We start from the raw sequence: 50,853 nt of genomic DNA on the forward strand, positions 1-50,853 counted from the left end.
ATCAAGTAAATACGGTCACGAAAATGGAGAAAATTACGGTAACCATAAGCGACTCGTTTGATGACCTTGATTTTATTGTTTGTCCCTTCCAATGCCCCATTACTATAGGGTGTTTGGAAGGCATTTTTGATTCCTTTTCTGTATTTATTTAAGAAAGTGAGTTTCTTACGAAACCACTCAGGAAGCTGGGTATCTAAGGTATTCACCACTTCGAAAAAGTCGTTCGTCTCTTTTTGTTTATAGTGATAGAGAAGGAGTTGACAAGTGTCATAAGCTAACTTCAATGTAGAATCATAGCTGAGTAATTCATCGACGATCGCTTTTTCAGTCATCGGACGCTTAAAGGAATAATCATAGCGATAGCGTGAGCTATCTAATAGATAAGAATCCTTTAGGAATAACTTCCAGTAACGTTTAAATCGTTTATACTTCAGACGATCGTTCTTGCGATAAATGTTCATGATTTGAATCCGTAAATGGTTCAACGCCCGGTGAATATGTTGGATAATATGAAAACGATCCGTGACAATTTGTGCCTGGGGAAAAATACTTTTCGCTAATTCAAAATAAGGAGCGTTCATATCCATGACGATATATTGGACATTCTCTCTAGCTTGACGGGTATAGCGAGAGAAATAGGTACGTAGATAAGCTAGTTTACGACTTTCAAGAAGACCAAGGATTTGATTCGTTTGACCATCCATGAAGATAAAACTCATTTTACCCACACAGGATTTCATTGCTTTAAATTCATCAAAGCAATGAACGGAGGGCAAGTAGTCAAAACGCACTTTAACGTTCTTCACAGCCGCTTTCATGATTCGTAAAATCGTTACATCCGATACGAAATATCGAAAGGCAATGTCTTTTCTACTGGAGTTGGTCGCTAATTCTGCCATGATTTTTCGTTTCAAGTCGACAGAAATCGAACAATTTCTATCGACTAAAGAAGTTTCAGCCGAGAAAGTTGCGCCACACTCTTTACATAGGAATCGAGTTTTTTTAAGTTTTAAGATTGTTTTACGTGAATGGATCGGTAGTAATTGAATGGTGGTTTGGTGGGTCCCATATTTAATCACTTGTCCTTCATTTTTAACCCCACATTTTGTACAACAAGTGGGAGTATAATCTAAGCGTCCATGAATCACGTAGGAGGTAATGCCTCCTTCTTTCTTTTCAGAAAGCCAATTTGTAGGGAAAATGATATTTTCATCTGTTAAACCGAGTAATTTTTTAGTATGATAGTCCATGGAGATATCCTTTCTTGATGAGTTTGGTTTAGTCGACTTAATTCTATCAATTTGGATATCTCTTTTTCTATCTTTTTTTACAAAAAAATAGTGTTAGTAGAAAACAAAATTGTTTTCCACCAACACTAGATATTATAGAACCTTTTTATAAAAAGTAGCTTCTAAAAAAACCGAAGGATCTCGAAAATAGAAATAGCTATTTTCAGATTCTTCGGCTTTTTTCAAAAGTTAGGCATATAGCCTTAACCTTGTTATTTTTCTTAATTCAAATTATTTGTTTTCTTTGAATGTGTCTTTTAATTCATCTTTGGCATCCTTGGCATCTGCTTTTGCCATATCAGCCATTATTTTTGCATCTGCTGTTACTGGTTTTGCCTCTTCGATTCCTTCGTTGATCGTATTTCCTGCACGATCTGCAGAATGTTTCATATCAACTAACAGATCTTCTTTTGTGTCTTTTGCTGTTTCTCCTAGATCTGCCGCTGATTTTTTGAAGCGGTCTGATAAATCTGCTGATTGTTCTTTTAGATTCAAAAGAATATCTTCCGACTCATCTTCAGCTGTCATTGCAGAATCGCTGACTGTTTGTTTCACGTTACCTGCTAAGTCTCCTGCTTGTTGAGATAGATCATGTGCTTTTTCTTTGGCAATCTCTGATAAAGCTGTTGATTTTTCTTTCGCCATATCCGTATAATCTGATGCCATATCTAAAAAGTCATCTGCTTGTGAAGCTAATTCATCTCTTAATTCTTTACCTGATTTTGGAGCAAGTAACAATGCTGCAACTGCTGCTGCTGTTCCGCCGATGACTGCACCTAGTAAAAATCCACCTTTTTTTGCCATAATTAATTTCCTCCTGTCATTTCTGGTTGTTTTTTATGCTTGAAAAACTTCATCGCAGTACCACCAACTTTACCTACTACTGTTGCTTTAGCGGTTGTTTTGCCGATACCACCGACTTTCGTCACGATGTTTTTACTTGAATGATTTAATTCTGAAACACTTTCACTTAAATCAGCGACTGCTGTAAATAAAGGATCGATGGTTGCCACTTTACCGTTGATATCTAAAAGCAGTTCATTGCTCTTGACTAAGAGCCCCTCCACTTGCCTTGATAAAAGATCAACATCTTTTGTGACCACTTCAATCGTCGTATTTGCTTCAGCTACTGTTTGATCGACTTTTTCTAATGTCTTAGACACTTGCAACAATACACGTACAATAAAAACAACGAGTATGGCAAATGCCACTGCGGCAATCAAACCAGCTATTTCTCCACCTGTCATAGTCAAGCCCCCTTTTTACTCTACTCTCTATTAGAATAGCATTTTCACATTTTTTAAACAAATATAAAACAGTAAAGCTTCAACTACTTGTAGTTTGACGAGCAGCTGAAGCTTTTTTTAATCATTACTTTTTGTTTTTAGGTTCTGTTGGTTCCTTTACTTCATTGACCGGAGACGGCGTATCTGCTGCTAAAGACTTGCCCAGTTCCATGATATATTCTTTTAATGGTGCACCAACTTCAGGATGTGTCAGACCATATTCAATACTTGTCTTCATAAAGCCAAACTTATCTCCTACATCATAACGATGACCGGTAAATTTACGTGCAAATACGCGTTGTGTTTTATTCAACGTATCAATCGCATCTGTTAATTGGATTTCGTTTCCGGCACCTGGTTTTTGCTCAGCTAATACATCAAAAATCTCTGGTGTGAGTAGATAGCGTCCAATAATTGCTAAATCACTTGGTGCTTTACTTGGTTCAGGTTTTTCAACAAAGTCTTTTACATTGAAAAGTCCTTCTTCCAATTCTTCTCCTGGATTGATGATCCCATATTTAGAAGTATCTTTATGAGGCACTTGCATAACTGCAATCGTTGAAGCATGTGTGCGCTCATAATCATTGATCAATTGTTGGGTCAATGGAATCTCATCTTCCATGATATCATCGCCCAACATGACAACAAAAGGTTCATTTCCAATAAATGCTCTTGCTTGTAAAACTGCATGTCCTAATCCTTTAGGGTGAGATTGACGAATAAAGTGAAGATTGACATCAGTTGTTTCTTCTACTAATTTCAATAACTCAGTTTTTCCTTTTTCTCCTAGGTTTGTTTCTAATTCAATATTTGAGTCGAAGTGATCTTCAATTGGTCGTTTTGCTTTTCCTGTTACGATCAGGATATCTTCAATCCCTGAATTCAATGCTTCTTCTACAATAAATTGAATAGTTGGCTTATCTACGATTGGTAGCATTTCTTTTGCCATTGCTTTTGTTGCTGGTAAAAATCTTGTACCTAGTCCTGCTGCTGGAATAACTGCTTTCTTTACTTTCATTTCTTCTCTCTCCTTAAAAAAATGTTAATTTAAATTCATTTTCTGGCTTACCCTCTCGCAACATGATTTCTGTTGCTGCTTTATTGATATCTTTTCCTTCATAAAGCACTTCATAGATTGTTTGAGTAATCGGCATCTCAATATCCATCATTTGGGCCAACTCTCGGGCAGCTTTTGTTGTTTGGACACCTTCCACTACCATGCCCATGTTTTCCAAAATCTCATGTAATTCCTGTCCTTGTCCTAGTAAGTTCCCGGCACGCCAATTTCTAGAGTGGACACTGGTACAGGTCACGATTAGATCTCCAACACCACTCAAGCCAATAAACGTCAATGGATTAGCCCCCATTGCTACACCTAGACGGCTGATTTCCGCTAGACCTCTAGTGATGATTGCAGCTTTTGCATCATCGCCAAAACCCAGTCCATGGATTGCACCAGCTCCAATAGCAATGATGTTTTTCAACGCTGCCCCCATCTCTACTCCGATCACATCAGGATTGGTATAAATACGAAAATAATGATTCATAAATAGCATTTGTACAAAGTTAGCGGCATCTGCTTCAGTACTTGCTGCTGTGATCGTTGTGATATCGTGACGTGCGACTTCCTCCGCATGACTTGGACCAGATAAAACAGCGATGCCTTTTCTTTTTTCTGGTGGAATCTCTTCTGCTAAAATCTCAGAAATTCGCTTATGCGTACCCTGCTCTAATCCTTTACTGGCATGGATGATCACAGGTTTAGTTTGTAACACCTCGACCAGCTCTTGTGCTACCGAACGAATAGCCTTCGTTGGTACGACGACAAGAATTGCATCTGTTTCTGCTACCGCTTTTACCATGTCAGTGAAAGCTATGATCGATTCTGGTAATGGATGGTCTGGTAAGTAGCGTTTATTCGTATGTCGCTCATTGATTTCGGTCATTTGATCCGCACGGTGTCCCCAAATGCGAACATCATGCCCATTCTCAGCCAGCACTTGTGCTAAAGCTGTTCCCCAAGAACCGGCCCCTAAAACCGCTACTCTATATTTCATTCTACCACTCCTGCCATATTTTTCATTTTTTTAGCTTTTGAAACTCAAAGAAAAAGTTGATTTTGTCCTAGACTCCGGTCATAATCCGGTAAATCACCTTTTTTTCTTCGCCAAATAAATAATACAATTGAACCAATAAATAAAACAACCGATAATAACTGAGAAACGCGGATTGTATTGAAAAGATACAAGCTGTCCGTTCTTAATCCTTCAATGAAGAAACGTCCAAAGCTATACCATATCAAGTAACTAAGGGTGATTTCCCCTTTTTTCAAAAAATGTGGTTTCTTTCGTAAAAACAAAATTAATATAACACCTACTAAGCTCCAAAGAGACTCATAAAGAAACGTTGGTTGCCGATAGATCCCATCAATATACATATTATCAATAATAAATTGAGGTAAATGTAGATTTTCCAAAAAAGTTCTAGTGGTATCCGGACCATAAGCTTCATGATTCATAAAATTTCCCCATCGGCCGATCGCTTGCGCTAATAAAACGCTTGGTGCGGCAATGTCTAGAAATGTCCATAAATCAATGAAGTGATACTTTGTATAAAAATAAAGCGTGATTGCTCCAGCAATCAATCCGCCATAAATAGCTAAACCACCAGAACGGATATTAAATATTTGGATAGGATCTTCTAAATATTGAGGTAGGTCAAATAAGATATAATATAAGCGTGCACCGATAATTGAAATTGGTAGCCCCCACAACATAAAATCAGTGACATCGTCTGCTCTTAAGCCTACTCTCACAGCTTCTCGACTACTTAGCCACATAGCAATGACAATCCCAGAAACGATGATCAATGCATACCAATAGATAGGTATCCCTAAAAGGTCAAATGCGACCCGATTGACTTGTGCAACCATACTTCCACTCCTTGTTATTGACCTGCTGAATTTTCTTCAATCAGTCGGCTTAATCGTTCTTCAAATGTTTTCGTCGCATCAAAGCCCATCGTTTTGGCACGGAAATTCATCGCCGCTACTTCGATGATGATCGCAACGTTTCGACCAGTTTTAACTGGGATCTTGATTTGCGGAATGCCCACTTCTGCAATCTCTACAGAAGTATCTTCAGAACCTAAACGATCGTACTTTTTATCTTTGGCCCATGCTTCTAAATAGACCGCCAATTGGACTTGCATCGATCCTCTGACCGCACTAGCTCCGAATAGATTCATTACGTCAATAATTCCAATACCTCGGATCTCAATCAAATGTTCCAAGATTTTTGGTGGCTCACCAATAACTGTCAATTCGTCTTGTTGATAGACATCGACACGATCATCCGCAATCAATCGATGACCTCTTTTAATCAGCTCTAAGGCAGTTTCACTTTTACCAATACCGCTATCTCCCTGGATCAGTACGCCCAATCCATAAACATCAACTAATACTCCATGGACACTTGTCCTTGGAGCTAAGCGACCATCAAGATAACTGGATAATTCTCCCAATAACCGTGAAGTCGAAATTGGTGAGCGTAAAACAGCCATACCATATTCATTTGCTGCTTGGATCATCTCTTCGGGTGCTGCTAATCCTCTAGAAATAATAAATGCAGGCATATCTTCACTACATAACCGACGCATGATCATTAATCGTTCTTCGGGAATCATCCGTTCTGCAAAGCTTATTTCTTTACTCCCAAATAACTGAAGACGATCATGGGAATAGTAATTAAAATAACCAGTCAATTCTAGACCTGGTCTTGAGATATCACCTGTTACGATGACACGATTCAAACTTTCTTCATCGCCCGTGACGATTTCTAATGATAATTTTTCTACTAATTGGCTCACTTTTACCACTTCTGCCATTTGTGCTACCTCATTTCTATTAGACTGTTCTCTTTCATTTTAGCATTCTCAGGCTAAAAGTACTACCAATAAAAAAAACAGGCTTCATTCATCATTTTATTTATATTTTTTAGTGTCCCCCTCAAAGAAAACGCTGTTTTAAACGCACAAAATAAAAAAAGTATGGAACAAAAGTGTTATTTACTTTTGTTTCACACTCTAAATACACATCAACAGCGAAAGCAGAAGTAACTCCTTCGAAAATAGACTGAAATTCACAATAACTTGAAAAGCAATTTCGTGAATTTCTTCTTATTTCTCGGAGTTAAATACTTCTGCCCCAGCCTCTTTTGTTTGTTTATGGATTGCATTTATCCATTTTCTCATCGTTTCTTACTGCTGTTATGTCCACTTACAATGACATTTACTAAGGACATCACGATTGCCGCAATCAATGCTGCACCAAAAGAAGAGAAACTGAAATTGGTTGCACCGACAAAAAATGAAGTCATTTTCAACATCAGTGCATTGATCACAAACGTAAATAAACCAAAAGTAAGTAGCGTGAACGGAATAGAAAAGAACATAATGACTGGCTTGATCAGTACATTTAAGATAGAAAGGACAAAACTAGCAACTACGGCTGTCCAAATGCTATCAATATAAATCATATTAGGAAAGATGACCGCCAGGGAGATGAATGTCAACGTTGTTACAATAATTCGCTGAAAGTATGACATTAGAAGTCACTCCATTCATCATCGTTGACTTTCTCCGCCTCTTTTCGTTTACTTGATGGTTCACGATAATTATTTTTTTGGTAATAATCATTGTCATGTCCATACCGTCTTTGTGTATTCTTTGCTGATGGAATAATCAAAGCTAATAAGATATACAAAATGATTGGGCTACCAAATGCTACTAAACTTAAGAAGACATAAATGACACGTACCACTGTTGGATCAATTCCGATATACTCGGCAATACCCGCCAAAGTACCTGTCAAAACAATATTCTTGTTAGATTTCGTCAATTTTTTTCTCATTATTTTCACCTCTGTTCTATCATTTTAATGGAAGAAAGTTCTGATGACAATTCTACTTTTTCATTTCTAAGCTTTAAGTGAACGATCTTTACCCGTACCTGAGTATGAAGTAAAGATCTTCACTTCAAAGCGAAAAGGTATTACTTGTCTGTGTCTTTTAAATAGATACTTCCGGTTGTCGTTGAAAGTTGTATTTTTGCCATTTCTTTTTCGGAAACTCGACGGAACTGCAACATTTGATTGGTCCGTTCTTTTTTTTCCCGAATGATCTCGTAATCTGTCATGCGACTGTTAATACTACCTAGACTAGTCTTTGCATGACCTTCTACACCAAGAGTTGTTGGTAAAGCCACTTTGACATTTCCATTCACAGAACTTGCTTCAATTTTTTTCAATCGATCTTCTCTTACTGTTAGTCGTACATCGCCATTGACTAGTGAGATAGAAAGATTTTCTGGTGTAGCACCGAATGTAACTGTTCCATTGACTGTTTCAATGATCGAATCTAAAATATCTCCATTTTGCACTTCGATATTCCCATTGACTCCTTCGATTTCAAGCATGGTAGCAGTTAGATGATCCACAGTAATATTGCCATTCGTGGATTTAGCATAGATATCTTTTCCATCTAATTCTTCAATCACGATATTCCCATTTAATAACTTGATTGCTGTATGATCGTATGTTCTTTGAGGTAAATAGAAAACTAAATCCGCACGTATGCGTTTATTAGGGATTTGGAATGAAATATGTTCATCATTCACTTCGATTTGGCTACGTTCTGAAAAAGCTTCAAATGGTTCTGATCCCATTTTGCCGTATAGTTTGATTTTGGCTTCTACTTTCACATCTTCGCTATCCCATGTCTTCAACGTGACATTTCCATTAGCTGCTTTGATATCAAGGATGCTTCCTGCAGGTGCTTTATAATAAAATTCATGTTCGAATTTTGTGGTCGCAATACCTGGAACACGTAAATTGACATCTTTCCATTCCATATTGTCATTCACCGTTTCGGATACACTTTGGAATGTTTGCTTCAAGAATTTACCTAATTGTGAACCTGCTTCTGACATTTTTTCTCCAACTTGATTCAAAGTATCATTGGCTTGTTCTTTCCAATCTTCTGGTAATTCAAATTTTTCAGCAAGTGTACCTTTCTTTTCAGCCCATTGATTTTTACGAATATCTTTTAGTTCTACTTCAAGTCTTAGCTTTTCTTCTCTCAAAGCATCACCTGTTACTTCTAATTCTTTGACTTCGTTTTCTAATGTTTGACGTTGTGTTAATTCTTCGTCTGTTAGTTGATCAAGTTCTTCTTTCGTATTAAGCTGCATCAATATTTCCTGTTTGTTATTGTATGCTGCTTCATTTTCAGCTAATTTTTCATTGACCTCATCTAAATGGGCAGATGCCTTATTCGCATTCGTTGCTAATTCATCTAAAATTTTCTCTAAGTTTTCTTGATCTTCTTTTTCTTTTTGTTTTGGATCTTCTTTTACAGAAGTTGATTCCTTTGTGCCATTTTCAAATCCATCAACCAAGCGACTTGCTTCATCTTGTTCTCTGCGACTGGCATTTACTCGATCCGCGTCTTTTGCAATTTGTTTTTCATCTTTTTCAGTAGCCATACTTTCCAATAAGTCTAAACCTTCTTCAGTTGAAAGGATTCCTTTTTTTACTAATTCTAAAATACGTTCTCTTTCTTTCATGGAAATTGCCTCCTTAAGCAAAATTATTTGCATGCTTTTCCTTACATCCATATTATGCACCGATTTACAAAAAAAGTCATAGGACTTAAGTAGTAACTTTTTCTCATTCTCGCGTTGATCTTTCGAATCAAGCATAAGAAAATACAGAAAGTTTCAACAAGTAAATCATAGATGGAAACATTCTATTTACTTACACCAGTTCTTTTACTTAACTTGTAAAAACAAAGTGTTCCTCTCATCGCTATCTTTAAATAACGGATGAAAGCATCAAAAAAACTTCTAGAATTGAGTCAACTGTTTTCCCCTTTTACTCAGTTTTCTCCTATTGATACCCTTACATTCTTCTAAAAAAAACTGAGACATCAGTCGATTTGACAAACGTCCCAGTTTTTTTCTCCTACATATTAGCAATTGTGCTCTATTTCTATTTTAAAACATTTCATCATGATGAGAATTCAATTCTGTAATTTTACCAGTTGCTAAGTAGACGATCCATTCACAAATATTTGTGACATAATCACCAATTCGTTCTAGATAGCTGGCCACATTCACATAGTCAGTCCCACTAATGACCGTTTCTGGATTTGATTGCATATTTTTGATCGTTGTTTCATAGATGCGGTGGAAATAGTCATTGACTCGTTGATCCATATTTGCAATCGTCCGCGCATCTTTTTCATCTGTTTTCACGTAAGCAACCAATACATTATCCACCATTTTCTTCACATAATCAGACATGTCCGAGATCTCTTTTTCTATTTCTGGAATTCTCGTTTCTCCTTTGAGACGGATCGTTGATTTTGCAATAGAAACTGCATGATCAGCCATACGCTCCAAATCGGAACTTGCTTTCATGACCGTAATGATTGTTCGTAGATCTGTAGTAACAGGTTGTTGTAAAGCAATCATTTCAAAACTTTTTTTCTCTAAACGTGTCTCCATGTCATTGATTTTAATATCATTTTCAATCACTTCTGTCGCAAGTGTTTTGTCATGCTTGGTATATGAGCGAACAGATTTATGCACGGCATTACTTACCATCATCCCCATCTCATAAAATTGATTATGAAGGTTAAGTAACTCTTCTTCAAATTGCGTTCGTAACATTACATTTCCTCCTTATCCAAATCGTCCTGATATATAATCTTCGGTTTCTTTTTTCTCTGGATTCATGAAAATCTTTTTTGTTTTATCAAATTCGATCAAATTACCATCTAAGAAGAAAGCCGTCTTATCTGAAATACGTGATGCTTGAGACATGTTGTGGGTCACGATGATCATTGTATATCGCTCACGCAATTCTAACAGCATACTCTCGATTTTCCCAGTAGAAACTGGATCTAATGCACTCGTTGGTTCATCTAATAAGATGATCTCTGGATTTACTGCTAATACCCGAGCAATACAAACCCGTTGTTGTTGTCCACCAGATAAAGACAGTGCACTCTTATGCAATTTATCTTTCACATCGTCCCAAACAGAAGCAGCCTTTAGACTTTCTTCCACAACTTGGTCCAGCACACGTTTATCTTTTTCACCTTTAAGTCTTAATCCATAAATGACATTTTCATAAATCGAGAATGGAAATGGATTTGGTTGTTGGAAGACCATGCCGATTTCTTTACGTAAATCGACAATATCTGTTTTTGGTCCGTAAATATCTTTTCCTTTATAAACAACACTACCTGTAATCGTCACTCCAGGGATCAAATCATTCATTCGATTCAATGAGCGTAAATAAGTTGATTTCCCACAACCCGATGGACCAATCATTGCCGTGATTTCCCCTTTATTAAAGCTCAAATCAATCCCTTTCAGTGCTTCTTTTTCCCCATAATAGAGATGAAGATCTTTTGATGAGATAATTTCTTTTGTCATAGCGTGGCCTCCGTCTTAACCAAAATGACCGGATACGTAGTCTTCCGTCGCCTGGATTTTTGGTCTAGTAAATATCTTATTCGTTTTATCATACTCGATCACATTTCCTAAGTAGAAGAAGGCGGTGTAATCACTGATACGGGCAGCTTGCTGCATGTTATGTGTCACAATGATGATCGTATAATCTTCTTTTAGATTAACCAGTGTTTCTTCCACTGTCCCTGTAGATATTGGATCTAATGCACTTGCTGGTTCATCAAGTAGTAAGATATCTGGTTTCATGGCAATCGCTCGTGCAATACACAACCGTTGTTGCTGTCCGCCAGACAACGCTAAGGCGCTCTTATTCAAGCTATCTTTCACTTGATCCCAAAGAGCTGCTTGTTTCAAGCTTGTTTCTACGATTTCATCTAATTTATGTTTATCTTTTTCACCATGTTGCTTCAAGGCAAATGTAATATTGTCATAGATTGATTTACTAAATGGATTTGGGCGTTGAAAAACCATGCCGATCCTTTTACGCATTTCGTATACATCGATTTGCGGAGCATTGACATCTACGTCTTTATACATGATTTTTCCAGTGATTTTGGTATTGGCAATCCCGTCATTCATCCGATTCAACGAACGTAGATAAGTGGACTTCCCACAACCAGAAGGTCCAATCAAAGCCGTAATTTTATTTTTTTCAAATTCCAGATCGACACCTTTGATAGCTTCGTTGTCTCCATACCAAACATGTAGATCATCTGTATATAACGCAACATCTTTTTCTTGACCCATGGTGATGATGTTGGTTTCATTCAAATTATATTCTTTCATTTCACATCTTCTCCTTAGGCTGAAGTCATTTTACGGTGCAGGCGTTTTCCAAGAGCACGCGCGCCAAAATTGAATAGCAACACTGCAATGATCAACACAGCAGAAGCTCCTGCTGAAACGGATACACCATCTGGCATCGTTCCTTCTGTATTGATTTTCCAAATATGGACAGCCAGTGTTTCAGCTTGTCGGAAAATACTGATAGGACTAGAAACACTTAATGGGTTCCAGTTCGAAAAGTCAAGAGCTGGTGCACTTTGACCAGCTGTATAGATCAATGCAGCTGCTTCCCCAAAGATACGACCTGAACTTAAGATCACACCGGTTAAGATACCTGGAGTGGCTTCTGGTACCACCACACGCAAGACCGTTTCCCAACGTGATAATCCTAACGCTAGACCTGCTTCACGTTGTGTATAGTGAACAGCTTGTAAAGATTCTTCAACTGTGCGTGTTAGTAGTGGCAAATTAAACACAGTCAACGCTAAAGCACCTGAAATAATCGAGAATCCATATTGGAACTGGATAACAAATACCAAGAAACCAAATAGACCGACGACAACAGATGGTAAAGAACTAAGGATCTCAATTGATGTCCGAATAACATCAGTCAACCAGTTTTTACCAGCATATTCAGATAAATAGATCCCAGCACCAAGTGAAAGTGGAAAACTAATAATCATGGTGATGATCAATAAATAAATTGAGTTAAACAGTTGGATCCCAATCCCACCGCCTTCTTGATAGGCTTTTGAAGGCTCTGTCAAGAATGACCAAGAGATGTGAGGGATTCCTCGAACAAGAATATACAGCAGTAAAGCTGCTAATATCAAAACGATAACTCCTGAGATGGTGTACAGGACACCCGTTGCCACTTTATCGGAACGTTTTGCATTCATTATTTCAGTTCTCCTTTCTTACCAATCATCCGAATAACGATGTTAAAGAATAATGACATGAATAACAGGATCAATGCTAATGACCAAAGAACATTATTCTCAACAGTTCCCATGATCGTATTTCCGATACCCATGGTCAAGATAGAAGTTAAAGTAGAAGCTGGTGTTGTAAGACTAGTTGGCATCAATGCGGCATTCCCTATAACCATTTGAATCGCTAATGCTTCACCAAATGCACGAGCCATACCAAAAACGATCGCAGTCAAGATACCAGGTACAGCTGCTCGTAAAACGACTTTATAAATTGTTTGCCATCTCGTTGCACCTAATGCTAGAGATGCTTCACGATAATGTCTTGGCACAGCTTTTAAAGCATCCACGGTCATAGTCGTCACCGTTGGTAAGATCATGACGAAAAGGACAAATGTTCCGGCCAAGATCCCGAATCCAGTACCACCGAAAATATTACGAATAAATGGTACGATCACTGATAAACCGATAAATCCATAAACGACAGATGGAATTCCTACAAGAAGTTCAATGACAGGTTGTAACACCTTCGTTCCATTTTTTGGAGAAATTTCTGTCATAAAGACCGCTGCCCCAATGGCAAAAGGCGTGGCAATAATTGCGGATAAGAACGTTACAATAAAAGAACCTGCGATCATTGGTAAAGCTCCTACCATTGGTTTCCCGTCAGGACCTACCGCACTTGGATTCCAAGTTGTTCCAAATAAGAAATCAAACACATTGATTTTATCTACAAAGAATGTAGCAAGTCCTTTGCTGGCAACAAAATAAAAAATGGCTAAAACAACCACTACGATCAATGCAATACACAAAAAGCTAATAAACTTTCCGCGTTGTTCCATTTTCGAGCGCTTGGATTTTGTTAATAATATTTTTTTTACATCTTCCACAGATGATTCCTCCCTAGTCATTTAACATACTCATACAGTCTACTAAGTGAACATCAATTTGATTTTAATAACATGTAAAATTTATGCTAAGTTTGTAAATTTTTTGTAAAGATGATTAATTTACAAGGTTGCCTTCCCAATCACGTTCTACTTTCATGTCTGAGACAGGGATATAGCCTAGTTCACCAACGATATTCTTTTGGACATCTTCAGATAGCATGTAAGCCAAGAAGTCTTTCGTTAATTGATCTGTTTCTTTTTTTGTATACATATGTTCATAAGCCCAAATCGTCCAATCATTGGTCGTCACATTTTCATCAGTTGGTTCTACGCCGTCGATGTTCAATGTCGCTACGTCTTCTGTCACATATGAAAAGGCCACATAGCTGATGGCTCCAGGTGTGTCTGCTACAATTTGTCGCACCATACCACTAGAATCTTGTTCTTGCGCACGTATCGCTGTTTCACCATCTAACACCCATCTTTCGAAGGTTGCACGTGTACCGCTACCTGCTGCGCGATTCAAAATGACAATTCGTTGGTCTTTGCCACCCAATTGGTTCCAATTTGTGATTTCTCCGGTAAATATTTTCTTTAAGTTTTCCATTGAAATATCTTTGACACCCACGCCTTTATTCACAATTGGCGTTATTCCTACTACAGCCACACGATGATCAATGAGCGCTGCAGCATCGATACCAGATTTTTCTTCTGCAAATACGTCTGAGTTACCGATTTCGACAGCTCCTGATTGTACTTGAGACAAACCTGTTCCACTTCCGCCTCCTTGCACGTTGATAAACTTGCCAGGATTTTGAGCCTGGTACGACTCTGCCACCGTTTCAACAAGAGGTTGTAGGGCTGATGAGCCAACTGCTGTGATTGATTCCCCTTGATCGACCCATTTAGAACAACCAGTCATCAGAATAATTACAGCAATTATTGGGATAAATAAGCTAATTTTTTTCATTAGAAATCTCCTTCAATCCTAAAGTACATTCATTTTAACATGTTCATTCTAGCTTGAAAATGAATTGATTTTATTAAATAACATAAAAATAAATAATATTATAAAAAACACTATCTCATTATTTTTTTCTATGCTATACTGTCTTTGAAATGTGTCTCTTTAACAAGCAAACATTAGCTTATTTCTTGCTTTCCCCAAAAACAAGAAATACCCCAAAAGTTAATTTCCGCTCTTGCGAGACGCTTTCTCCATTTCTGGCGAACGTTTTTCAGAAATGGCCCCGATAAAAAAGGACGTGAACAGCTCATTCATATGAGTCAGTTTCATGTCCTTTTTTGTCACTTCATTTACAAAAGTGGCGAGACTAATCGAGCTAAGCCCTCTTTTAATTTAATAAGCATCCCACGTTGTTCATACAGTTCCTTTGTCAATTGTTTTGAGACTTTTGAATCATCAAAAAACGTAGTTCTCACTTGTGTTGCCATTCGTTCATCATAAATCAGTGCATTGACTTCAAAATCTAAACGAAAAGATCGCACATCAATATTTGCTGATCCTACCGAAACGATGCCACTATCGATGATCATTGTTTTCGCATGGATAAAGCCATTTTCATATGTTTCTATAATTGCCCCATATTGAATCAATTCCGCTGCAAAGGAATAAGTTGCCCAATATACTAAAGGATGATCCGGCTTATTCGGTATTTGAAGATGAACTTTTACTCCCGAAAGCAAGGCCAGTTTTAATGCCTCATGAATGGATTCATCAGGTATATAATAAGGTGTTTGGATCAGGATCTCTCGTTTAGCTAAAGAAATCATTTTAAGATAGGTCATTTTGATCTGTTCATGTTCTGAGTCTGGTCCACTAGTGACGATTTGCATGGCAATACTTCCCGTTGATTCCATCGTAGGGAAGAAACGAGGCTCATAGCTGACTTCTCTAGCATTTTGTGAATTCCAGTCCATCAGAAAACGATTTTGCAAAGCATAGACTGCTTCACCATAGATCCGCAGATGATTATCTCGCCAATAACCAAATTTTTTCACTAGTCCTAGGTATTCATTACCAACGTTAAAGCCCCCTGTATAGCCAATATGGCCATCAATCACCACAATCTTGCGGTGATTACGATAATTGATTCTTGGATTTAAATAAGGAACAAAGAGCGGGAAAAAGAAGGCCACTTCTCCTCCAGCTATCTTCAATTCATGAAAGAACTTTGAAGAAACTTGGGTCGATCCCCAAGCATCTAGCAACACACGTACTTTTACCCCACGACGTGCTGCTTCAGTCAATGCTTCACAGACCTCCAAACCTAACATGTCACTTCGATAAATGTAGTACTGCAAGTGGATGTGGTCTTTCGCCTGTTTGATATCTTCGATCAGCGCATCAAATTTTTCTCGTCCATCTGTAAATAGTTGGACATCATTTCTAGATGTATACAATGTACTTTCAAATACGGTCAACATATAAATCAATTGCTTCACATCCACCTGACCTGTGGGTGGATGTGGATATAAGCCGCGCATCAACGCTTGCTTGTCTTCTTCAATTTCTAGATTTTTCCCGATTTTCCCTTGGATTTTCAAATCAAAAATCTTGTCTTTTGAAATCCCTCTTCCAAAGAAAATGTAGAGAATAAAGCCAACGATTGGAATGAACATCAAAACTAACAACCAGGCCCATGTCTGAGCCGTTTCTTTTCTTTCACGAAAGACAATGATGATTGACAGTAATATGTTCGTAATCAAAATGACTGTAAAAAAATTTTCAACAATAATACCCATAGCTTCACCTCTTCATTTGACTACCTTCTTAAGAATAGCGAAGTTATTTTTTAAAGTAAAGAAAAAGTAACATTTTTCTTTCTGACCAAGGCAAAGCGACACTTCTAGAAAGATATTTTAAACTTCAAAATAGTTGATTTGTTTTTACCTTATCCTATTAATCCCACTATTAAAAAATAATAAAATAGAGAACTTACCCAAACTTTTACATTTCAGCTTATGATTTACCATGAAAAGTCTAGCTTACAAAAATAAAAAAATGAACAGAAAGATTTCTTTCTGTCCATCCATAGTTCCACGATTTATTTCTATCCATGAACACTAGATAAAGGAATTGCGCTCCTTTGACCCTGTATGTTCACGAATAAAGATTAAAATTTCAAGAATCTTCTCATTGAAATAATGGAACCTAGTGATCCAATAATGATACCGATACCTGCCATCAAGAGATTGATCTTCCAGATGATTTCATTTGGTTGAATCAAAGAATAATGGGAACGCAATAATGATGGATTGATCATTCGGAAAATCTCACTATAACCAAAAGTCATGATCAAGATCGGAATGATTGAACCAATCAACCCGATCCAACCGCCTTCTAAGAAGAATGGCCAACGAATATAACCATTTTTTGCACCCACTAAACGCATGATCTGGATTTCTCTTTGACGCGATAAGATCGTGATACGAATAGTATTAGAGATTAAGAACATTGCCACAAATAAGAGTAACGCTGCAGCAGCTAATCCCCAAGTCCGTACAGCAGCAGCAATTTGGAAAATTCGATCCGAAGATGTCCCACCATAATCTGATCGGAACACATTTTTTAGCTTAGCAGCTGCTTCAGATACTTCTTTCGTATGTGAAGGTGCAGTAGCCCTAACCACATATACATCATAAAGTGGGTTACCATCTCCTTCAAACAAACTCCAAGAATCACCCATAGCGTCTTGGATCTTTTTCAATTCTTGATCTTTACTTGAGAAGGACACGTTCTTCACATGATCCAATTCATTCAATTCTTTTTCTAATGTTTTCATATCTTTCTCATTGGTTCCTATATCAACGAAAACCGACACATCGACATTGTTTTCAACATCTTCAGCGAGTTTCGTCGCATTCAAGATGATCCCCATAAATACCCCCACAAGAGTCAGGGTAATCGTAACTGCACTGACCGACGCAATCGTCATCCAGCCGTTACGTTTTAAACTTTTGATACTTTCTAATACATGGCGGAAAAAGGTTCTAATCATCGTATCCATATTCTCCTTCCGCTTGGTCACGAATAATCCGACCATTCTCTATGGCAATCACTCGATGACGAATGGTATTAACGATATTACTATTGTGGGTTGCCATTACCACTGTTGTCCCTTGAGCGTTGATGCGATCTAATAATTTCATGATCTCCCAAGAGTTTTCTGGATCTAAGTTCCCTGTAGGTTCATCTGCAATCAACACTTTAGGTGTGTTGACGATGGCTCTAGCAATCGATACACGTTGTTGCTCCCCACCGGATAATTCACTAGGAAATACGCGAACCTTATGTTTTAGGCCAACCAGATCCAACACTTCCATCACTCGTTTTTTGATATCTCGAGGTTTTCTGCCGATTACCTGCATAGCATAAGCGACATTTTCATATACAGTTTTCCGTGGAAGCAGTTTATAATCCTGGAATACGACACCAATCTCACGTCGTAAAAGAGGGACTTCACGATCTTTGATTTTCATTAAATCATGACCTGCAACATTCAATGTTCCTTTTGAAGCTTTTTCTTCTCGATACATCAGTTTAATGAATGTAGATTTACCAGCCCCAGATGGACCTACCACATACACAAATTCCCCTTGATCAATCACAATCGAGAGATTTCGGATTGCTGTAGTACCATTTGAGTACTTCTTCATTACATCCTTCATTTCAATCATGGCGTTCTCTCCATATCTTTTCAGTCTTTAGTCATTATAGCATGGGAATGTTTCAACTTCCTTGCGAAACCTTACAATTTTGTTTCAATTCTCAACGAAACATTTATTAAAGATGCATTTTTAGATACCCATCAATAAACATATCTAAATCCCCATCCATCACTGCTTGGACATTTCCGGTCTCGACATTCGTTCGATGGTCCTTGACCATTGAATAAGGATGGAATACATAAGACCGAATTTGTGAGCCCCAGCCGATCTCCATTTGTTCTCCTCGAAGAGCAGCAGCTTCTTGTTCCTTTTTCTCTACTTCTAATTGATAAAGTTTCGCTTTCAACATTCCCATTGCCTGTTCTCGGTTTTTAAGTTGAGAACGTTGGGCTTGACTAGCTACTACAGTACCTGTTGGAAGGTGGGTGATTCGTACAGCAGATTCCGTTTTGTTGATATGCTGTCCACCAGCCCCACTTGCACGATATGTGTCGATCTTCAAATCATCTGGATTGATATCTACATCTATCGTTTCATCTAACTCAGGCATCACATCAACAGAACAAAAAGAGGTATGACGACGTTTAGCTGAGTCAAAAGGTGAGATTCTAACTAAACGATGAACACCTTTTTCTGATTTTAGATAACCATAAGCATTGTGTCCTTTGATCAACAAGGTCACACTTTTAATCCCTGCTTCATCCCCTGCTTGATAATCTAACATTTCTACCTGATACCCATGTTGCTCTGCCCAACGAGTGTACATTCTTAATAACATACTTCCCCAGTCTTGTGATTCCGTTCCACCTGCGCCAGGATGTAACTCAACAATCGCATGATTCCGATCATACGGACCATCTAATAACATAGCTAATTCGTACGTAGCCATTGCTTCTTTTAATTTATTCATACGTGTCTGTGCTTCTTCTTGCATCTGTGGATCTGGTTCTTCTTGAAGCATCTCAACCATCAAATCTAATTCTTCCAGCTCATGAGCTAATTCATTGAATTGATCATATGTTTCTTTTTTGGCATTGTTTTCATTGATTACTTTTTGTGCTTCTTCACTATTATCCCAAAAACCTGGTTCAGCCATTTTTGCTTCTGCTTCAGCAATATCTTCTTCCAGCTGATCTAAGTCAAAGAGACCTCCTAAAGCTTGTGACTTTTTCCTGCATTTCGGACAGGAGATTGCGAATTTCAGAAATTTCCATCGTTGTGTCCTTCTTTCTGTCTATGTTACATCATTTAGTCTATCAGAATACGGAGTGAACAAAAAGGGAAAACTGGTGGCAAGTTTGGCAATTGCTAGAGAAAACAATCTTATTGATCAAGTCAAGTTTTCTTTCTTAAAAAGCAACTTTAATACCTGGTTACTTTCTTCTTTTTTGTATGGCACTTGTTTTTATCAGTCATTCCTTTTTTTGTACGTCCCATTTGATTCAATCATTTCATTTATTACTACTCGGAAATAAGCAGGGAACTCACAAAAATCAAAAAAACAATTTTTGGAATTCCCTGCTTATCTAAAGTTGTGCGTGTTTCACTGCTCATGGAGCACACAATATGACCAATCGAAAATAGTACTAGCCTTTTCGGATGGTTGACTTGTTATCAAAAAATAGTATCTCTTACACTGTTCGACTTTAGAGCATTCAATGTCTCTGCTCTAATCTATTAATTGATTAGTTTTCACCTTTTCCATGGCAGTTTTTGTATTTTTTTCCACTCCCACAAGGGCAAGGATCATTTCGTCCAACTTTATTCACTTTGACCGGCTGTGATTTAACATTTAAACGACTGTTATCTTTCGCATCACCCTCTGTCGGTTGAACCGGTGTCCCTTGAGAAACTTGTTCACGTTGGACATTTTGACGAATCTCTGCCTTCATAAAGATTCTTGTTACTTCGTATTCAATCGCTCCCACCATGTCTTCAAACATTTTATATCCTTCTGTTTGATATTCGACAAGTGGATTATTTTGTCCATAAGCCCGTAACCCGATTGATTGACGTAATTGGTCCATCGCATCAATATGATCTGTCCATTTGGAATCGACGACACGCAAGATCACGACTTTTTCAAATTCAAGTAACTGTTCTTTCCCATTCAATTGAGAAGCTTTAGTATTGAAGACTTCTTGCGCTTTTTCATACAAGTAGTCTTTCATTTGTTCTGGCGACTTACCGTCGAGATCGGCAAGTGAGATCTCATCTTCATGAACCAACGTACTACCAGCAAAATCCACGATTCCTTCAAGATTCCAATTTTCTTTTTCCAATTGAGTATGAGCATCAACTACACGACTGATCGTTCGTTTGACCATATTCATCAATGGTTGTGACAAACTAGACTCTTCCATGATGACATCTTGACGTTGTTTATAGATTACTTCACGCTGTTCACGCATGACATCATCGTATTGCAAGACATTTTTACGTGTATCATAGTTATTTCCTTCCACACGTTTTTGTGCAGATTCTACTTGTTTTGTTAGCATCTTACTTTGGATGACCGCATCTTCTTCACCGATTTTCATCCGTTCCAAGAAAGCTTTGATTCTTTCTGAGCCAAAACGTTTCATCAAGTCATCTTCTAAAGAAAGATAAAACTGTGACATCCCAGGATCTCCTTGACGACCGGAACGTCCACGTAACTGATTGTCGATACGTCTTGATTCATGACGTTCTGTTCCGATAACAGCTAAACCACCTAATTCTCGCACACCTAATCCAAGTTTGATATCAGTCCCACGACCAGCCATATTGGTAGCAATCGTAACTGCTCCCTTTTGACCGGCATTCATAATGATCTCCGCTTCTTTAAAGTGGTTTTTCGCATTCAAGACTTCATGAGGAATACGCTCACGATTCAACAGATCTGAAAGCAATTCTGATGTTTCGACTGCGACAGTACCCACCAGTACCGGTTGACCTTTACGGTAACGATCTTTAATGTCTTGGACTACGGCATTGAATTTGCTTGTTAAGGTTGGATAAAGCAAATCAGGACGATCATCACGAATAATCGGACGATTGGTTGGAATTTGGATAACTTGAATGTTATAGATTTCTCTAAATTCTTCTTCTTCTGTTTTGGCTGTACCGGTCATACCAGAAAGCTTTTTGTACATACGGAAATAGTTCTGGAACGTGATTGAAGCCATTGTTTTTGTTTCATCTTCGATCTCAACGCCTTCTTTAGCTTCAATTGCTTGGTGCAAGCCATCTGAATAACGACGTCCGTCCATGATCCGACCAGTGAACTGATCAACGATCAACACTTTCCCTTCTTGGACAACATAATCAATATCAAGGATCATGATGTAATTAGCACGTAATGCTTGGTCGAGATGATGCGTCAAAGCAGAATTCTCAATATCATATAGGTTGTCTAGCCCAAATGTTTCTTCCGCTTTTTCGATACCAGCTTCGGTTAAACTGATTGTTTTTGATTGGACATCAATTTTATAATCTTCTTCTTCTTTCAAGCGTTTAACGAAATTATCTGCACGTGTATAAAGTGCTGTTGATTTTTCTGCTTGGCCAGATATGATCAATGGTGTTCTTGCTTCATCAATCAAAATTGAGTCAACTTCGTCGACGATCGCATAATTCAATGGTCGTTGAACCATTTGATGACGGTAAACCACCATATTATCTCTTAGATAATCAAACCCTAATTCATTATTCGTACTGTACGTGATATCACAGTTATATGCTTCACGTTTTTCATCGGATGATTTTGAATTGAGGTTCAAACCAACTGTTAATCCTAAAAAGTTGTATAATTCACCCATTTCAGAAGAGTCACGTGTGGATAAGTATTCATTGACTGTAACTACGTGGACACCTTCACCTGTCAGAGCATTTAAATAAACGGGCATAGTAGCAGTTAAAGTTTTACCTTCACCTGTGCGCATTTCAGGGATATTTCCATCATGAAGCACGATCCCACCCATTAATTGGACAGGATAAGGATATAATCCTAAAACACGTTTAGCTCCTTCACGAACCACTGCAAACGCTTCAGGCAGTAATTGATCCAAAGTTTCACCTTTTTTATATCTTTCTTTAAATTCATTTGTTTTTGCTTGTAGTTGTTCATCTGTTAATGCTGCCATTTCATCAGCATGAGATTCAATTATTTTAACAATACTTTCTAGACGTTTTAGTTCTTTCTTATCATTTTCGATAAGTGAACGAATAAAATTGGCCATGCGCTGTGTAATCTCCTTTTTTATATAATCCATACTATGTAGATTCTATTTTCTATTTTATCATTAGTTATCCATAATTGAAATAACTTAAGTCAATTAATATGAGAACTTCATAATAATTTCATATTTATCTCGGATAAAACAAGGTAAAAAAGAACTTGCAGCTTCCAATACTGGAAACTGCAAGTTTATTATTTGTTTAGATTTCGTTATTTATCAATCGGTTTCAATCAACCCATATTTACCATCTTTACGACGGTAAACAATGCTGATTCCGTTTGTTTCCGCATCTTCAAAGATGAAGAAGTTATGACCTAGCATGTTCATTTGCAAAACAGCTTCTTCACTGTCCATTGGTTTCAATGATAAACGTTTTGTACGAACAATATCTAGTTCTGACTCGTTTTCTTCCTCTTCTTCGTTGTTAAACAACACTGCTGCATCAGCCGTGTTTAGACCAGTTTCACGAGATTTGCGATTGATCTTTGTTTTAAATTTGCGGATTTGACGTTCCAATTTATCAACAACCAAATCAATACTTGCGTATAGATCAGGTGAAGTTTCTTCAGCACGTAATACTAAATAAGGTAATGGAATCGTAACTTCCACTTTTGCTGTTTTTTCAGTATAAACTTTTAAATTAACATGCGCCGTCGCATCGGGAGCATCACTGAAATAGCGTTCTAATTTTCCTACTTTTTTCTCAACATAGTCACGAATCGCTTCAGTTACTTCGATATTTTCGCCGCGTACATTATATCTAAACATAAAAACTACCCCTTTCGTCTACCACAGTCAAGAAGGAGAAGGACCACTCTTTCCCTCTTCTTAATTATATTATATCGAACTCTACTACTTTTGCAAACTAAATCGCTGTCAAAAACATGTGTTTCCATACAAACTCAACGTGCTAACGAAAAGCTTTGGATCTCTTGAGGTGCATTTCGTATTAAGCAACTTGCTCCGTGAAAGATGGTCTGGCCAGTCGTATAAACATCATCGATCAAAAGAATCTTTTGATTTGTCACATCAATTGATTGATTGGTGAATTCAAACGGTTGTGGCATCGATAGCCTTTGTTCTCTCGTCTTTTTAGATTGAGCTGGTAAATGTTTTTTGCGAACTAACAGTTCCTGAAAGGGAAGATCAGCTGCAATGAGCATTTCACTGACTTGGTTGAATCCTCTTTCACTTATCCGCTCAGCTGACAGTGGGATCGGGCAATAAATAAAATCTGGATACATTTTTTTTAATTGCTGCCATTCACCGACAAAACTTTTAGCTAACCGAATATCTCCAATAAACTTGTACTGTTTCAACCACTGTTGAAATGGTTCATCATACTTAAAAAAGGCACGATGACAAAAAGGGTATTCAGGATACTGCTTTTTCCATTGCAAGCAATCTTTACAGTACCATATAGTTGTGTCGTTATTTTTAACTATTTGTTGTAATGGATCTACCTTCTGACACCCCTCACAGCCTTGATCAACTGGTAGACTGTGAAAAAACGAGCGACACTCTTCACACATACCAGAACCCACCTTCGACCACCTGAAAATTTCACTGATTTTAAGGTTTCTTATTTGTAGTTTTTTACAATAAACACATTTCACAGCGTTGTTCCTTTCCTTTTTTGTTCATTTGTTTGATTTCTTGACAAGCTTTAACGATCGCTTTTGTTTTCTCTTCGTATAAAAAGTAGACTTTACTATTTGTGAACTTCCCTTTACGATCAGCCCTACCAGCAATTTGCACGAGGGAAGATTTTGTGAAAACTTGGTGATCGGCTCCTAATACAATCACAGAGATTCGTTCGAAAGTGACCCCCCTTTCTAAAATCAAGGTCGTCAAAAAAATATCGTACTTTTGATTTCGCATCCTCCGTACTTTTTGCGAACGATCATTATCTTTTGATGAAGCAGCTGTGATCCTAAAAGGGAGTTGTTGTTGCAAAACTTGCTCAAGTTGATTCATCAAATGGATACTCGGACAAAACAGTAATAGATGATTCTCTTTCACTAGCTGATGGATCAACTGGATCAATGTTTTATTCTTCCGTGGATGCAAACAATTTTTCCGCCAATTATTCCAAAAATAATTAATTGGTTCAGGTAATAAACGTTGATGAAAACGCAAAGCTAGGTGATGAAGTTCAAATGTTCCCCTTACCTTTTGTAGTAAATGATCATCAGGAGTGGCACTTAAATAAATCAATTGTCCTTCAGATCCAAGCGCTGTTTCTACCGCATACGCTAATCCTGAATCACCGGTAAACGGAAAGGCATCTACTTCATCAATCACTAGTAAATCAAAAGCTTGATAAAACCGATATAATTGGTGGGTCGTACAAATCACCAGTGTGCTGTAATCGTAAGCTTCCTTCCTTTTTCCATGGAGCAAGCGGATTGATTCATTCGGAAAAACTTGTCTGAAGCGTAGAAACAATTCATTACAGACATCTAGCCTTGGAGAGGCGATTCCCACTCTCCCCCCTTGCTCTAACACCTGTTTGACACTTGCATAAAGCATCTCTGTTTTACCAGCACCCGTTACTGCCCAGACAAAATGATGGCGCTTTAAGTGAGATTGAACTAATCTTTCTGAAATACTTTTTTGTAAAGGAGTCAACGTCTTAGACCATTCGAATTTGACGATCCTTGGTATTTCTTTCGGTTGTTCAAATAAATAAAGATCCTGTTGGCTGTCGCAACGTCCTAAAAAAAGACAATGAGGGCAATAAAAAAAAGTAGCACTGATTTTTGCTTCATTTAATCGTGTGCTTGTCCCACAGCGATTACAGTATAGTTCTTTTTTCTTTACTGTAACAGAATCTATCATTTGGTGATCTACAAAAGGCAACCAAGCCCTTTCTTCCTCTACTTCTCTTGTAAGTAATCTTCTATCATATAAATTTTTTTTGCTCATTGATTTCCCTCCACAAGATATATACGAAAAACGAAGCAGACAGAGTTATTTTTGAGCAAAAAAAAAACCGGTAAATCACGAAAATGATCTCTTATTTTCGGATGTTACGGTTTGCTTTTTTAGTTTATTTCATCGAGTGTGCGATTCATTTCAATCAAATAACCAGCTTGATTTTACTAGTTGGTTAAAAACGACATACTCTTTTTTTAAATTGATGACCACGACTTCATATCCCGCATTCAGCCAGCCATAAGCTCCTTTTTCTGGATGCTTGTAATCATTCGCCCACCAATCCGTACTTTCTCTTGCAGTCTTAGGTAAGCCACTACTTGGAAAAAGCAATTCATCAAATTGTGTAAAGGTTAATGTGATTTGGGAACCCCCGTTTGTTTTTAAATAATGTGTGATCACATCATATTTCTTTACCCGCTCTTTCATGTTAGCTTTCCCCTTTCTTTTCTTTATTATCTTATAATCCCTCGGTTGTGCAACTACTATCCCTATTGAAAGGAGCAACGAACTTCTTTATACTTGTTCACAGAGTGTCAGTAGAATAGATGAAAGAAGTGAATTTTATGTTAGAACGTTATCGGACGATTAAAGAAGACGGTCAAAGCGAAATCGAGATCAAAAAATCGCGTTTTATCTGTTCGCTGAAACGTGTCCAAACGGAAGAAGAAGCTAAAGACTTTATTCAAGGGTTAAAAAAAACACACTGGAAAGCAAATCACAATTGCAGTGCCTTTGTGATCGGTGAGAAAAATGAGATCCAACGTAGCAGTGATGATGGTGAACCTAGTGGAACTGCCGGAGTTCCCATATTAGAAGTCCTTAAAAAAAATGAGTTGATCAATGTGGCAGCAGTGGTTACACGCTATTTTGGCGGTACCAAACTTGGTGCTGGTGGATTGATTCGGGCATATGCACATGCGGTTTCTCATGCTATAAAAGAAGTGGGCATAGTAGAAGGTCGATTGCAAAAAGAAATTTCTTTAGCTCTTTCATATCCACAATTAGGAAAAGTCGAAAATTTTCTTGAGCTTCAACAAGTGACCGTAAAAGAAATCCTTTATACCGATAAAGTAAACATTAGTTGTATGATCAATCAAAAAGAAGTCGATTCTTTTAAAGACTCTGTGATCGAACTCTTAAGCGGCCAAGTGGCTTTTACAGAAGGTCCCGTTTCATATCATGAACAACAGATTCAGCTAGAAAATTAAATTTTTTTCAATTAAACCAGAGAAGAAAAAGTAACTATTACCTTCTTTCTCTGGTTTAATTTGCGTCATTTCTGTCAATCCACTTATTGATCCAATCAGCTTGTCACCTATAAAAAATGGTGTTCTGAATCATGAAAGCTAAAACACTCACTTTTTTATGACCACTTATCTTTCCAAATAAAATTCAAATCGATCACCAACATATTGTGTTCGTACATATTCAAAAGGCGTCCCATCTTCAAAGTACGAAATCTGACGCAATCTTAACACCGCATCACCACGTTTTACATCTAGATATTCAGCGATTTTTTCAGAAGCTAGAATCGCTGAAATCGTTTGATTCGCCGCACCAATCTTATTGCCACCTTTTTCTTCCAAGATCCGATAAAGCGATTCAGTGATTTCTGCTTTGCTGTAACCATCAATAATCGATTGAGGAATACTTGCAATTTCAAAGCAAATCGGAATGTCATCTGCAAAGCGTATACGTTCCATTCGTAAGATCGTATCCTCTTTTGATAGCTGAAGCTTTTCCATCTCACTAGAGCTGGGAGAAGTCAAGAAATAGGAAATCGTCCGACTAGACGGTACTCGGTTTTGAGATTCCATGATTTCAGTAAAACTAGTGGCTCCAGACATTTTTTCTTGCACTTTTTCTCGCGCCACATAGGTCCCAGAACCAATTTTTCTTTCTAAGATCCCCTCATCTGCTAAATTTTGAATTGCCTGACGTAAAGTCATTCGGCTGACATTGAATTTAATAGCAAGTTCTCTTTCTGAAGGGAGGCGATCACCAATTTTCCAGACACCTTGTTCGATTTCACTTTTAAGTTGATCATGAATTTGTATATATACCGGTAATTGATTCGACATAACGTATATCCGTCCTTTCGTTTCCTTTATTATAACTGGTATATACCTGATTCACAACAAAAAAACGTTTAAGTTGCGTACCATACACCTTTCTTTATCATCTCTAGACACTTTTGCCTCTCAATCAAAAAAGGTTCGAACAAAGGTTAACGAGCTGGTATACTCCTCTATTGAGGGAGTTGTAAGCTTCATTCCAATCTTTTTTTGATTGTTCTTTTTTAAGCTCCATCATTCTAAAATTAATAAAGACGGCATCTTTAGGAAAGCCGTGAATAAGCTTGTGGTCCATCCTTCTCTCATACAAAATTCACCAGATAATAAAATGATGATGGTTTAATTTTTACTAGTCAAATGTGGTTAAGTGTAGATTTTTTTGCTTATTTTACCAAGATTAAATAACAAAAACTCCAAAAATCACTAAATTGGGTGAATTTCAGAGTTTTTGTTATTATTAACGATTTTTTGCTAGCCATTTTTTCGTATGATTGGTAGGACGTTTTGCTTTGACTTGGATCATTTTCTCTGATTTTTTTGGTAGATGGACTTCTACGTCATACTTTTCTGATTTAATCAGATCATAAATTTTTTCTGCTGTCTCGTCTACTTTTTCTTTCCACTTCATTTACTCCGCCTCCTTTTTCTTATCTATAGTCTTACTCTAGCTTAATTTGCTCGAATCTTCAAGAAACAAGATGCTGAACACAAAAAAAGAGTGATCGCTATCGGATCACTCGACTGACTGGGGTAGCTGGATTCGAACCAACGCATGAGGGAGTCAAAGTCCCTTGCCTTACCGCTTGGCTATACCCCAATAAAAATGGAGGAGAGTGGATTCGAACCACTGAACCCTAAGGAACGGATTTACAGTCCGTCGCGTTTAGCCACTTCGCTACTCCTCCGAAAGGTTTGTATCAACCTGACTTAGTTATAATACCTAATTTTTCAGATGAATGCAACCCTTTATTGAAAATTTTTTTGATATTTTTTTAATCGTGAAGATTCCAGTGACGAATGACTGTTTCTATCGCATTTTCAAGGCTTTTTTCTTTCCCAAAATCTTCTTCTCCTAAGAAAATCTCAAATTCTTTAGGCCCATAAGCTAAGATTTCACCAATTAATTTTTTACCAATAAATAACTGAGTCACCTCATAGGATTTTCCTTTGATGTCTTTTTTTATTTCCTCAATACGAACTTCGATATCTTTATTTTTTTTTGACATATTTTTCCACCTCCCTCATAGTTTATCATATCTATTGGTAGAAAACATAGAGGAAATATGAGACGTGCTACTATCCTTCTAGTTGGGCAGAATAATTAGCTGCAGCTCCTATCAAATTGGCATCATTCCGATAATCACAAACTAAAATTTCAGGGTCAAAATCATTCAATCCTAGCTGGCTAGTCAATTTTTTCATCCGCCCATTGATTTCCTCGATCAATCCCTCTTTTGCAGAAATCCCGCCACCTAAAACAATGACCTCTGGATCAAAGGCAAATTGAATGCTAAAAAGGCCTTTTGTCAAATAATCATAAAATTTTTCTACTTCTTCAAGAGCGATCTGATCTCCTTTTTCAGCTAAATCGAAAACGTCTTTCCCACTATAGGCCTTCTTATCTACTCCTTTGCGCTCACAATAGCGCCAAGCCATTTGAACGGCTGTACCTACTTTACTAAAGGTTTTATCCCCATCGAGAAACATCAAGCCAAACTCACCACCATAAAGATGGGCACCTTTATTTAATTCACCATTGGTAAACATCGCACCACCGATACCAGTTCCGATTACAACAAAGGCAACATTTTGATAAGCTTGAGCAGCTCCTTCATAAAATTCAGCCATCCCTGCACAATTGGCATCATTTTCGATGGCAACAGGTAATTCAAACATCTCTTCTAATTCTTGGTAAATGTCAAAGCCATGGATATAAGGAATGGCACTGATCCCTTCAATCATACGGCGTTCACTGTTGACAACGCCAGGTGCGCTAAGAGCAACACCATCGATTGTTCTTTCTTTTGACAATTGATTAAATACTTGAAATAATTGTTTTTTCATTTCACTCCATGTTTCAGGTGTCGAAAAATTTGCTGTGTCTGATAATCTCTCTCCATCCCAATAACCATATTTTACAGCTGAACCTCCAAAATCAAAAGCTAAGATCCCCATAATCGATTCTCCTTATCCTTAATAGGATTATTGTAATGCAATTCAGCTAATTTTAAAAGCGCTTTCTAAAAAAGATTATAATTGTTTTTCTAAGGTTACTTGGTCCCTCAGAAGGACGCCGTCTTCATAAATTGGTTCTTTGTAGTTATGGATGAAATAATCCTTCTCTCTGGAAACTTCAACGAAACCTTTTTTCTGATATAAATGTAGGGCTTTACTCGTCACACTTCCTGTACGAATGATCACGCATCGTTGTTTTTGTTTTACTAAATGAAAGTATTCAAATGCGTAATCTAATAGTTTCCCTCCGATTCCTTGCCCTTGAAACGAAGGCGCAACAGAAACATTCATGATCTCAAATTCTGTGTCTCTTGTGATAAAAACTAATATTCCCAAAACTTCGCCTGCTTCTTCCCAAATAAAGCCAGCACCTTCGTCAATATATTTTGTAACTTTTTTCTTTTCAGGATCAGCTTCTAATAACAGTTCCCAAGGTAAGTTCTGCTTGTCTAGCCTTTTATACATAAGATCTTCTCCTTTCTACCAAAGAGTCAGATCTATTTTTTTATGTATTTTTTATAATCCGGCATTTCTTTGTCTATTTTATTACGGGTCAATGAAAAAGTGCGTGGAACGTAATCAATTCCTCCTTTTACAAATGGATGACACCGTAAAATCCGTGCAGTCCCCATCACGGTTCCTTTGATGGCTCCATGTACCTGAATCGCTTGGATCATATAGTTTGAGCAAGTGGGATAGTAACGACAACTAGGTGGGAATGCGGGAGAAATAAATCGTTGATACCCACGCACTAAATAAATCAAAATTTTTTTCATTTTTTCACTCCTGTGGAAAAAGAGGCTAGGACAACTAGTGCCAGCCTCTTTTCTTAAACTATCATAGCTTATTTGATTATAGGACAACATTTTTCCTTACCATAACGTAGATCACTGAGGTCTATCTAGCGTCATAAAGATAGGTCAAAATCAACTTAACAAAATGTTGAAGTCACTAGATCCAAGTCATAAGATCAAATAAACGGTGATTTGATTGCTGCATTTTTTGGAATCATTTTTTTACTTAAAGAAATCAAAAATATGCAACCATAAGCTTGGTTGAAAGACTTTCAATGGGCTACCCCCACCTATTAATCCATAACCAATCATTGTACCAATAATAAACAATAGGATGGCAAGGAAAATAACGACTAAAATCTTCACTAGATTTATTAAAATATATCGTTGATTTGTCATATCTGCCACATCCTTTAAGCAATTGTTTGTGTTGCTTTTTCTATCGGTGTTTCTTCTACTTCCACGCGTTCAACATCTGCACCTAATTGTTGTAATTTAATATGGAAGTTATAATAGCCACGATCTAGATATTTCAAGTTGCGAACACGTGTAATCCCATTTGCTTTCAAACCAGCTAATACAAGGGCTGCTGCTGCACGCAGATCTGTTGCATAAACTTCCGCCCCTTGTAGCTCATGATTGCCGTCCATAATCGCGATATTACCATCTATTTTCACATGAGCATTCATACGTCGCATTTCTTCTAAGTGTTGGAAACGATTCTCAAAAACCGTTTCAGTAACCATACTCGTTCCTTCAGCCACCAATTGGATAGCTGTCATCTGTGCTTGCATATCAGTCGGAAAACCAGGATGTGGCATAGTTTTCACATCTGTAGGTAAGATATGTTTTGGTCCAATCACTCGTACTCCACCATCTTCTTCAGTAATCGTTGCACCCATTTCAATCAATTTAGAGATCAATGGACGATTGTGTTCTGAAATAGCGTCAGCGATTAGTAAATTACCTTCTGTCATCGCAGCAGCTACCATAAATGTTCCTGCTTCGATCCGATCTTGAACGATTGAATGATTCACTGCATGCAAATGATCGACACCTTCGATACGCATCGTTTCAGTGCCTGCACCGTAAATATTTGCGCCCATTTTATTTAAAATATTGGCAAGATCGACGATTTCAGGTTCACGCGCTACGTTTTCAATAATTGTTGTGCCTTTTGCTTTTACTGCAGCCATCATGATATTTTGTGTTGCACCCACACTTGGGAAATCTAAATAAATCGTATTACCGATCAATTGATCTGCAATAGCTTCGATATAACCATTTTTTTGAATGATTTTTGCACCTAATGCTTGGAATCCCTTAAGGTGTAAATCAATTGGGCGTTTGCCAATTGCACAACCTCCAGGCATTGCAACTTTAGCATGACCATTTCTTGCAAGTAGTGGCCCCATTACAACGATCGAAGCACGCATTTGACTCACATATTCATAAGGTGCTTCAATTTCTAATTGTCTAGAAGCATCAAGTGTTACTTGATTATTTGCTTCATCAAATGCTACATCTACATTTAAATGACGGATCACTTGATTCATAGTGAATACGTCAGAAAGAATTGGCACGTTATCTAATACGGTCGTTCCCTCTTCTGCCAATAAACTAGCGGCTAAAATCGGCAATACCGCATTTTTAGCTCCTTCAATTCTTACTGTTCCATTTAATCGATTGCCACCTTTTACGATGATCTCTTCCATGTTGTTCCCCCCAAAAAATTCCAATGAGTATACATCTGCTCAAAATCTTTTTTATTATAACATTTCTACTTTTAAAATAGTACCTTTTTTTAATTTTATAGGCTGACGAAAAGATTTCGACATAACGCAATGATTTCTAAGAAAAAATTGCTAGCTGTATACCCTAAGAAAATTGAAAAAAGTACGATTGCCATTCGAATTTGTGTTGTGTGCATTGATCGAAAAAATGTCTCAACACGCAAAGAACGTAAAGACCAAAAGGCTAAATAGATGAAAGCCAGATGACTTACGATTCGGATGATTGCATCAATTCCGTATAATTGCATCAATACGTCCTTTCTAACAAATGTTTTTTTGATAACTAACACAATGATGATACCATAAATTCAATAAAAGTAGAAATTATTGATTGTAAAAATGATAAATATCGGTAATTTTCTTGATATTCTATGAAAATCATGTGAAAGATAACCACTGCTTTTTCATTTAATTACTTTATTCCCTCTATTTACAATAACTCGATGGATACGGTTTTTTTTATAAAAAAAGAAACCCAATAATCATGAAAGTAAGAAAATAGTTTCAGATTATTGGGCTTCTTTGTCAGAGGTAGACGAATAATGAAGAGTCTCCCCTTGAACTTTACTGTAATTTTGAGGATTTATTCTTACTGAATAAGGATTTGATCACTCATATCAATTCCCATTTTTAAGAATGTTTCGAGACTTTGATACGGTTCACTGCACGGTGCAATGCAACCGTAGCACGTTTCAATTCGTTTTTGTCTTCTTTTTGCTTGGCTTCTTCGATTTGTCGTTCGGCACGTTGTTTGGCTCTTTCCGCTCTAGTAACATCGATATCACGTTCACGTTCAGCACTATCGGCTACGATCGATACTACATTGTCCCGAACTTCCATGATGCCGCCATTCACAGCGATCCAATCCACGTGTGTATCTGAATCTGTCCGTTTTACACGAACTTCATCGATCGTCAAAGGCACGATGATTGGGGCATGTTTTGGTAAAATACCAATTTCCCCAGCTGTTGTTCGAGCAACAACGATCGCTGCATGGTGATCATAGACCAAACCGTCAGGAGTAACCACATTAACTGTTAAATATTGATCCATGGGGCACCCCTTCCTAGTAACCTAGTTTTTTCGCTTTTTCGACGACGTCTTCGATTCGACCAACACTTCGGAATGCTTCTTCAGGAAGGTCATCATATTTTCCTTCTAAAATCTCACGGAATCCTTTGACAGTTTCTTCTACTGGTACATAAGAACCTGGTAGCCCAGTAAATTGTTCAGCCACGTTGAAGTTTTGTGACAAGAAGAATTGGATACGACGAGCGCGTGACACCAATACTTTTTCTTGGTCAGATAATTCATCCATCCCTAAGATAGCAATGATATCTTGTAATTCACGATATCGTTGCAACACATGTTGCACTTCTGTAGCTACTTTATAATGTTCTTCTCCGACGATTTCAGGAGATAAAGCACTTGAAGAAGAAGCTAATGGATCCACGGCAGGGTAGATACCTTGCTCTGTCAATTTACGTTCCAAGTTTGTTGTTGCATCTAAATGGGCAAATGTAGTTGCTGGCGCAGGGTCAGTATAGTCATCCGCTGGTACATAGATTGCTTGGATCGATGTGATGGATCCTTTTTTCGTAGATGTGATCCGTTCTTGTAATTGCCCCATTTCAGTTGCTAACGTTGGTTGGTACCCAACAGCTGAAGGCATCCGTCCTAAAAGGGCCGAAACTTCTGAACCAGCTTGCGTGAAACGGAAAATATTATCAATAAATAATAGCACGTCTTGCCCTTCCACATCGCGGAAGTATTCCGCAATCGTCAAACCAGTCAATGCGACACGCATACGAGCACCTGGCGGTTCATTCATTTGGCCAAATACCATCGCTGTTTTTTCGATTACCCCAGATTCTTTCATTTCATAATAAAGGTCATTTCCTTCACGTGTACGTTCACCTACACCGGTAAATACGGAAATCCCCCCATGTTCTTGGGCGATATTGTGGATCAATTCTTGGATCAACACGGTTTTACCAACACCGGCTCCTCCAAACAAACCGACTTTACCACCTTTTAAGTAAGGGGCTAATAAGTCGATTACTTTGATCCCTGTCTCAAGGATTTCTGTACTCGTACTTAATTCATCAAAATTAGGTGCTTTTTTGTGGATCTCACTTCGTTGTGCATCCTCTGGGAATGGTGACTCCAAGTCGATGGTTTCTCCTAATACGTTGAAGACACGACCTAGCGTCTCAGTTCCAACTGGAACAGAGATAGCTTTACCTGTATCGATAACTTCCATTCCTCTTTGTAGTCCATCCGTAGATTCCATTGCGATCGTACGGATGACCCCGTCACCTAATTCTAATGCTGCTTCAAGAACAACTTTTGATTTTTGCTCATCATTTTTATAAACAACTAATGCGTTGTTGATATCTGGTAAGGATTGGTCTAAAGAAAATTCCACGTCGACAACGGGACCGATTACTTGAACAATCTTGCCTGAACTCATCTTTTTTCCTCCAATCTCCATACTATTCTAGCGCCGAAGCTCCGGCAACAATTTCGGTAATTTCTTGGGTAATTGCCCCTTGTCTTGCACGGTTATAGGAAACCGTCAAGTCATCAATGATCGATGCAGCATTATCAGTTGCTGTCTTCATGGCTGTCATACCAGCCGCATGTTCTGCGGTTTTGGCATCAACTATTGCGCCATAGATCAAACTTTCTGCATATTGAGGCAACAGTTGCGACAAGATTTCTTCTTTTGATGGTTCGAAAATATACTCTTGATCAAACTTCGTTGCTTCTTCAGGATCTAAATCTGAGATTGGGAGCATTTTTTCTACACGAAATTGACTAGTTAATGAATTGATATGATGGTTATAACATACATATAATTCGTCGAATACTTCATTTTGATACATAGTTGTCGCCATGTTGACGATTTTACGAACTTCATCAAAGCTTGGTTGATCAGATAAATTACGTAATTCATACGCTAAGTTGATTCCACGTGCTTTGAAAAATTCTGCACCCGTTCCACCGATAGCAATCATGACATAATCTTCTGGTGATTGATGATCTTCTTCAAGAATCGACATTGTTTGCTTCAATATCGAACTATTATAACCACCCACTAAGCCACCATCAGCTGTGATCACGATATAACCGGTTTTCTTCACGGGACGGCTGATCAGCATACTATTATAATTGATATCTCCTCGTTGATTATCTGAGGCGATGTCATTTAATTGCGTTGCTGTTAAATGTGTCACAATTTCTCTGACTTTGTTCGCATAGATCTGAAACTTCTGAGAAGAAGCTTCAGATTTTGTTAACTTAGAGGCAGAGACCATTTGCATGGCACGAGTAATTTGACTTGTCTTCTTTGTTGACGCAATTCGTGTCTTGATTTCATTTAATGAAGCGCCCATTCATCTCACCTCACTATGCATTTTGAATGGATTTCAATTTGTCTTCTGTTGAAGAACTATTTCCTTTTGTTGCCAAAAAAATATCTTTATATTCTTGGATCGCTTGATTCAACGTTTCTTCTTCTGGAAGATCTTTTGTTGTGCGGATCGTTTCAAAAATATCCGTATGGTTTGTATCTAGATATTCAAATAGTTCATGTTCGAAATCTAAAATGCTGTCCACAGGAATACTGTCTAAATACCCATGAGTCAATGCATATAAAATCACTACTTGTTTTTCAACGGCTAGTGGGGCATGAAGTTTTTGCTTCAAGATTTCCACTGTGCGTCGTCCACGATTCAATTTTGCTTGAGTTGCAGCATCTAGATCGGAACCAAATTGAGTGAAGGCTTCTAATTCACGGTAACTTGCCAAATCCAAACGTAGTGTCCCAGCAACTTTTTTCATTGCTTTGATCTGCGCAGAACCACCTACACGAGAAACGGATAATCCGGCATCTACAGCTGGTCGTGTACCTGCATAGAACAAATCACTTTCTAAGAAGATTTGACCATCCGTAATGGAGATCACGTTCGTTGGGATATAGGCAGAGATATCTCCTGCTTGTGTTTCAACAAATGGTAAAGCAGTCATTGAACCGCCACCTAAATCATCACTTAACTTAGCAGCACGTTCTAATAAACGTGAATGTAAGTAGAATACATCTCCTGGATAAGCTTCACGACCTGGCGGACGGCGAAGTAGTAAAGATAACTCACGATAAGCGACAGCTTGTTTTGATAGATCATCAAAAATGATCAATACGTGTTTGCCGTTATACATGAATTCTTCACCCATAGCAGTTCCTGCATAAGGTGCGATGTATAACAATGGCGCAGGTTGAGAGGCACCTGCATTCACCACGATGGTATAATCCATGGCACCATATTTTTTCAATGTTTCTACTTGTGTTCGGACTGTAGAATCTTTTTGTCCGATAGCTACATAGATACAGATCATATCTTGCCCTTTTTGGTTGATGATCGTATCAATTGCAATAGATGTTTTCCCAGTCTTACGGTCACCAATGACTAATTCACGTTGTCCACGGCCGATTGGGACTAATGCATCAATGGCTTTTAAGCCTGTTTGCATTGGTTCACTTACTGATTTACGTTGCATGACACCTGGTGCCATTGCTTCAACTGGGCGAGTTTTATCTGTTGCAATTTCTCCTAAACCATCGATTGGTTGACCAAGAGGATTCACCACGCGTCCAATCATTGCGTCACCGACTGGCACTTCCATGATTTTACCTGTACGTTTAACTTTGTCTCCTTCACGAATGGATTCAAAATCGCCCAAGATAATGATCCCTACATCATTTGATTCTAAGTTTTGTGCCATCCCATATGAACCATTTGAAAATTCAAGCAGTTCACCACTCATGGCATTTTCTAGTCCATGTGCACGTGCGATTCCATCACCGACATATGTCACTGTACCGATTTCTTCGACTGAAAGCACATTTTCATAATGTTCAATTTGTTCTTTAATCAAGGCACTAATTTCTTCTGCTTTGATAGCCATTCGATTCACCTACCTCTTTGTACTATCTATTTAGTTGATTACGCATTTTTTCCAATTGCGTACGAATGCTTCCATCGATGACTCGATGATCGGCTTCAACAATTGCGCCACCAATAATAGAAGAATCAACGCTTTGTTTTAATTCTACTTTTTGATAGTCCATTGTTTTTGCAACATTCTCTTCAAGTCTTTTTAATTGTTCATCTGATAATGGCACTGCTGTTTTTACACTACCTAGCAGTAGCCCTTTGTGTTCATTGTAACGGTGCTCATACTCATCGATCATTAACCCTAAATCTGACATACGGTTGTAATTATAGACAACTTCTAAAAAGTTTTTTACGATTCCGTCATAGCCACTGACAAGTTTGTCCATGATCACGCGTTTTTCATGAGGTTCTAAGCGGACATCACTCAGGATATTCCCTAATTCAGGTACAGAAGTATAAACTTGACGTAAACTCAATAGTTCCTGATAGATTTCTTCCTGATTGTTTGAAGCGATCGCCAGTTCAAACAATGCTTTTCCGTAACGTCTACCTACTGTATATTTATCTAGTTTCATTGGTTGAACCTAGACCTTCGATATATTGATTGATTAAAGATTCATGCATTTCTGGAGAAAGCTCTTTATTCAAGATCTTTTCCGCAATTTGAAGTGAAAGATCTGCAACATCATCTTTAACAGAATTCAATGCTGAATCACGTTCCATCGTGATATCAGCTTGAGCTTTGCTTTTTAGACGTGCGACTTCTTCTTGCGTATCCTTCAAAATATTTTGACGGCTTAATTCTCCGCTTTCTTTCGCATTTTTGATAATCTCAGCTGCATCTGAACGAGAGGCTAACAATTGTTGTTCGCGTTCTTGTTCTAGTTTTGCTGATTTGATGCGAGATTGTTCTGCAGAATCTAAATCATTGGCGATCTTGTCTTCACGTTTTTTCAAAATATCGCTGATTGGTCCCCAAGCAAAATGTTTCAATAGAACCATTAATATCAAAAATGAGCCGCTGACAACGATGATATTTCCTAACATCGCATTGCCAACTTCTGCAATTACCAATTGATTCAGCATAGATTAGCCTTCCTTTCTTTGTGGATCCAGTTTCTTAAAAACCGTTTAACAAGGTTGTGTAAGAAGTATGTTGAGATACAACAAACGTGTCAACCTGATTGATGATGCTTAAACGGCAAAAACAAGGATCAAGGCAATAACAACACCTAGAATAGGAACGGCTTCGACTAGCGCTACCCCGATGAACATTGTTGTACGTAATTGACCTGACATTTCAGGTTGGCGTGCCATTGATTCAATTGTTTTAGAGATTACTTGACCATTACCGTAACCAGCTCCGATGGCTGCTCCCATGATTGCGATTGCTGCTGCGATATAATTCATAATTGATTTCCTCCTAATAGTTAAAATAATCTTTTGATGAAATTGATGTTACTCTTCTACTTCTATCTTGTGACTCATATAAACCATTGATAAAGTGACAAAGACAAATGCTTGGATGCTTCCGATAAATAATGAGAACGCGATCCAAATCATCTCTAACGGAATTGCTAATGGCAATGAGAACCAGCCTAAACTTGTCATCATTTTTGCGATCAAAGTTAGCAAAACTTCCCCCGCGTAGATATTCCCATAAAGACGTAGAGCAAGTGTCAACAAATTCGTAAACTCTTCGATCACCTTCATTGGAAACATAAAACTGTATGGTTTCAGGAACGAATTGACAAAGTAACCTTTAAAGCCGAGCTTTTTCACCCCGAATAAATGAGTAAGTGTGATCATAATAAATGCCAAAGTTAAAGTTACAAACGGGTCTGCTGTAGGACTCTTCCAAAGGGTCGTTTCGTTAGGTAAGACGATCTTTGTCACTAAACCGATATTGTTTGCCACGAAAACAAATAGGAACAGTGTAAATGCCAAAAAATGAAAATTATTCAATTCTCTTCTAGGCAAGTTATCTGTCACGATCCCTCGTGTAAAGTCAATGACCCATTCGATCGCATTTTGCTTTCCAGTTGGTTTCATTTTAAGATTTCTTGTAAAGAAATAAACCAAGAAGAAAACAATCAAACATGTTAATAACACCATCAAACAAACAGTACCATCAAACCAAATCGGTCCAATATGGAACGTTAGCGAGCGTTCATCCAATCCATTTCACCTCTTTTCTCAGAATTTCACATAAAATCACTTTCATGTGCGTATCTGGTTTTTCTCTATCAGTTTCTAACCAAACGGTATCATACCACCATGAAAAAGAAATTTCAAAACATTTTCATGAAAATTAGACACTTTTTTGTTTCAGTCTAAAAAATGAAAAATCTGGTGTCAAATATCACCGTATTTATAGTAGAAAAACCTTTGATATTCATGTTTTATCAGATTAAATGCTAACAAATTTTATCATTAAGTAAAGATAAAAGCACTGAATATGCGAAAAAGGATAATGAAATTATCTAGAGAAATTTTTTAATGTTCGATCAATTTGACGATCCACATCTTTTCGTTTCAAATCTTCCCTCTTATCATAGGATCTTTTCCCTTTAGCTAGACCTATCAGTACTTTGGCATACCCATTTTTGATATATACTTTCAAAGGTACAATCGTAATCCCTGCATTTTTTGCTTCTGTCGAAAGCTTGATGATTTGTTTCTTACGTAACAGTAATTTTCTTGTCCGTAATGGATCATGATTAAAGATATTTCCTTGTTCATAAGGGCTGATGTGGACATTGTGCAAAAATGCTTCCCCATTACGGATCCGCACGAATCCATCTTTTAAGTTGATTCGACTATTACGAATCGATTTGATTTCTGTTCCTTGCAAAACCATTCCAGCTTCCATAGTGTCAATGATCGAATAATCATGGCGAGCTTTTTTATTTTGCGCGATCAATTTCCCCTCGCCTTTTGGCATGGTACATTCCCCCAATTCTTTCTCGTTTCTCGTTCTATTTTTTCTTTTTCTTATTTTTTATGCCTTTATAAAACGGCTTTTTCCCTTTTTTTCCTGAACCTTTTTTCCCACTACGTTTTTCATCTGAACGTTTTGGCCGTTTATTTTTATCGGATCTACGGTCACGACTTCTTTGTTGATTTTTGTCCTTGCCATTTTTTCGTGCCTGTGGTTTTTCTAAAGAAGTCACTTCTTCGGCAGAAATCAACTCAAAATCAACGGCTCGTTCCACAGGATCTGCTTTGACTACCTTCACACGAACTTTTTGGCCAATTTTAAAGGTCAATCCGGTTCGTTCACCGACTAATGCTAGATGGTTTTCAATAAAGTGGAAATAATCTTGTTTGAGTTCATTGATATGGATCAAACCTTCTACTGTATTTGGCAATTCGATAAATAAACCAAATTTCACGACTGAGCTGATGATACCATCAAATTCTTCACCCACTTTATCCAACATGTATTCTGCCTTTTTCATGGAATCGACTTCACGTTCGGTTTCAACTGCTCGTCTTTCCATTTTTGAGCTATGATCAGCAATCTCTGGTAACTCACTTGCCCAGTAAGATTGATTACTTTCACTTGGATCTTCGCCATACGAACGAATCAAACGATGAACAATCAAATCTGGATAACGACGAATCGGTGAAGTAAAGTGCGTATAATATTCTGCCGCTAAACCATAATGTCCAAAGTTATCTTCAGAATAACGTGCTTGTTGCATACTTCTTAGCAACATCGTATTGATTACTGCAGATTCAGGTTTGTCTTCCACTTGCTCGATTACCTTTTGCAGATCTTTCGGTGTGATCGTACCTTTTGTACCTTTGACTAAGATCCCTAGAGCAGAAGCAAAGTCAAAGAAACGTTGCATTTTTTCTTCTTTTGGTTGTTCATGGATCCGATAAATGAAAGGGAATTTTCTATCAGAATAATGTTGTGCCACTGTTTCGTTGGCAGCCAACATAAAGGATTCGATCAATCGTTCGCCAACCCCACGGCTTCTTAATTGGATGTCCAGTGGATGCCCTTCAGGATTGACCAAGATCCTAGCTTCACGATCTTCAAATGAAATGGCCCCCCGACGGATTCGCATCATTTCTAAGATTTCATGCAATTCTTTCATGGCCTCAAACATGGGTACCAGTGCTTCATAACGTTGCATCGTTTCTTCATCTTGTTCTTCTAAAATCTGATTGACTGCTGTATACGTCATCCGTTCACTTGTTTGGATCACACTTGGGAATATCTCATGAGAAATGACTTTCCCAGTCCCATCAATTTCCATTTCACAACTCATCGTCAGTCTCGGTACGTGTGGATTAAGTGAGCAAATCCCGTTAGACAACCGTTGTGGGATCATTGGGATCACTCGATCGGTCAAATAAACACTTGTCCCACGTTCGTAGGCTTCACGATCTAATTGACTGCCTTCAGTAACATAATAGGAGACATCTGCGATATGGACACCTAAAAAATAATGCCCATTGGCTAACTTTTTGACTGTTACTGCATCATCTAAATCTTTGGCATCTTCTCCATCGATTGTGACAATCATCTGGTCTCTCAGATCTCTACGTCCAATTAGATCTTTTTCACTGATCGCATCTGGCACCGCATCTGCCTCACTTAAAACGTCATCAGGAAATTTCGTAGGTATCCCATTAGCGACTACGATCGAGAGTATATCCATTCCAGGATCATTTTTGTGACCGATTACTTGTTTGATGATTCCCTCTAAGCTTGTCGCATAGCTTTTTTCTGGATAATGAGTCAGTTCGATCAATACGATACTCCCGTCAACTGGGCGTACCCCTTCAGCTGCTGCATAGACTTTAAAGTGACTCATCTTTTTGTCTTTAGGGATCACTACACCATAAAGATCTGTTTCTTTGATTTCTTCATCTGTATAGGCTACAAATTCTCCAGCAAGCTGAGTAACTGCTCGCTGACGGATCTCCATCACTTTCCCTTCAGCACCACGATCCATAAAGGTATCTGCTGTCTTGATGATATCGATGGCCACCGTATCGCCATCCATGGCATAACCAGTCGCCTCTTTCGGAATATAGATGTCATCTTCTTCTGGGTCGATCGTGACAAAACCAAATCCTCGTTCGTTCGCTCTAAAAATTCCTTCCACCAATATAGGTTGCAGTGGTAATTTGACTTTCCCTTTTTTTGTGAAGACTACACTTTGCTCTCTTTCCATCTGAGCAATCGTTTGTACGAGTAGTTTAAAATCTTCACTTTTCTGAAAACCTAGTCCTTCAGCAATCTCTTCCATTGAAAAGCTCTTTTTTCGATTGTTTTCAATAAAAAAGAGTATCTTTTCTTTTAATGTTTCTTTTGTCATTGTTATTCCTCATTCCAAGGTAGTTTCTCTAGAAAATCCAGCACATCTTTTTCGAATTCCTTTCGAGCTGCACCAACAGTAATCACATGTTTACTTTCTGGATACCAGTGCAGTGAAAGAGATGTTTGTGCTAATTTCTTAGCTGTGGTATACACCCCATATGGATCAATCATTTCGTCTTGAGCCGCTTGAGCTAAAAATACCGGAGCATGGATTTCTGACAACTTGCCTTCTGTTATTATTGCTTGTTTCTGTATTTCTTCTAATTGTTGGTTGATTCGCGGTCTCAACTCAAGCACCCGTTCTTCGATTCGATTTTCTGATTCACCTGTCATTTTCAACACTTGACGAACATACTTTTCAAAGTTTTCTGGCACATGATTTTCTACTGGTGAAATTGGTGAACAGAAAAAACCGCCACCGATCAACGACAACTCCGCTAAAGATCTTACCGCAAAAATCCCTCCCATGGATAAACCTAAAACAGCGATCTCAGTGAAGTTTTCCTCCTGTAAAAACTGGACAGCCTCTTTTGTATCTTGCCACCACGTTTGGGGATCTTGATCTAAAATATCTTTAGGCTCTAATGTTCCATGACCTGTGAAACGAGGCGCATAGATGGTATAATTGGACTTTTCTAAAAATCTGGCTAACATCCGCACATCATTGGGACTACCTGAATATGCATGCAACAACAGGACCGCACGCTTCCCATGTTTTTCATATAAAGGTTGTGGTAGACTTCTCATTTTTAATTCACCTCATTGACTCTATTTTACCATAGTTGAGAAATACCTTCTTATATAATGGTCTTAATTTTAATCACAAAAAGGGCCTGGGACATCATAAAATTCCCAGGCCCTCTATTTGATTGAAAAAATGAAACAATCTTTTATGACAATCTATAGCCAATAGTTTTTAAGACTGATTATTTTGAAGATAAAAGGACTAGTACGAATAATAAAATCATCCACACCGCACCCATCACAGCAGTTGAACGTTGCATCACCGCTTCAAAGCCACGTGCTTTTTGTTTACCGAACAATTGATCTGCACCACCGGTAAAAGCACTAGCTGCACTATTTTGTTTGCTTGGCTGCATCATGATCGCAATAACCATCAAAATAGACAGGACGATCACAATCCCTAAAATCACATTATACATTAAACAGCCTCCTTTCTCGAAATATCGTCATTCTAACTTTATCATATAACCAACACTGTGACAACAGTGTTTTGAACAAGAGAAATTCGTCAGAGGCTGCGATCTGTCTCTTACGGCTTTCATAAATCCTTTGCCTCACTAAAAAATGCGACAACTTGATATTAAAAATCATTTATGCCATACATCTTCATATTCGGTTTTTTGTTCAAATTCTTTTTTTGCATATGGGCATAAAGGGATGATTTTCTTTTTCCTTTGTCTAGCTAACTCTACGCCACTTAACACCAGTTTTTCGGCTAATTTTTGTCCCCGAAATGCAGGATCCACAAAAGTATGATCGATGATCATGAGATCTGGACCAGCATCAGCCCAAGTCATTTCACCAATTTCATTTTGTTGTTCATCAAGTAAGACCATTCGATTCTTTTCCTCTTTGATTTCCATTCTAGACATTCTCCTTTTTTTTTGCTTTTTGTACTTAGTCAAAAAGCACTAATTCAGAGGTTTTTCTTAAATATTCACCCTTTGTTCAATAAATGAAAAGATGACGGTCCAATAGGTTTTTGGATCTTTACTAACAGCTTCTAAATGCTCGGCTTCTGGCACTAACAGTAATGCTTTGTCGCCAGCAGTAGCATTTTGTATCGTGTAAGCTGCTTCTAGTGGGACAAAGTGATCCTTTTCTCCGTGAATGATCAGAACTGGCAAATGATTACTACCCAATTGTCTCGTTGCTGAAGCTTGTTTCAATGAATAACCTGCATATTTTTGTGCATAGCGGTTAGCATAACGCATGACGATTTTTTTAGGAAAAATAGTCAATTTACTTAACATATAACGAAATTCTGAGTAAACAGACACAAATCCACTATCTAGGATCAATCCTTTCACTGCCTTGGGTAATTTTTCACCACTGGCCATCATGATGGTAGAAGCACCCATTGATCCTCCATGTAAGAGGATTGAAGCTTCTGGTTCTTTTTTCACTATTTCATTGATCCAAAGAATCAGATCTAAGCGATCTAACCAGCCCATCCCAATGATCTCGCCTTCACTTTCGCCATGCGCGCGCAAATCGGGGATCAAGACATTAAATCCCTGTGCAGCATACTGTTTACCGATATAAGACATGTCTTTTTTGCCGGTACTACGGTAATCATGGACACAAATCACCCATTTTTTTCCCGATTCTACAGATATAAACATGCGTCCGCTTAGTTTTAATCCGTCATGACTTTTGATCGTAGTTGGCTTTCCTTGGTGCCAAAAGTCTTCAGACTGTTCTTCTAATTTTTGCCGTTGTTCCTCTACCGTGGTCAAAGAGGCAGGATCCATCAATTGATGACCTTTTTTTTCATACCACTTTGTACCTCTTTGTAACCCAGCTTCAATCAATTTTTTTGCGTAGAAGTATGCAAGAAATTGATAACAAATGAATAATAAAATACAAAGCAGCAAAATATAAAAAACAACCACTTACATCCCTCCTTTTCCCATTTCTTTTACACTAAACATCTGATGGATGAATCTTTTTAAAACAATGATCAATAAATAGTGATCCTTATAGTGATATCTTTTATCCTATCACTGATACCTATTGGTTGAATTGCTTTTTTTAGGGTCGATTCTACCTTTCAGCAACCAATAGTAAGATAACATTTACTTTCTTCTTAAAAATCAGTATACTAATGCCGTGCATTATAATCAAGGACTTACCTTGGACTGGTTCGGAAACTTCCCAGAATAAAAAACTAAGTGTCTCTATAGAAAGGAGATTGGAAATAATGCGAAAGGTAATCATCGATTGCGATCCTGGTATTGATGATACGTTAGCTTTATTGTTAGCGATCAAATCACCAGAAATACAAGTCATTGCAATCACCACTGTTTGTGGGAATGTTCCTGTTGACTTAGGAACAACAAATGTTATTAGATGTTTAGAACGATGCAATCGTTTAGACATCCCTGTCTATCAAGGGTCTTCTCAGCCGTTAAAAGAAACCTTTACTAGCGCACAGGATACCCATGGGATGGATGGATTAGGCGAAACAACTTTTCCGTTAGCTTCAGATAAGCAAGTAGAGTCACTCCATGCTGTTGACTTCTTAGCTGATTATTTTGCTCAACCATCTGAAACTTCAGTAATTGCCCTTGGACCACTGACAAATATCGCAGCTGCTTTGCAGCAAAACCCGCAACTTGGTCAGAACATGGATCGTTTCGTTTCGATGGGTGGCACTTATAAAAGCCATGGTAATTGCTCGCCAGTTGCAGAATACAATTATTGGTGTGACCCTCATGCAGCCGCTTATGTTTTTGAACACCTGGAAAACATGATCGAAATGGTTGGATTAGACGTCACTAGAGAGATCGTTTTCACACCTAAGCTTTTAGAATACTGTTGTCAAATGAATCCAGCTGAAGGAAATTATTTAAAAGCGATCACTCGCTTTTATTTTGACTTTCACTGGCAACAAGAACGAATTCTTGGTTGCGTCATCAATGATCCGTTAGCTGTTGCATATTTTATTGATCATAACATGTGCCAAGGATTCCCTAGTTATACTGCGGTCGAAACACAAGGGATCAGTCGTGGGCAAACACTTGTTGATCGTTATGAGTTTTGGCAAAAAGAAGCGAATAGCCAAATCATGACAGAAGTCGACACTCAGCTTTTTTTCCGTAAGTTTTTAACCATTCTTTTAAATGCACAAGAAGAATTGATAAAAAAAGATCTGGAAAGATTAAAGTTGGGATGAATGAAATGAAACAAAAAAAATTAACAACAAGAATGGTCACAGTTATGGCACTATGTATTGGATTGAATTTCCTCGGAAGTACGATTGCTTTATGGCTTCGTTTACCGATCTATCTCGATTCCATTGGAACGATTTTTGCTGGTGCTTTATTAGGTCCGATCCCTGGTGTGCTGACCGGTTTATCTAGCAGCTTATTGAGTGGTGTTACTACAGATATATTTTCTCTGTATTATTCCCCGATCCAAATCATCACTGGGTTACTAGCAGGTCTGATCTTGCCTTCAAAACTACAAAACCATGGATTAATAAACCGGCTTTCTTTGTTCCTTTGGGCACTCGTATTGTCTTTACCAGGAACGATTATTTCTTCCATCATTACAATCAAGTTATTCGGTGGTATCACTTCCTCTGGCTCGAGTATGATTGTCCAATTATTATACGGACTAGGATTGAATCAATCAGCCAGTGTTGTCTTGGTACAAACAGCAACAGATTACTTAGATCGCCTATTATCCGTTATAGCGGTCGCACTCGCTGTTTCTGCATTGCCACGTCAAGCCTTACTAGTAAATAAAAAATAGCATGCGATTCAGTTACGAAACAACTTCTAACTAAGTTATAAATAAAAAAAAGAGGTCGGTAATCGACCTCTCAGACTGTAGACAAAAAGGAGTGGCTTAATTTCCAGCTCCTTTTTGTCTACGATCTGAGCTAAAGTATACTAATATACTTTAGCCTTCTTTATTGCATAATCATGCTAATAGTTTACAGTTCTATACCGGATTGCCATTTTATAGGACTATACAAGGATACATAACGAATCTCATCGTAGCCGATTTTTGTTTCTTATATATATCCCTAATTCGTCAGAACCTTTAACCTTACCAGTAACATCTGGGTAGGAATTTCCATTTAGGTCTCTGGCTTCCATCTGAATGCAGACCGATTTATCCTTTAGTCTAGCTTCCTCTATAATTCTATTTACTTCATCAAGTCCCATTTAAGGTTTATGGGAATAGGAGGTTAGCCGCTTTTTATAATTTTTGTTTATTAAGTCTGCATGTTCAGAGAGATAGAATCCTGTTCATTTAAACATTCCACGATCATCTTATGAATCTCCATAGCTCATTTTAAACATTCCTTCCTAATGGCCGCCGACTTTAGTGCTACGGCTAACAGCTGTCGCGCCTGGCAACAAAGAGCTTGTATGGATCAATGTCCTAAATCCATATCTACTGCGAATTTCATCACGCAAGAAATCAAGTTTTTGGGGTACGGGATCGACAGTACGAAAAGTTGCGCCTTTTCTAAATCCGAACTTTTAGTACTTATCACTCGTCATAAAAGAGTCGTAATCCCCCGTTTTCGGCTGACTCATTATGCTGAATGGAATTCGATGATAGATTCTGGATTAGGTGGAATAAATAATATGAACAGAGATACAGAGAGTACAGCATTTAGATCAAAAGAAATAGACAACGAAGCTTATTTTTTAGAAGAAGCGAAACGTAAGAGAAAGTCAAAAAACAAATAAAAAGGTTCTATAATATCTAGTGTTGGTGGAAAACAATTTTATTTTCTGCTAACACTATTTTTTGTAAAAAAATAGAAAAAGAGATATCCAATTTGATAGAATTAAGTCGCCTAAAACAAACTCATCAAGAAAGGATATCTCCTTGGACTATCATACTAATGAAATTATGTTTGGGTAAAAAAATGAGTTTTATCTTCATGGGAGGCCAGACGAATCAAATTCTCGGTCTTCTTGAAAGTCGTAAACTAACTTATCTACGTATCTATTCTCTCGCTATACTCATCAAGCCAAAGAGAATGTCCAATATATCGTCATGGATATGAACACTCCTTATTTTGAATGAGCGAAAGTATTTTTTCCATGCACAAATCGTCACAGATCGTTTGCATATTATCCGACATATTCAGCGGGCATTAAATCATGAACACTTATCGTAAGAACGATCGTCTGAAGGATAAACGATTCAAACATTACTGGAAGTTATTCCTAAAGGATTCTTATCTATTAGATAGCTTACGCTATCGCTATGATTATTCCTTTAAGCGTCCGATGACTGAAAAAGCGATCGTTGATGAATTACTCAGCTATGATTCCACATTGAAGTTGGCTTATGATACATGTCAACTTCTTTTCTATCACTATAAACAAAAAGATACGAACTACTTTTTCGTAGTGGTGAATACCTTAGACACACATTACCTTACCAATATTTTTTTGAATGACCTACTTGAATTGGTATTGTGGAGTGACTTCTTGCCGATTGTGTGTTCGTTTCTTCGATACATTTTGACGAAGCGTATTTCTTTTTTCAATACTCCTAGTGACAAGATCTGAGAAACTTAGAGTCGATGGAGTTTGTGTTGGGCTCGTTACTCCTTGTTCTTTTATAATGAATTCAGTTGTACTGTTGTGACTTTTTGTCATACTAGTCGTTGTAAGGTCTGAGAATTCCTTTTTTAACATATTTTTTGCTCTGTATTTTAGATTTTTTAAAGACTCCGTGTGTACAGGCATTCTTGTTTCTTCCCTTATTTCTTTACTTGGGCTATCTGTACTCACATTATCCGTTACTTTTGTTGTGTCCTGTTCTTTCATTTGGTTTACTTGAAGATTTACCTCTAAATTTGAATTTCTAAACAGATAAGCCATTGCCGTATAGAGGAACAGAAATTTCAATTTCATTTTTTGGTTATCTGTACTTCTTGGGACACGAACGATTTCATCAATATCTCTTCCTTCGATAATGTCTCTTAAAATAATTGTTGATAATTCTGCATCTGTCAATAAAAAATTATAAAACAATACCTCATCTTCATACATTACCCTTATAACCTCAGACTTGGATAAGTTAGGTAAATTCAATTCTTTCGCTAAATGATCCACAAAGATACTGAAAGGTTGAGAATCTAAATTTATTATGTTATTGAGTTCTTCATAAAGCCGTCTTATTATTTGTGCTGTAGTCAATTCCGTCCCTCTTGGGGGACAACATTGAACTGCCAGATCTTTTGTATATGAAACAAGATGTGACCCTTCATGAATTAACGTTGAAGAAGGTCTTATTGTTAACTCATAATCTGGAGCTCTTTGAGGATCCAAATGATAACTATCTGCAAAAATAATGACCCGACATTCTCCATCAACTGGAAAAACCACTGCTTTCGGCATAGTTGGATTAAGTGTTGATACATAAACATCTGATCCCTCTTTCTTAACGAATGCATCACTCCAGACGAACAAAATATTTTCATAGTCCCATTCCTTTGATTGCTTATAGAAGTCTTTGGTTTTTTTCAACCTATTCAAAAGTTTTTTAATCGTTTCTGTTATGATGAGTTCTTGGCTAGGGGTCTCATCTATTGAAAATAATTTTGTTAAATATTTCCCTTCCTTAGATTGTGAAAGAGTTTTATCAAACTTAACTAATTCAATCGCTTTGTCAAGTTCAAATTGTGCCTGCTCGGCTTTTGCCACAGCTTCTTTAAGCTCAGCCTGTGCAATAGCTTTGTCAAGCGTAGATTCTGCAATCTGGACTTTTGCCACAGCATCGTCAACCTCAGCTTTTGCCACAGCTTTGTCAACCTCAGCTTTTGCCACAGTTTTGTCAACCTCAGCTTTTGCCACAATTTTGTTAAGCTCTGCTTTTTCAGTAGTTTTGTCAAGCAATAATTTTTCAAGCATGGCTATTCCGGAATCTGCAAAATTCATTAATTGTTCAAGATTATACTCTATATCTTGAACAAACGGCTTGAGAAAATCTGGCACTTTATCAGGCTTAACCCCAGCCATTGTTTTAAAGGTAGAATTGGGCGGCAAGAGCCCTTTAATTGTTGCCAAAATATCCTGTCTTATTCCCTCGTCACTATGATAATATGTATTAGGCAAATCTGAAACAAATTCAGTTAACGGTGCAAGTCGAACGTTAGGATCTTCTATTCTTGGAACTACATCTTCAAAAAGCTCTGCTTCTCTAAGTTTACTCCATAAATCACGTTTTCCTGCGGATTTGGGAATATCATTAATTACCACTTGACCAACACCTGTACTTGAAGTACCAGATGTCCCTCCTTTCGACACTCTTGATGTCCCTGAGGTGCCCAGTGTCTTTCCTTTCGACACTCTTGATGTCCCTGA

At 37.8% G+C, this 50,853-nt stretch carries 53 protein-coding genes, 2 tRNA genes and 1 riboswitch; of the genes, 4 read left to right on the forward strand and 51 right to left on the reverse strand.

Annotated elements, in window-relative coordinates; all coding sequences use genetic code 11:
• The 25 genes from A5844_RS08215 to A5844_RS08335 form a co-directional block, all read right to left on the reverse strand.
• A partial coding sequence (locus tag A5844_RS08215; protein WP_086284721.1) for an ISL3 family transposase occupies positions 1-1,250 on the reverse strand: 1,250 nt, incomplete at its 3' end.
• Positions 1,251-1,520: 270 nt separating this feature from the next.
• Positions 1,521-2,093, reverse strand: coding sequence for a YtxH domain-containing protein (locus tag A5844_RS08220; protein WP_086284722.1), 573 nt, complete (start codon positions 2,091-2,093; stop codon positions 1,521-1,523).
• 2 nt (positions 2,094-2,095) lie between these two features.
• A complete protein-coding gene (locus A5844_RS08225) occupies positions 2,096-2,536 on the reverse strand; it encodes a DUF948 domain-containing protein (RefSeq protein ID WP_086284723.1) in 441 nt (146 codons plus the stop codon).
• Between the two features lie 124 nt (positions 2,537-2,660).
• Complete coding sequence (gene galU / locus A5844_RS08230; RefSeq protein ID WP_086284724.1) at positions 2,661-3,593, reverse strand: UTP--glucose-1-phosphate uridylyltransferase GalU; 933 nt, start codon at positions 3,591-3,593, stop codon at positions 2,661-2,663.
• A gap of 13 nt (positions 3,594-3,606) precedes the next feature.
• On the reverse strand, positions 3,607-4,632 hold the full coding sequence (locus A5844_RS08235) for an NAD(P)H-dependent glycerol-3-phosphate dehydrogenase (protein WP_086284725.1): 1,026 nt from the start codon (positions 4,630-4,632) through the stop codon (positions 3,607-3,609).
• A gap of 44 nt (positions 4,633-4,676) precedes the next feature.
• Complete coding sequence (gene lgt / locus A5844_RS08240; protein WP_086284726.1) at positions 4,677-5,507, reverse strand: prolipoprotein diacylglyceryl transferase; 831 nt, start codon at positions 5,505-5,507, stop codon at positions 4,677-4,679.
• A 14-nt stretch (positions 5,508-5,521) separates the two neighbouring features.
• Positions 5,522-6,460 carry an HPr(Ser) kinase/phosphatase gene (gene hprK / locus A5844_RS08245; protein WP_086284727.1) on the reverse strand — a complete coding sequence of 313 codons (939 nt, stop codon included), beginning with the start codon at positions 6,458-6,460 and terminating at the stop codon, positions 5,522-5,524.
• 362 nt (positions 6,461-6,822) lie between these two features.
• Complete coding sequence (locus A5844_RS08250; protein WP_086284728.1) at positions 6,823-7,179, reverse strand: phage holin family protein; 357 nt, start codon at positions 7,177-7,179, stop codon at positions 6,823-6,825.
• Positions 7,179-7,484: a PspC domain-containing protein gene (locus A5844_RS08255; RefSeq protein WP_086284729.1), complete on the reverse strand. Its 306-nt coding sequence runs from the start codon at positions 7,482-7,484 to the stop codon at positions 7,179-7,181. Before A5844_RS08255 ends, A5844_RS08250 begins: the two co-directional genes overlap by 1 nt.
• 140 nt (positions 7,485-7,624) lie before the next feature.
• Complete coding sequence (gene liaX, locus A5844_RS08260; protein WP_086284730.1) at positions 7,625-9,196, reverse strand: daptomycin-sensing surface protein LiaX; 1,572 nt, start codon at positions 9,194-9,196, stop codon at positions 7,625-7,627.
• 429 nt (positions 9,197-9,625) lie between these two features.
• Positions 9,626-10,303: a phosphate signaling complex protein PhoU gene (gene phoU, locus A5844_RS08265; protein WP_086284731.1), complete on the reverse strand. Its 678-nt coding sequence runs from the start codon at positions 10,301-10,303 to the stop codon at positions 9,626-9,628.
• A 12-nt stretch (positions 10,304-10,315) separates the two neighbouring features.
• Complete coding sequence (gene pstB / locus A5844_RS08270) at positions 10,316-11,074, reverse strand: phosphate ABC transporter ATP-binding protein PstB (RefSeq protein ID WP_086284732.1); 759 nt, start codon at positions 11,072-11,074, stop codon at positions 10,316-10,318.
• A gap of 15 nt (positions 11,075-11,089) precedes the next feature.
• A complete protein-coding gene (gene pstB / locus A5844_RS08275; RefSeq protein WP_086284733.1) occupies positions 11,090-11,896 on the reverse strand; it encodes a phosphate ABC transporter ATP-binding protein PstB in 807 nt (268 codons plus the stop codon).
• Positions 11,897-11,910: 14 nt separating this feature from the next.
• Entirely contained in the window at positions 11,911-12,795 is an 885-nt protein-coding gene (gene pstA, locus A5844_RS08280) for a phosphate ABC transporter permease PstA (RefSeq protein ID WP_086284734.1), read from the reverse strand.
• Complete coding sequence (pstC, locus tag A5844_RS08285) at positions 12,795-13,715, reverse strand: phosphate ABC transporter permease subunit PstC (RefSeq protein WP_086284735.1); 921 nt, start codon at positions 13,713-13,715, stop codon at positions 12,795-12,797. Before pstC ends, pstA begins: the two co-directional genes overlap by 1 nt.
• Before the next feature lie 115 nt (positions 13,716-13,830).
• A complete protein-coding gene (locus A5844_RS08290) occupies positions 13,831-14,685 on the reverse strand; it encodes a phosphate ABC transporter substrate-binding protein PstS (protein WP_086284736.1) in 855 nt (284 codons plus the stop codon).
• A gap of 347 nt (positions 14,686-15,032) precedes the next feature.
• Positions 15,033-16,481: a cardiolipin synthase gene (cls, locus tag A5844_RS08295; protein WP_086284737.1), complete on the reverse strand. Its 1,449-nt coding sequence runs from the start codon at positions 16,479-16,481 to the stop codon at positions 15,033-15,035.
• A gap of 371 nt (positions 16,482-16,852) precedes the next feature.
• Positions 16,853-17,737 carry a permease-like cell division protein FtsX gene (gene ftsX, locus A5844_RS08300; RefSeq protein WP_306297851.1) on the reverse strand — a complete coding sequence of 295 codons (885 nt, stop codon included), beginning with the start codon at positions 17,735-17,737 and terminating at the stop codon, positions 16,853-16,855.
• A complete protein-coding gene (gene ftsE, locus A5844_RS08305; RefSeq protein ID WP_086284739.1) occupies positions 17,730-18,416 on the reverse strand; it encodes a cell division ATP-binding protein FtsE in 687 nt (228 codons plus the stop codon). The genes ftsX and ftsE overlap by 8 nt, the downstream gene beginning before the upstream one ends.
• Before the next feature lie 106 nt (positions 18,417-18,522).
• Positions 18,523-19,621, reverse strand: a protein-coding gene (prfB, locus tag A5844_RS08310) for a peptide chain release factor 2 (protein ID WP_179190575.1) whose coding sequence is annotated in 2 segments (ribosomal slippage) — positions 18,523-19,548 and positions 19,550-19,621 — 1,098 coding nt in all. Because the reading frame shifts where the segments join, the coding sequence is not laid out codon by codon here.
• A gap of 471 nt (positions 19,622-20,092) precedes the next feature.
• The gene (secA, locus tag A5844_RS08315) at positions 20,093-22,627 is read right to left on the reverse strand and encodes a preprotein translocase subunit SecA (RefSeq protein WP_086284741.1); all 2,535 of its coding nucleotides are present in this window, start codon (positions 22,625-22,627) and stop codon (positions 20,093-20,095) included.
• A 216-nt stretch (positions 22,628-22,843) separates the two neighbouring features.
• Positions 22,844-23,395, reverse strand: coding sequence for a ribosome hibernation-promoting factor, HPF/YfiA family (gene hpf, locus A5844_RS08320; protein ID WP_086284742.1), 552 nt, complete (start codon positions 23,393-23,395; stop codon positions 22,844-22,846).
• A 134-nt stretch (positions 23,396-23,529) separates the two neighbouring features.
• Positions 23,530-24,159, reverse strand: a complete 630-nt coding sequence (locus tag A5844_RS08325; RefSeq protein ID WP_256924540.1) for a ComF family protein — start codon at positions 24,157-24,159, stop codon at positions 23,530-23,532.
• 64 nt (positions 24,160-24,223) lie between these two features.
• A complete protein-coding gene (locus A5844_RS08330; protein ID WP_086284744.1) occupies positions 24,224-25,555 on the reverse strand; it encodes a DEAD/DEAH box helicase family protein in 1,332 nt (443 codons plus the stop codon).
• Positions 25,556-25,705: 150 nt separating this feature from the next.
• Positions 25,706-25,993, reverse strand: coding sequence for a DUF7662 domain-containing protein (locus A5844_RS08335; RefSeq protein WP_086284745.1), 288 nt, complete (start codon positions 25,991-25,993; stop codon positions 25,706-25,708).
• A gap of 137 nt (positions 25,994-26,130) precedes the next feature.
• Between A5844_RS08335 and A5844_RS08340 the strand changes: the two genes are divergently transcribed.
• On the forward strand, positions 26,131-26,775 hold the full coding sequence (locus A5844_RS08340) for a YigZ family protein (protein ID WP_086284746.1): 645 nt from the start codon (positions 26,131-26,133) through the stop codon (positions 26,773-26,775).
• A gap of 165 nt (positions 26,776-26,940) precedes the next feature.
• Here A5844_RS08340 and A5844_RS08345 read toward each other — a convergent pair whose 3' ends face one another.
• The 25 genes from A5844_RS08345 to A5844_RS08465 form a co-directional block, all read right to left on the reverse strand.
• Positions 26,941-27,648, reverse strand: a complete 708-nt coding sequence (locus A5844_RS08345) for a GntR family transcriptional regulator (RefSeq protein ID WP_086284747.1) — start codon at positions 27,646-27,648, stop codon at positions 26,941-26,943.
• 451 nt (positions 27,649-28,099) lie between these two features.
• Positions 28,100-28,270, reverse strand: a complete 171-nt coding sequence (locus tag A5844_RS14270) for a hypothetical protein (RefSeq protein WP_086284748.1) — start codon at positions 28,268-28,270, stop codon at positions 28,100-28,102.
• A 117-nt stretch (positions 28,271-28,387) separates the two neighbouring features.
• Positions 28,388-28,459 (reverse strand) — tRNA-Gln (locus tag A5844_RS08355).
• A 7-nt stretch (positions 28,460-28,466) separates the two neighbouring features.
• Positions 28,467-28,547, reverse strand: a tRNA-Tyr gene (locus A5844_RS08360).
• An 87-nt stretch (positions 28,548-28,634) separates the two neighbouring features.
• On the reverse strand, positions 28,635-28,868 hold the full coding sequence (locus A5844_RS08365) for a DUF2969 domain-containing protein (protein ID WP_086284749.1): 234 nt from the start codon (positions 28,866-28,868) through the stop codon (positions 28,635-28,637).
• A 70-nt stretch (positions 28,869-28,938) separates the two neighbouring features.
• Positions 28,939-29,817 (reverse strand): ROK family protein, encoded by an 879-nt coding sequence (locus A5844_RS08370; RefSeq protein ID WP_086284750.1) that lies wholly within the window; start codon positions 29,815-29,817, stop codon positions 28,939-28,941.
• Between the two features lie 75 nt (positions 29,818-29,892).
• A complete protein-coding gene (locus A5844_RS08375; protein ID WP_086284751.1) occupies positions 29,893-30,342 on the reverse strand; it encodes a GNAT family N-acetyltransferase in 450 nt (149 codons plus the stop codon).
• Positions 30,343-30,374: 32 nt separating this feature from the next.
• On the reverse strand, positions 30,375-30,653 hold the full coding sequence (yidD, locus tag A5844_RS08380; protein WP_086284752.1) for a membrane protein insertion efficiency factor YidD: 279 nt from the start codon (positions 30,651-30,653) through the stop codon (positions 30,375-30,377).
• A 240-nt stretch (positions 30,654-30,893) separates the two neighbouring features.
• A complete protein-coding gene (locus tag A5844_RS08385; RefSeq protein WP_086284753.1) occupies positions 30,894-31,070 on the reverse strand; it encodes a DNA-directed RNA polymerase subunit beta in 177 nt (58 codons plus the stop codon).
• 14 nt (positions 31,071-31,084) lie between these two features.
• Positions 31,085-32,386: a UDP-N-acetylglucosamine 1-carboxyvinyltransferase gene (murA, locus tag A5844_RS08390; RefSeq protein ID WP_086284754.1), complete on the reverse strand. Its 1,302-nt coding sequence runs from the start codon at positions 32,384-32,386 to the stop codon at positions 31,085-31,087.
• Between the two features lie 95 nt (positions 32,387-32,481).
• A complete protein-coding gene (locus A5844_RS08395) occupies positions 32,482-32,712 on the reverse strand; it encodes a DUF1146 family protein (RefSeq protein ID WP_086284755.1) in 231 nt (76 codons plus the stop codon).
• A gap of 382 nt (positions 32,713-33,094) precedes the next feature.
• Positions 33,095-33,517, reverse strand: a complete 423-nt coding sequence (locus A5844_RS08400; RefSeq protein WP_086284756.1) for a F0F1 ATP synthase subunit epsilon — start codon at positions 33,515-33,517, stop codon at positions 33,095-33,097.
• Between the two features lie 13 nt (positions 33,518-33,530).
• A complete protein-coding gene (gene atpD, locus A5844_RS08405) occupies positions 33,531-34,937 on the reverse strand; it encodes a F0F1 ATP synthase subunit beta (RefSeq protein ID WP_086284757.1) in 1,407 nt (468 codons plus the stop codon).
• Between the two features lie 22 nt (positions 34,938-34,959).
• Positions 34,960-35,862: a F0F1 ATP synthase subunit gamma gene (locus A5844_RS08410; protein WP_086284758.1), complete on the reverse strand. Its 903-nt coding sequence runs from the start codon at positions 35,860-35,862 to the stop codon at positions 34,960-34,962.
• Between the two features lie 13 nt (positions 35,863-35,875).
• Positions 35,876-37,432, reverse strand: coding sequence for a F0F1 ATP synthase subunit alpha (gene atpA / locus A5844_RS08415; protein WP_086284759.1), 1,557 nt, complete (start codon positions 37,430-37,432; stop codon positions 35,876-35,878).
• Between the two features lie 22 nt (positions 37,433-37,454).
• Positions 37,455-37,997 carry an ATP synthase F1 subunit delta gene (atpH, locus tag A5844_RS08420; protein WP_086284760.1) on the reverse strand — a complete coding sequence of 181 codons (543 nt, stop codon included), beginning with the start codon at positions 37,995-37,997 and terminating at the stop codon, positions 37,455-37,457.
• Positions 37,984-38,508: a F0F1 ATP synthase subunit B gene (atpF, locus tag A5844_RS08425; RefSeq protein WP_086284761.1), complete on the reverse strand. Its 525-nt coding sequence runs from the start codon at positions 38,506-38,508 to the stop codon at positions 37,984-37,986. Before atpF ends, atpH begins: the two co-directional genes overlap by 14 nt.
• Before the next feature lie 108 nt (positions 38,509-38,616).
• The gene (gene atpE, locus A5844_RS08430; RefSeq protein WP_010718599.1) at positions 38,617-38,832 is read right to left on the reverse strand and encodes an ATP synthase F0 subunit C; all 216 of its coding nucleotides are present in this window, start codon (positions 38,830-38,832) and stop codon (positions 38,617-38,619) included.
• A gap of 48 nt (positions 38,833-38,880) precedes the next feature.
• On the reverse strand, positions 38,881-39,600 hold the full coding sequence (gene atpB / locus A5844_RS08435) for a F0F1 ATP synthase subunit A (RefSeq protein WP_086284762.1): 720 nt from the start codon (positions 39,598-39,600) through the stop codon (positions 38,881-38,883).
• A 301-nt stretch (positions 39,601-39,901) separates the two neighbouring features.
• Complete coding sequence (smpB, locus tag A5844_RS08440) at positions 39,902-40,366, reverse strand: SsrA-binding protein SmpB (protein ID WP_086284763.1); 465 nt, start codon at positions 40,364-40,366, stop codon at positions 39,902-39,904.
• Between the two features lie 34 nt (positions 40,367-40,400).
• Positions 40,401-42,761: a ribonuclease R gene (gene rnr / locus A5844_RS08445; protein WP_086284764.1), complete on the reverse strand. Its 2,361-nt coding sequence runs from the start codon at positions 42,759-42,761 to the stop codon at positions 40,401-40,403.
• Positions 42,762-42,763: 2 nt separating this feature from the next.
• Positions 42,764-43,510 carry an alpha/beta hydrolase gene (locus tag A5844_RS08450; protein WP_086284765.1) on the reverse strand — a complete coding sequence of 249 codons (747 nt, stop codon included), beginning with the start codon at positions 43,508-43,510 and terminating at the stop codon, positions 42,764-42,766.
• Positions 43,511-43,689: 179 nt separating this feature from the next.
• Positions 43,690-43,926, reverse strand: coding sequence for a preprotein translocase subunit SecG (gene secG / locus A5844_RS08455; RefSeq protein ID WP_086284766.1), 237 nt, complete (start codon positions 43,924-43,926; stop codon positions 43,690-43,692).
• A 168-nt stretch (positions 43,927-44,094) separates the two neighbouring features.
• Positions 44,095-44,412 (reverse strand): GNAT family N-acetyltransferase, encoded by a 318-nt coding sequence (locus A5844_RS08460; protein ID WP_256924541.1) that lies wholly within the window; start codon positions 44,410-44,412, stop codon positions 44,095-44,097.
• 24 nt (positions 44,413-44,436) lie between these two features.
• Positions 44,437-45,402 (reverse strand): alpha/beta hydrolase, encoded by a 966-nt coding sequence (locus A5844_RS08465; RefSeq protein ID WP_086284768.1) that lies wholly within the window; start codon positions 45,400-45,402, stop codon positions 44,437-44,439.
• Between the two features lie 240 nt (positions 45,403-45,642).
• Positions 45,643-45,687, forward strand: a riboswitch (PreQ1 riboswitch).
• A 23-nt stretch (positions 45,688-45,710) separates the two neighbouring features.
• Between A5844_RS08465 and A5844_RS08470 the strand changes: the two genes are divergently transcribed.
• From A5844_RS08470 to A5844_RS14425, 3 genes are all read left to right on the forward strand, one after another.
• Positions 45,711-46,685: a nucleoside hydrolase gene (locus A5844_RS08470; RefSeq protein WP_086284769.1), complete on the forward strand. Its 975-nt coding sequence runs from the start codon at positions 45,711-45,713 to the stop codon at positions 46,683-46,685.
• A gap of 5 nt (positions 46,686-46,690) precedes the next feature.
• Positions 46,691-47,266 carry an ECF transporter S component gene (locus A5844_RS08475; RefSeq protein WP_086285244.1) on the forward strand — a complete coding sequence of 192 codons (576 nt, stop codon included), beginning with the start codon at positions 46,691-46,693 and terminating at the stop codon, positions 47,264-47,266.
• A gap of 815 nt (positions 47,267-48,081) precedes the next feature.
• Positions 48,082-48,219 carry a hypothetical protein gene (locus A5844_RS14425; protein ID WP_154670121.1) on the forward strand — a complete coding sequence of 46 codons (138 nt, stop codon included), beginning with the start codon at positions 48,082-48,084 and terminating at the stop codon, positions 48,217-48,219.
• A 723-nt stretch (positions 48,220-48,942) separates the two neighbouring features.
• Here A5844_RS14425 and A5844_RS08490 read toward each other — a convergent pair.
• A partial coding sequence (locus A5844_RS08490) for a flotillin family protein (protein WP_218776172.1) occupies positions 48,943-50,853 on the reverse strand: 1,911 nt, incomplete at its 5' end.

It is taken from the genome of Candidatus Enterococcus wittei (genome assembly GCF_002140175.1).
Classification (GTDB): domain Bacteria; phylum Bacillota; class Bacilli; order Lactobacillales; family Enterococcaceae; genus Enterococcus_B; species Enterococcus_B wittei.

Excerpts from the sequence above, each read along its gene's own strand:
- A5844_RS08220 (WP_086284722.1), bottom strand. The coding sequence starts at position 2,093 with ATGGCAAAAAAAGGTGGATTTTTACTAGGTGCAGTCATCGGCGGAACA.
- A5844_RS08225 (WP_086284723.1), bottom strand. The coding sequence starts at position 2,536 with ATGACAGGTGGAGAAATAGCTGGTTTGATTGCCGCAGTGGCATTTGCC.
- galU (WP_086284724.1), bottom strand. The coding sequence starts at position 3,593 with ATGAAAGTAAAGAAAGCAGTTATTCCAGCAGCAGGACTAGGTACAAGA.
- A5844_RS08235 (WP_086284725.1), bottom strand. The coding sequence starts at position 4,632 with ATGAAATATAGAGTAGCGGTTTTAGGGGCCGGTTCTTGGGGAACAGCT.
- lgt (WP_086284726.1), bottom strand. The coding sequence starts at position 5,507 with ATGGTTGCACAAGTCAATCGGGTCGCATTTGACCTTTTAGGGATACCT.
- hprK (WP_086284727.1), bottom strand. The coding sequence starts at position 6,460 with ATGGCAGAAGTGGTAAAAGTGAGCCAATTAGTAGAAAAATTATCATTA.
- A5844_RS08250 (WP_086284728.1), bottom strand. The coding sequence starts at position 7,179 with ATGTCATACTTTCAGCGAATTATTGTAACAACGTTGACATTCATCTCC.
- A5844_RS08255 (WP_086284729.1), bottom strand. The coding sequence starts at position 7,484 with ATGAGAAAAAAATTGACGAAATCTAACAAGAATATTGTTTTGACAGGT.
- liaX (WP_086284730.1), bottom strand. The coding sequence starts at position 9,196 with ATGAAAGAAAGAGAACGTATTTTAGAATTAGTAAAAAAAGGAATCCTT.
- phoU (WP_086284731.1), bottom strand. The coding sequence starts at position 10,303 with ATGTTACGAACGCAATTTGAAGAAGAGTTACTTAACCTTCATAATCAA.
- pstB (WP_086284732.1), bottom strand. The coding sequence starts at position 11,074 with ATGACAAAAGAAATTATCTCATCAAAAGATCTTCATCTCTATTATGGG.
- pstB (WP_086284733.1), bottom strand. The coding sequence starts at position 11,896 with ATGAAAGAATATAATTTGAATGAAACCAACATCATCACCATGGGTCAA.
- pstA (WP_086284734.1), bottom strand. The coding sequence starts at position 12,795 with ATGAATGCAAAACGTTCCGATAAAGTGGCAACGGGTGTCCTGTACACC.
- A5844_RS08290 (WP_086284736.1), bottom strand. The coding sequence starts at position 14,685 with ATGAAAAAAATTAGCTTATTTATCCCAATAATTGCTGTAATTATTCTG.
- cls (WP_086284737.1), bottom strand. The coding sequence starts at position 16,481 with ATGGGTATTATTGTTGAAAATTTTTTTACAGTCATTTTGATTACGAAC.
- ftsX (WP_306297851.1), bottom strand. The coding sequence starts at position 17,737 with ATGATTAGAACCTTTTTCCGCCATGTATTAGAAAGTATCAAAAGTTTA.
- ftsE (WP_086284739.1), bottom strand. The coding sequence starts at position 18,416 with ATGATTGAAATGAAGGATGTAATGAAGAAGTACTCAAATGGTACTACA.
- secA (WP_086284741.1), bottom strand. The coding sequence starts at position 22,627 with ATGGCCAATTTTATTCGTTCACTTATCGAAAATGATAAGAAAGAACTA.
- hpf (WP_086284742.1), bottom strand. The coding sequence starts at position 23,395 with ATGTTTAGATATAATGTACGCGGCGAAAATATCGAAGTAACTGAAGCG.
- A5844_RS08325 (WP_256924540.1), bottom strand. The coding sequence starts at position 24,159 with ATGTGTGAAGAGTGTCGCTCGTTTTTTCACAGTCTACCAGTTGATCAA.
- A5844_RS08330 (WP_086284744.1), bottom strand. The coding sequence starts at position 25,555 with ATGAGCAAAAAAAATTTATATGATAGAAGATTACTTACAAGAGAAGTA.
- A5844_RS08335 (WP_086284745.1), bottom strand. The coding sequence starts at position 25,993 with ATGAAAGAGCGGGTAAAGAAATATGATGTGATCACACATTATTTAAAA.
- A5844_RS08340 (WP_086284746.1), top strand. The coding sequence starts at position 26,131 with ATGTTAGAACGTTATCGGACGATTAAAGAAGACGGTCAAAGCGAAATC.
- A5844_RS08345 (WP_086284747.1), bottom strand. The coding sequence starts at position 27,648 with ATGTCGAATCAATTACCGGTATATATACAAATTCATGATCAACTTAAA.
- A5844_RS14270 (WP_086284748.1), bottom strand. The coding sequence starts at position 28,270 with ATGAAGTGGAAAGAAAAAGTAGACGAGACAGCAGAAAAAATTTATGAT.
- A5844_RS08365 (WP_086284749.1), bottom strand. The coding sequence starts at position 28,868 with ATGTCAAAAAAAAATAAAGATATCGAAGTTCGTATTGAGGAAATAAAA.
- A5844_RS08370 (WP_086284750.1), bottom strand. The coding sequence starts at position 29,817 with ATGGGGATCTTAGCTTTTGATTTTGGAGGTTCAGCTGTAAAATATGGT.
- A5844_RS08375 (WP_086284751.1), bottom strand. The coding sequence starts at position 30,342 with ATGTATAAAAGGCTAGACAAGCAGAACTTACCTTGGGAACTGTTATTA.
- yidD (WP_086284752.1), bottom strand. The coding sequence starts at position 30,653 with ATGAAAAAAATTTTGATTTATTTAGTGCGTGGGTATCAACGATTTATT.
- A5844_RS08385 (WP_086284753.1), bottom strand. The coding sequence starts at position 31,070 with ATGACAAATCAACGATATATTTTAATAAATCTAGTGAAGATTTTAGTC.
- murA (WP_086284754.1), bottom strand. The coding sequence starts at position 32,386 with ATGGAAGAGATCATCGTAAAAGGTGGCAATCGATTAAATGGAACAGTA.
- A5844_RS08395 (WP_086284755.1), bottom strand. The coding sequence starts at position 32,712 with ATGCAATTATACGGAATTGATGCAATCATCCGAATCGTAAGTCATCTG.
- A5844_RS08400 (WP_086284756.1), bottom strand. The coding sequence starts at position 33,517 with ATGGATCAATATTTAACAGTTAATGTGGTTACTCCTGACGGTTTGGTC.
- atpD (WP_086284757.1), bottom strand. The coding sequence starts at position 34,937 with ATGAGTTCAGGCAAGATTGTTCAAGTAATCGGTCCCGTTGTCGACGTG.
- A5844_RS08410 (WP_086284758.1), bottom strand. The coding sequence starts at position 35,862 with ATGGGCGCTTCATTAAATGAAATCAAGACACGAATTGCGTCAACAAAG.
- atpA (WP_086284759.1), bottom strand. The coding sequence starts at position 37,432 with ATGGCTATCAAAGCAGAAGAAATTAGTGCCTTGATTAAAGAACAAATT.
- atpH (WP_086284760.1), bottom strand. The coding sequence starts at position 37,997 with ATGAAACTAGATAAATATACAGTAGGTAGACGTTACGGAAAAGCATTG.
- atpF (WP_086284761.1), bottom strand. The coding sequence starts at position 38,508 with ATGCTGAATCAATTGGTAATTGCAGAAGTTGGCAATGCGATGTTAGGA.
- atpE (WP_010718599.1), bottom strand. The coding sequence starts at position 38,832 with ATGAATTATATCGCAGCAGCAATCGCAATCATGGGAGCAGCCATCGGA.
- smpB (WP_086284763.1), bottom strand. The coding sequence starts at position 40,366 with ATGCCAAAAGGCGAGGGGAAATTGATCGCGCAAAATAAAAAAGCTCGC.
- rnr (WP_086284764.1), bottom strand. The coding sequence starts at position 42,761 with ATGACAAAAGAAACATTAAAAGAAAAGATACTCTTTTTTATTGAAAAC.
- A5844_RS08450 (WP_086284765.1), bottom strand. The coding sequence starts at position 43,510 with ATGAGAAGTCTACCACAACCTTTATATGAAAAACATGGGAAGCGTGCG.
- secG (WP_086284766.1), bottom strand. The coding sequence starts at position 43,926 with ATGTATAATGTGATTTTAGGGATTGTGATCGTCCTGTCTATTTTGATG.
- A5844_RS08470 (WP_086284769.1), top strand. The coding sequence starts at position 45,711 with ATGCGAAAGGTAATCATCGATTGCGATCCTGGTATTGATGATACGTTA.
- A5844_RS08475 (WP_086285244.1), top strand. The coding sequence starts at position 46,691 with ATGAAACAAAAAAAATTAACAACAAGAATGGTCACAGTTATGGCACTA.
- A5844_RS14425 (WP_154670121.1), top strand. The coding sequence starts at position 48,082 with ATGATAGATTCTGGATTAGGTGGAATAAATAATATGAACAGAGATACA.